The sequence below is a fragment of the Pseudonocardia lutea genome (assembly GCF_042658055.1).
Lineage (GTDB): Bacteria > Actinomycetota > Actinomycetes > Mycobacteriales > Pseudonocardiaceae > Pseudonocardia > Pseudonocardia lutea.
Genome location: NZ_JBHSQK010000028.1, coordinates 1 through 52,649, shown reverse-complemented (window position 1 = coordinate 52,649; position 52,649 = coordinate 1). Strand labels below are relative to the sequence as shown.

48 protein-coding genes and 3 tRNA genes are annotated in these 52,649 nt (G+C 74.7%); 28 read left to right on the top strand and 23 right to left on the bottom strand.

From position 1 onward, the window contains the following. On the top strand, nt 1–235 hold a 235-nt coding region (locus tag ACFQH9_RS13295), incomplete at its 5' end, for a hypothetical protein (RefSeq protein WP_379566335.1). 373 nt (nt 236–608) lie between these two features. Here the strand turns inward: ACFQH9_RS13295 and mftR are convergent. After that, complete coding sequence (gene mftR, locus ACFQH9_RS13290) at nt 609–1,235, bottom strand: mycofactocin system transcriptional regulator (RefSeq protein ID WP_379566334.1); 627 nt, start codon at nt 1,233–1,235, stop codon at nt 609–611. A gap of 175 nt (nt 1,236–1,410) precedes the next feature. Between mftR and ACFQH9_RS13285 the strand changes: the two genes are divergently transcribed. The 3 genes from ACFQH9_RS13285 to ACFQH9_RS13275 all read left to right on the top strand — a co-directional run bounded on the left by ACFQH9_RS13285 (nt 1,411) and on the right by ACFQH9_RS13275 (nt 4,354). Next, nucleotides 1,411–2,235, top strand: coding sequence for a mycofactocin-coupled SDR family oxidoreductase (locus tag ACFQH9_RS13285; RefSeq protein ID WP_379566333.1), 825 nt, complete (start codon nt 1,411–1,413; stop codon nt 2,233–2,235). Then, nucleotides 2,232–3,068, top strand: coding sequence for a mycofactocin-coupled SDR family oxidoreductase (locus tag ACFQH9_RS13280; protein ID WP_379566332.1), 837 nt, complete (start codon nt 2,232–2,234; stop codon nt 3,066–3,068). Before ACFQH9_RS13285 ends, ACFQH9_RS13280 begins: the two co-directional genes overlap by 4 nt. Nucleotides 3,069–3,334: 266 nt before the next feature. Continuing rightward, the gene (locus ACFQH9_RS13275; protein WP_379566331.1) at nt 3,335–4,354 is read left to right on the top strand and encodes a sigma-70 family RNA polymerase sigma factor; all 1,020 of its coding nucleotides are present in this window, start codon (nt 3,335–3,337) and stop codon (nt 4,352–4,354) included. Nucleotides 4,355–4,484: 130 nt separating this feature from the next. Here ACFQH9_RS13275 and ACFQH9_RS13270 read toward each other — a convergent pair whose 3' ends face one another. The 3 genes from ACFQH9_RS13270 to ACFQH9_RS13260 form a co-directional block, all read right to left on the bottom strand. Beyond that, nucleotides 4,485–4,826 carry a hypothetical protein gene (locus tag ACFQH9_RS13270; RefSeq protein WP_379566330.1) on the bottom strand — a complete coding sequence of 114 codons (342 nt, stop codon included), beginning with the start codon at nt 4,824–4,826 and terminating at the stop codon, nt 4,485–4,487. 469 nt (nt 4,827–5,295) lie between these two features. Continuing rightward, on the bottom strand, nt 5,296–5,826 hold the full coding sequence (locus ACFQH9_RS13265; RefSeq protein ID WP_379566329.1) for a hypothetical protein: 531 nt from the start codon (nt 5,824–5,826) through the stop codon (nt 5,296–5,298). A 151-nt stretch (nt 5,827–5,977) separates the two neighbouring features. After that, nucleotides 5,978–6,409: a DUF6194 family protein gene (locus ACFQH9_RS13260; RefSeq protein WP_379566328.1), complete on the bottom strand. Its 432-nt coding sequence runs from the start codon at nt 6,407–6,409 to the stop codon at nt 5,978–5,980. 82 nt (nt 6,410–6,491) lie between these two features. Here ACFQH9_RS13260 and ACFQH9_RS13255 point away from each other — a divergent pair, with 82 nt between their 5' ends. Further along, nucleotides 6,492–7,145 carry a formylglycine-generating enzyme family protein gene (locus ACFQH9_RS13255; RefSeq protein WP_379566327.1) on the top strand — a complete coding sequence of 218 codons (654 nt, stop codon included), beginning with the start codon at nt 6,492–6,494 and terminating at the stop codon, nt 7,143–7,145. A 457-nt stretch (nt 7,146–7,602) separates the two neighbouring features. Here the strand turns inward: ACFQH9_RS13255 and ACFQH9_RS13250 are convergent. The 4 genes from ACFQH9_RS13250 to ACFQH9_RS13235 form a co-directional block, all read right to left on the bottom strand. Then, nucleotides 7,603–7,676: transfer RNA gene (locus ACFQH9_RS13250), tRNA-Phe, on the bottom strand. Between the two features lie 28 nt (nt 7,677–7,704). Continuing rightward, nucleotides 7,705–7,778 (bottom strand) — tRNA-Asp (locus ACFQH9_RS13245). Between the two features lie 15 nt (nt 7,779–7,793). Continuing rightward, nucleotides 7,794–7,866 (bottom strand) — tRNA-Glu (locus ACFQH9_RS13240). 190 nt (nt 7,867–8,056) lie between these two features. Beyond that, nucleotides 8,057–8,302, bottom strand: a complete 246-nt coding sequence (locus tag ACFQH9_RS13235; RefSeq protein ID WP_379566326.1) for a hypothetical protein — start codon at nt 8,300–8,302, stop codon at nt 8,057–8,059. A gap of 339 nt (nt 8,303–8,641) precedes the next feature. On the opposite strand from ACFQH9_RS13235, the gene ACFQH9_RS13230 reads away from it, so the two are divergent. From ACFQH9_RS13230 to ACFQH9_RS13220, 3 genes are all read left to right on the top strand, one after another. Continuing rightward, the gene (locus tag ACFQH9_RS13230; protein ID WP_037051449.1) at nt 8,642–8,923 is read left to right on the top strand and encodes a metal-sensitive transcriptional regulator; all 282 of its coding nucleotides are present in this window, start codon (nt 8,642–8,644) and stop codon (nt 8,921–8,923) included. A gap of 30 nt (nt 8,924–8,953) precedes the next feature. Continuing rightward, the gene (locus ACFQH9_RS13225) at nt 8,954–9,172 is read left to right on the top strand and encodes a heavy-metal-associated domain-containing protein (protein WP_379566325.1); all 219 of its coding nucleotides are present in this window, start codon (nt 8,954–8,956) and stop codon (nt 9,170–9,172) included. An 80-nt stretch (nt 9,173–9,252) separates the two neighbouring features. After that, nucleotides 9,253–9,618 (top strand): hypothetical protein, encoded by a 366-nt coding sequence (locus tag ACFQH9_RS13220; protein WP_379566324.1) that lies wholly within the window; start codon nt 9,253–9,255, stop codon nt 9,616–9,618. A gap of 96 nt (nt 9,619–9,714) precedes the next feature. Here the strand turns inward: ACFQH9_RS13220 and ACFQH9_RS13215 are convergent, their stop codons facing one another. Further along, nucleotides 9,715–11,019, bottom strand: a complete 1,305-nt coding sequence (locus ACFQH9_RS13215) for a GDSL-type esterase/lipase family protein (protein ID WP_379566323.1) — start codon at nt 11,017–11,019, stop codon at nt 9,715–9,717. Nucleotides 11,020–11,262: 243 nt separating this feature from the next. Between ACFQH9_RS13215 and ACFQH9_RS13210 the strand changes: the two genes are divergently transcribed. The 6 genes from ACFQH9_RS13210 (at nt 11,263) to ACFQH9_RS13185 (ending at nt 17,191) form a co-directional block, all read left to right on the top strand. Further along, a complete protein-coding gene (locus ACFQH9_RS13210) occupies nt 11,263–13,164 on the top strand; it encodes a propionyl-CoA synthetase (RefSeq protein ID WP_379566322.1) in 1,902 nt (633 codons plus the stop codon). A 114-nt stretch (nt 13,165–13,278) separates the two neighbouring features. Continuing rightward, entirely contained in the window at nt 13,279–14,061 is a 783-nt protein-coding gene (locus ACFQH9_RS13205) for an excalibur calcium-binding domain-containing protein (RefSeq protein ID WP_379566321.1), read from the top strand. After that, the gene (locus tag ACFQH9_RS13200) at nt 14,058–14,699 is read left to right on the top strand and encodes a class F sortase (RefSeq protein WP_379566320.1); all 642 of its coding nucleotides are present in this window, start codon (nt 14,058–14,060) and stop codon (nt 14,697–14,699) included. Before ACFQH9_RS13205 ends, ACFQH9_RS13200 begins: the two co-directional genes overlap by 4 nt. Nucleotides 14,700–14,981: 282 nt before the next feature. Beyond that, complete coding sequence (locus ACFQH9_RS13195) at nt 14,982–15,383, top strand: hypothetical protein (RefSeq protein WP_379566319.1); 402 nt, start codon at nt 14,982–14,984, stop codon at nt 15,381–15,383. Further along, on the top strand, nt 15,380–15,571 hold the full coding sequence (locus ACFQH9_RS13190; protein WP_233306242.1) for a ferredoxin: 192 nt from the start codon (nt 15,380–15,382) through the stop codon (nt 15,569–15,571). Before ACFQH9_RS13195 ends, ACFQH9_RS13190 begins: the two co-directional genes overlap by 4 nt. Nucleotides 15,572–15,607: 36 nt before the next feature. Continuing rightward, nucleotides 15,608–17,191: an acyl--CoA ligase family protein gene (locus ACFQH9_RS13185; RefSeq protein WP_379566318.1), complete on the top strand. Its 1,584-nt coding sequence runs from the start codon at nt 15,608–15,610 to the stop codon at nt 17,189–17,191. A gap of 24 nt (nt 17,192–17,215) precedes the next feature. Here the strand turns inward: ACFQH9_RS13185 and ACFQH9_RS13180 are convergent, their stop codons facing one another. Then, nucleotides 17,216–17,701, bottom strand: coding sequence for an SDR family oxidoreductase (locus ACFQH9_RS13180; protein ID WP_379566316.1), 486 nt, complete (start codon nt 17,699–17,701; stop codon nt 17,216–17,218). Here ACFQH9_RS13180 and ACFQH9_RS13175 point away from each other — a divergent pair. Further along, on the top strand, nt 17,649–18,884 hold the full coding sequence (locus tag ACFQH9_RS13175; RefSeq protein ID WP_379566315.1) for an MFS transporter: 1,236 nt from the start codon (nt 17,649–17,651) through the stop codon (nt 18,882–18,884). The two genes, ACFQH9_RS13180 and ACFQH9_RS13175, sit on opposite strands and share 53 nt — an antisense overlap. Here the strand turns inward: ACFQH9_RS13175 and ACFQH9_RS13170 are convergent. Beyond that, nucleotides 18,857–20,458, bottom strand: a complete 1,602-nt coding sequence (locus ACFQH9_RS13170; RefSeq protein WP_379566314.1) for a flavin-containing monooxygenase — start codon at nt 20,456–20,458, stop codon at nt 18,857–18,859. The genes ACFQH9_RS13175 and ACFQH9_RS13170 overlap by 28 nt on opposite strands. A 10-nt stretch (nt 20,459–20,468) precedes the next feature. Continuing rightward, complete coding sequence (locus ACFQH9_RS13165) at nt 20,469–21,377, bottom strand: alpha/beta hydrolase (RefSeq protein ID WP_379566313.1); 909 nt, start codon at nt 21,375–21,377, stop codon at nt 20,469–20,471. A 149-nt stretch (nt 21,378–21,526) separates the two neighbouring features. Here ACFQH9_RS13165 and ACFQH9_RS13160 point away from each other — a divergent pair, with 149 nt between their 5' ends. Further along, nucleotides 21,527–23,272 (top strand): sigma-54-dependent Fis family transcriptional regulator, encoded by a 1,746-nt coding sequence (locus ACFQH9_RS13160; protein ID WP_379566311.1) that lies wholly within the window; start codon nt 21,527–21,529, stop codon nt 23,270–23,272. 33 nt (nt 23,273–23,305) lie between these two features. Here ACFQH9_RS13160 and ACFQH9_RS13155 read toward each other — a convergent pair whose 3' ends face one another. Then, nucleotides 23,306–24,121, bottom strand: coding sequence for a DUF72 domain-containing protein (locus ACFQH9_RS13155; protein WP_379566310.1), 816 nt, complete (start codon nt 24,119–24,121; stop codon nt 23,306–23,308). Nucleotides 24,122–24,149: 28 nt separating this feature from the next. On the opposite strand from ACFQH9_RS13155, the gene ACFQH9_RS13150 reads away from it, so the two are divergent. From ACFQH9_RS13150 to ACFQH9_RS13130, 5 genes are all read left to right on the top strand, one after another. Further along, entirely contained in the window at nt 24,150–25,457 is a 1,308-nt protein-coding gene (locus tag ACFQH9_RS13150; protein WP_379566309.1) for a M20 family metallopeptidase, read from the top strand. 63 nt (nt 25,458–25,520) lie between these two features. Beyond that, nucleotides 25,521–26,339 (top strand): serine hydrolase domain-containing protein, encoded by an 819-nt coding sequence (locus ACFQH9_RS13145; RefSeq protein WP_379566308.1) that lies wholly within the window; start codon nt 25,521–25,523, stop codon nt 26,337–26,339. Nucleotides 26,340–26,733: 394 nt separating this feature from the next. Next, nucleotides 26,734–26,994: a hypothetical protein gene (locus ACFQH9_RS13140; RefSeq protein ID WP_345384792.1), complete on the top strand. Its 261-nt coding sequence runs from the start codon at nt 26,734–26,736 to the stop codon at nt 26,992–26,994. A 672-nt stretch (nt 26,995–27,666) separates the two neighbouring features. Continuing rightward, nucleotides 27,667–31,662 carry an ATP-dependent RNA helicase HrpA gene (gene hrpA / locus ACFQH9_RS13135; RefSeq protein ID WP_379566307.1) on the top strand — a complete coding sequence of 1,332 codons (3,996 nt, stop codon included), beginning with the start codon at nt 27,667–27,669 and terminating at the stop codon, nt 31,660–31,662. 47 nt (nt 31,663–31,709) lie between these two features. Continuing rightward, nucleotides 31,710–32,903 carry an acyl-CoA dehydrogenase family protein gene (locus ACFQH9_RS13130; RefSeq protein ID WP_379566306.1) on the top strand — a complete coding sequence of 398 codons (1,194 nt, stop codon included), beginning with the start codon at nt 31,710–31,712 and terminating at the stop codon, nt 32,901–32,903. A 719-nt stretch (nt 32,904–33,622) separates the two neighbouring features. Here the strand turns inward: ACFQH9_RS13130 and ACFQH9_RS13125 are convergent. From ACFQH9_RS13125 to ACFQH9_RS13115, 3 genes are all read right to left on the bottom strand, one after another. Then, on the bottom strand, nt 33,623–34,000 hold the full coding sequence (locus ACFQH9_RS13125; RefSeq protein ID WP_379566305.1) for a rhodanese-like domain-containing protein: 378 nt from the start codon (nt 33,998–34,000) through the stop codon (nt 33,623–33,625). Continuing rightward, a complete protein-coding gene (locus ACFQH9_RS13120; RefSeq protein WP_379566304.1) occupies nt 33,997–34,530 on the bottom strand; it encodes a cysteine dioxygenase in 534 nt (177 codons plus the stop codon). Before ACFQH9_RS13120 ends, ACFQH9_RS13125 begins: the two co-directional genes overlap by 4 nt. Before the next feature lie 233 nt (nt 34,531–34,763). Then, nucleotides 34,764–40,205, bottom strand: coding sequence for a SpoIIE family protein phosphatase (locus ACFQH9_RS13115; protein ID WP_379566303.1), 5,442 nt, complete (start codon nt 40,203–40,205; stop codon nt 34,764–34,766). Between the two features lie 143 nt (nt 40,206–40,348). On the opposite strand from ACFQH9_RS13115, the gene ACFQH9_RS13110 reads away from it, so the two are divergent. Then, nucleotides 40,349–41,053, top strand: a complete 705-nt coding sequence (locus ACFQH9_RS13110; RefSeq protein WP_379566302.1) for an acetoacetate decarboxylase family protein — start codon at nt 40,349–40,351, stop codon at nt 41,051–41,053. 122 nt (nt 41,054–41,175) lie between these two features. Here ACFQH9_RS13110 and ACFQH9_RS13105 read toward each other — a convergent pair whose 3' ends face one another. The 3 genes from ACFQH9_RS13105 to ACFQH9_RS13095 all read right to left on the bottom strand — a co-directional run bounded on the left by ACFQH9_RS13105 (nt 41,176) and on the right by ACFQH9_RS13095 (nt 44,276). Further along, entirely contained in the window at nt 41,176–41,466 is a 291-nt protein-coding gene (locus ACFQH9_RS13105; protein WP_379566301.1) for a hypothetical protein, read from the bottom strand. A 67-nt stretch (nt 41,467–41,533) separates the two neighbouring features. After that, on the bottom strand, nt 41,534–42,358 hold the full coding sequence (locus ACFQH9_RS13100; protein ID WP_379566300.1) for an alpha/beta hydrolase: 825 nt from the start codon (nt 42,356–42,358) through the stop codon (nt 41,534–41,536). 4 nt (nt 42,359–42,362) lie between these two features. Beyond that, nucleotides 42,363–44,276, bottom strand: a complete 1,914-nt coding sequence (locus ACFQH9_RS13095) for a carboxypeptidase regulatory-like domain-containing protein (RefSeq protein WP_379566299.1) — start codon at nt 44,274–44,276, stop codon at nt 42,363–42,365. A gap of 270 nt (nt 44,277–44,546) precedes the next feature. On the opposite strand from ACFQH9_RS13095, the gene malQ reads away from it, so the two are divergent. Both malQ and ACFQH9_RS13085 read left to right on the top strand, forming a co-directional pair. Next, the gene (malQ, locus tag ACFQH9_RS13090; protein ID WP_379566336.1) at nt 44,547–46,508 is read left to right on the top strand and encodes a 4-alpha-glucanotransferase; all 1,962 of its coding nucleotides are present in this window, start codon (nt 44,547–44,549) and stop codon (nt 46,506–46,508) included. A gap of 15 nt (nt 46,509–46,523) precedes the next feature. Then, complete coding sequence (locus ACFQH9_RS13085) at nt 46,524–47,312, top strand: 2-keto-4-pentenoate hydratase (RefSeq protein ID WP_379566298.1); 789 nt, start codon at nt 46,524–46,526, stop codon at nt 47,310–47,312. 109 nt (nt 47,313–47,421) lie between these two features. Here ACFQH9_RS13085 and ACFQH9_RS13080 read toward each other — a convergent pair whose 3' ends face one another. After that, nucleotides 47,422–48,075: an RraA family protein gene (locus tag ACFQH9_RS13080; protein ID WP_379566297.1), complete on the bottom strand. Its 654-nt coding sequence runs from the start codon at nt 48,073–48,075 to the stop codon at nt 47,422–47,424. Nucleotides 48,076–48,157: 82 nt separating this feature from the next. Between ACFQH9_RS13080 and ACFQH9_RS13075 the strand changes: the two genes are divergently transcribed. Both ACFQH9_RS13075 and ACFQH9_RS13070 read left to right on the top strand, forming a co-directional pair. Then, complete coding sequence (locus ACFQH9_RS13075; RefSeq protein ID WP_379566296.1) at nt 48,158–48,589, top strand: SRPBCC domain-containing protein; 432 nt, start codon at nt 48,158–48,160, stop codon at nt 48,587–48,589. Then, nucleotides 48,586–48,891 (top strand): ArsR/SmtB family transcription factor, encoded by a 306-nt coding sequence (locus ACFQH9_RS13070; RefSeq protein WP_379566295.1) that lies wholly within the window; start codon nt 48,586–48,588, stop codon nt 48,889–48,891. The genes ACFQH9_RS13075 and ACFQH9_RS13070 overlap by 4 nt, the downstream gene beginning before the upstream one ends. Here ACFQH9_RS13070 and ACFQH9_RS13065 read toward each other — a convergent pair whose 3' ends face one another. From ACFQH9_RS13065 to ACFQH9_RS13055, 3 genes are read right to left on the bottom strand one after another with little or no spacing between them, the layout of a single operon-like run. Beyond that, nucleotides 48,892–49,089: a hypothetical protein gene (locus ACFQH9_RS13065; protein ID WP_379566294.1), complete on the bottom strand. Its 198-nt coding sequence runs from the start codon at nt 49,087–49,089 to the stop codon at nt 48,892–48,894. Nucleotides 49,090–49,127: 38 nt separating this feature from the next. Beyond that, entirely contained in the window at nt 49,128–50,000 is an 873-nt protein-coding gene (locus ACFQH9_RS13060) for a diacylglycerol/lipid kinase family protein (RefSeq protein ID WP_379566293.1), read from the bottom strand. A gap of 10 nt (nt 50,001–50,010) precedes the next feature. Beyond that, nucleotides 50,011–50,916: a DMT family transporter gene (locus ACFQH9_RS13055; protein WP_379566291.1), complete on the bottom strand. Its 906-nt coding sequence runs from the start codon at nt 50,914–50,916 to the stop codon at nt 50,011–50,013. 59 nt (nt 50,917–50,975) lie between these two features. On the opposite strand from ACFQH9_RS13055, the gene ACFQH9_RS13050 reads away from it, so the two are divergent. Then, nucleotides 50,976–51,353: an RNA-binding S4 domain-containing protein gene (locus ACFQH9_RS13050; RefSeq protein WP_379566290.1), complete on the top strand. Its 378-nt coding sequence runs from the start codon at nt 50,976–50,978 to the stop codon at nt 51,351–51,353. A gap of 71 nt (nt 51,354–51,424) precedes the next feature. Beyond that, nucleotides 51,425–52,519, top strand: coding sequence for a quinone-dependent dihydroorotate dehydrogenase (locus ACFQH9_RS13045; protein WP_379566289.1), 1,095 nt, complete (start codon nt 51,425–51,427; stop codon nt 52,517–52,519). Nucleotides 52,520–52,649 lie beyond the last annotated feature (130 nt).

The following is a 52,649-nucleotide window of genomic DNA, read 5'->3' as shown; positions in this document are numbered from 1 at the left end:
CCTGCCGCCGATCCCCGACCCGGGCGCCGCGCTCCCGGTCGATCCGGCGCTGCCCGTCGACGCCCCGGCGGTGCCCGCCCTGCCGGCCGACCCGGCCCTGCCCGCGGTCCCCGAACCGGCCCTCCCGCCGGTGCCCGAGCCCGCGGCCGCGGCGGCTCCCGCCGTACCCCCGGCTCCCGCCGTGCCCCCGGCGCCCGCGCCGGGCGACGCGGCTCCGGCGGCCCCGGTGGGCTGATCCCCCGCGCGCGGCGCGCAGATCTCGCGGCCCGGTCGCCCGGCTCCTCGGCGACCGGGCCGCCGTCCCGCGCGGCCGTCACGGCAGTCCCGCCGGTCAGCGCGGTCTGCGCCGGTCAGCGCCGGTCTGCGCCGGTCAGCGCCGGTCAGCGCCGGTCAGCGCCGGTCAGCGCCGGTCAGCGTGATCATGATCGTCGCGGGGTGCCGCTGCGGTTGTCCGACCGACCCTGGCCCACCACTCGTGACGATCATGGGGAAGGTGCTCCCCAACCTGCGGACCCTTTGAGCCCAAAGCCCGACTCGCGATGCCAGAGCTCCCGACTCGCGGTGCCAGAACGCCCGACTCGCGGGAGGCGCCCTCGTCGGGCGGAGCTTCAGCTCACCGCCCGGGTGTCGGCGAAGCCGTTCTGCAGGGCGACCATGACCTCGTCCAGCAGGTCGCGGAGCTCGACGTCGTCCGAGCGGAGCCACTGCTCGTAGGCCGAGATCGCGGCACCGAGGCAGACGTGGCCGAGGGTGCGCGGGAGCAGGGCGGTGGCGGGCTGCCCCAGCCGCGCCCCCGCGTAGTCCGCCACCACCCGCCGCCACTCCGCGTACCGCAGCGTCGAGTGGGCCTGCAGCGTGGGCGTCTCGAGGATCAGCCGCAGGCGCTGCCGGTGCCAGGGCTGCTCCGACGGGGGGACGTCGTTGAAGTCGAGGACCGTGGCCCGGATGCCCTCCATCACCGGGACGTCTGCGGGCAGCGCGGCGAACCGCTCCCGCATCCGCTCGAGCATCTCGTCGAAGGCGCCCCACGGGACGTCGTTCTTCGAGGCGTAGTAGCGGAAGAAGGTCCGCCGGCCGATCCCGGCCGCGTGCGCGACGTCGTCGACCGTCGTCGTGTCGAAGCCGCGCTCGGTGAACAGGTCCAGGGCGATGTGCTCGATCTCCGAGCGGCTCGTCACCGGCCGGCGCCCGGCGCGGCGCGGCCCCACCCCGTGATCGTCAGCGACAGCGGACATCGGCCCTTCCTCCGCCCGGGGACGCCGGGCTAACGTCGGTGAGACCGGGCTCACCCGCGGCGCCCGTCGTCGAGGTCATCGTACGACCGGGTGCCGCCGTGATCACCGGGGCGCAACGCGACCGAACGTCTAACAATCGGTCGACAGTCGGCGACGAAGCCGGGAGGAGCACACGTTGGGCAAGCTGGAGGGCAAGGTCGCCCTGGTGACCGGAGCCGCGCGCGGGCAGGGCCGCAGCCACGCGGTCCGGCTCGCCGAGGAGGGCGCGGACATCATCGCCGTCGACATCTGTGCGCAGGTGGACACGGTCGCCTACCCCATGTCGACCCGGGCGGACCTGGACGAGACGGTCGCGGAGGTCGAGAAGCTGGACCGCCGGATCGTGGCCCACGTGGCCGACGTCCGGGACGAGAAGGCACTGAACGCGGCGGTGGCGGACGGCGTCGCGGCACTGGGCGGGGTCGACATCGTGCTGGCCAACGCCGGCATCGCGTCGATCGGCACGGCCGAGGACGGCAACGAGGCCGCCGTGTTCCGCACGCTGATCGACATCAACCTCACCGGCGTCTGGAACACGGTCCACGCCGCCGCGCCGACGATGATCGAGCAGGGCCGGGGCGGCGCGATCGTGCTGACCAGCTCCACCCAGGGCCTCACCGGCCGGGGCGGCGACGGCAGCGGGGCGATGGACGGGTACTGCGCGGCCAAGCACGGGGTCGTCGGGCTGATGCGGACCTTCGCGCACTGGCTGGCGCCGCACAACATCCGGGTCAACAGCATCCACCCGACGGGCGTGAACACGCCGATGATCGTGAACCCGGTGGTCGAGAAGTTCCTGGCCGAGTCCGCGGACGTCGGCGACGCCCTCGCGAACCTCATGGACGTGCCGGTGATCGAGGCGCGCGACGTCAGCAACGCGATCGCGTGGCTCGTCTCCGACGAGGGCCGCTACGTCACCGGCACCACCCTGCCCGTCGACGCCGGGTTCACGGTCCGATGAGCGGGCGGGTCGAGGGGAAGGTCGCGTTCGTCACCGGCGCCGCCCGCAACCAGGGCCGCAGCCACGCGCTGCGGCTGGCCCAGGAGGGCGCGGACATCATCGCCGTGGACATCTGCGAGCCCGTACCGAGCATCGAGATGTACCCGCCGGCGACCGAGGAGGACCTCGAGCAGACCGCGAAGCTGATCGAGGAGCTCGACCGCCGGGTGGTCACCACCAAGGTCGACGTCCGGGACTCCGCGGCGCTGCAGGCCGCGGTCGACGCCGGGGTCGCCGAGCTCGGGCGGCTGGACATCGTGTGCGCCAACGCGGGCGTGTTCGAGATCCAGCCGGCGCTCGAGCTCACAGACGCCGCCTGGCGCGAGATGATCGACATCAACCTGACGGGCGTCTGGAACACCTGCCGGGCGGCCCTGCCGCACCTGATCGAGGGCGGTCGCGGCGGGTCCATCGTGATCACCAGCTCCACCGCGGGGCTCAAGGGCACGCCCAACACGGTGCACTACACGGCGGCCAAGCACGGCGTCGTCGGGATCATGCGGACCCTCGCGAACGAGTTCGCCGCGCACTCGATCCGCTGCAACACCGTGCACCCGACGGGCGTCGACACGGTGATGATCCAGAACGAGAAGACCTGGGGACTGTTCGAGCCGGACAACCCCCACCCGACGCGGGAGTCCGCGGCCCCGATCTTCGAGTCGACGAACGCGCTGCCGGTGCCGTGGGTCGAGCCGATCGACATCTCCAACGCGATCCTCTTCCTCGCGTCGGACGAGGCCCGCTACATCACGGGGGTGACGCTGCCGGTCGATGCCGGCTACACCGTCAAGTAGGGAGACACGGCGGCCGGTAGGAGAAGGAGCCGGGGGCACGGCAACGCCGGCCGCCCCCGGCTCCCGGGCCGTGCACGGCCGGTGCCGGAACGATCACAGGGAGCGTCGGCGCGGGTAGCCCCGTGGTGCCGGTCCTGCCGCCCGGCCGTCGGATTCGGCCGCATCGCCGATACGCACCTGATTTTGTCGGGGGGACCGGGCACACTCTCGGGGGTGAGGCCGGACACTCCCACTCCGGCCCGTCGAGCCGAGGGGGGACCCGGGTCATGAGCGCGACGACGACCACGTCGGCCGCGGTGTCGAGGCCGCCGGACCGCGCGGAGCTGGAGGCGCAGCTCGAGCGCTTCCGCGCCGAGCTGACCGGTTACAGCTACCGCATGCTCGGCTCCTCGTTCGAGGCCGAGGACGCCGTGCAGGAGACGATGATCAGGGCCTGGAAGGCCCTGGACAAGTTCGACGGGCGCTCGTCACTGCGCTCGTGGGTGTACCGGATCGCCACGAACGTCTGCATCGACGCGCTGAACGGGCGCAAGCGCCGCGCCGTGCCGATGGACTTCGGCGGCCCGTCCGAGCCGAGGGCCGAGAACCTGCGCGAGCCGCTGCCGGACGACACGTGGCTCGAGCCGATGCCGGACGCACGGGTCACCCCGTCGGGCTCGGACCCGGCGGACACCGCGGTGGCGCGGGAGTCGATCCGGCTCGCGTTCGTCGCGGCGCTGCAGCACCTTCCCCCGCGCCAGCGGGTCGTGCTGATCCTGCGCGAGGTGCTGTGCTGGAAGGCCGCGGAGGTGGCCGAGCTGCTCGGCACCTCGGTGGCCTCGGTGAACAGCGCGCTGCAGCGGGCACGGGCCACCCTCGACGACCGCGGGATCGGCGGCGCCGAGGACGCGGCGGCGTCTCCGCCTCCCGAGGACCACGTGGAACTGCTCGCCAAGTACGTGGCGGCGTTCGAGAGCTACGACATGCAGACGCTCGTCGCACTGCTGCACGAGGACGCCGAGCAGAACATGCCGCCGCTCGAGCTCTGGCTCAAGGGCCGGGACGACATCCTGGCGTGGATGCTGGGCCCCGGCGCGGAGTGCCGCGGCTCGCGGATGCTGCCCACCTCGGCCAACGGCGCTCCGGCGTTCGGGCAGTACCGGCTGCACCCGGACGGCGTGCACCGGCCGTGGGGCCTGCAGGTGCTGCGGATCGAGGGCGATCGGATCGCCGGGATCAGCACGTTCCTCGACACCAGGTTGTTCGCTCTGTTCGGGCTGCCCGCGGAGCTCCCGCCCGGTTCCTGACCGTTTCCCGCCGTTTCCGCGAGGTCGACGAGAAACGGCGGGGAACGGCGCGGGAAAGGCGCCGAGAACGCGGGACGCACCGGACCCGGGAATCGGGTCCGGTGCGTCATCCCCGGTTGGACGCTGAGCGTCAGCGCTGCCAGATGCCCTGGACGTCGCCGGCGTCGCAGGAGGTGCTCTGCGGGGCGGCGTCGTTGGCGGCCTGGCCACCCAGGATGCCCAGCACGCTGAGGGCCGCGTCGACGTCCACGCCGCAGACGTTGACGTTCTTGAGCACCTCGGCGTCGTTCAGGGCGTTGACCGCGATCAGGCCGTTGGCGGACGAGCCGCCGTCGCTGATCAGGCCGATGTTCTTGATGTCCTTGTCGGCCTCGTGGTGGCCGTGGCCCTTGTCACCGGCGAACGCGAGCGGGGACACCGCAACGAGGCTCGCAGCGACGCCGACGGTGACGATCCCAGCCTTCTTCAGCACAGTGCTTCTCCTGTTACGTACGGGGATCCGGTTCGTGGACCCATCGTGTTTCAGCGTGTGACTTGGGGAGCCCCGCTGATGACGGAAAAGCTATCCGCCCCACGACCGAACTACCGAGCCGTCTACCACTATCGTGTGTATGGCATTACTTTCCGTCAGGATACTGGTCTCTTCGGGCACGGATGGCCGCGGATGTCAATCTCATCCATCCGAACGTCGTCACTCCTTGCAGTGAATCATGACCCGTTCGGCCGCATATCCTTTTGTTGTGTCACTCTTCGTGTTGACGTGTTCCCGACACGGGGGCGACCGCACCACGATCGGGTGCGCTCGACGGATCACGAACCCGCCGACTCGGCCGGTCGGCGCACCCGTCGTGAGCAGCTCGCAGTCACCGAGTGCGACCGGGGACACAGCCGTACCTCCGTCCTTCGCCCCGTGGGCTGCGGCCGCAGATCCGGCACGTCGGCTAGCGGGTTCGCCGGACCCGGCCGCGCGGCTTCCACACGGACAGCCCCGTGGCGAGCACGAGCAGGGTGACCGACACGGAGGGCGGCATGAACAGCCGCGGGACCTCGACGGCATCGGGCACCCCCGCCGCGAGGGCCCGGCCGTGCCGCCCGGCGTCGTCCAGACCGGGCCCCAGCAGCACCACGACCAGGGTCACGAGCACCAGGTTCAGCACCAGCTTGATCGCCACCCACCAGTACCGGACCAGCCCCCACCGCGTCACGAGCCCGAGCGCCACCCCGCTGAGCAGGCTCAGCACCGCCACCGTGAGGAGTGGCCAGAACAGCAGCGGCAGCACCTGGTGGCAGGCCGCGGTCCAGGACGGCTCGAGCATCGGCACGAACACCAGGACCGCGAGGGCGACGTCGAGCCCGATCCACGCCGCCGTCGCCACGACGTGCGCCACCAGCAGGGCGAGGCGCACCGCCCGGGGCACGGGCAGGCGGATCGGGTCGCGCACGGCGCGAGGGCGGGCGGTCACGGCGGTCATGTCCCCTCCTCGACCAGGATGTCCCGAGGGTCGCAGCGCCGGTGCACGGGCGAATCGGGCCCGGGAGGGCTGTGCCCGTACCGCATGGGACGCGTTGCGGCCGGAGGGTGTACTCCCCCGGGCGTAGGCGTGCGCGGTGGACCGCGGGAGATCAGGTGTCGGACGCGGCCCGGCGGGCTCGCCAGTTCTCCACCTTGCGCCGCGCCAGCCCGTGGGCCTCGGCGATCAGGTCGTCGAGCAGGCCGGTGGTCCGCGAGCCCGGAACGAGCACGCAGATCCAGTGTCGCCCGGCGTAGATCGGGTGCGGCAGGAACTCGTCGAGGGCGGTGAGGTCGGCGCCGAACGCCAGCTGTGCGTAGCGCGCCTTCGACACCCCGAGGTTGAGCCGGAAGACGCCGGGCCGGTCGAGGTCCGAGACGTCGTCGTACCGGTCGCCGGTCACGATCGTGGCGAAGGGCTGCTTGCGCTCGTCGGGCAGGTCGCCGTGCGGGTCGTGGACGAAGAACAGGTCTCCGGCCGCCTCCAGCACCACCGCGCCCGGACAGCCGGCGAGGATGCGCCGGCGCAGCTCGTCGATGTCCATGCCTTCGACCATGTCATTGAAGTGCGGGTTGAGACTCGAACAGAGGACCGGACACGACACCGCCGGCCCGGCAGACTGGGCCATGACGGCGTCGGCGCGCCCGGCGCCTCCCCTGCTCGCGATCCCCGCCGGCCGGATCGCGCTGCGTGACGAGGGCACCCGCACGATCTGGCAGGTGGAGGTGCCGGCCCTCCGGCTCGCGCCCGTCCCGGTGACCGTAGGGGAGTACCACGACGGTGACAGCCGGCTGCCGGTCACCGAAGTCTCCTGGTTCGACGCGCTCCGCTTCTGCAACGCCCGGTCGGCGGCCGAAGGTCTCCACCCCTGCTCCACCCTCGGCAGCGACCCGGACGGACTGGACGTCGAGTGGGACCGGTCGGCCACGGGCTACCGGCTGCCCACCGAGGCCGAGTGGGAGCTCGCCTGCCGGGCCGGCAGCACGGACGTGCGCCCGGGCGGGCTCGACGACATCGCCTGGTACCGCGCCAACTCCGGCGGGCACCCGCACGAGGTCGGCACACGCGCCGCGAACGCGTGGGGCCTGCACGACATGATCGGCAACGTCTGGGAGTGGCCCTGGGACCGGTTCGACACCGAGGTCTACGGGCCCTACCGCGTGTTCCGGGGCGGCGGGAGGTTCGACCCGCCCCGGGCCTGCCGCGCCTCCTGCCGCCGCAAGAGCCACCCGACGCTCCGGATCGACGACCTCGGCTTCCGCCTCGCCCGCTCGGCCTGACCGGCCCTCGGTGCGACGGAGCGGACGATCACCGATCGTGGACACCGACGGTCGATTTCCGACCGGCCCGGTCCACGACCGGTGATCTCGATCGGCTCGCCCTCGGCTCCTCCGCCAGACCGTCTTCCACCTCAGGTCCGCGAAGCACGGCCCCCGGGTGGCCTCCGAGACCGTGATGTCGTTGTGCCCGGCCTTCCACTCGAGCATCGTGCCGATCGTCAGCGCGACCGGACCCTCGCTCCACCCGCCTGCGATCCGCGTCTCAGCCGCTTCGATCGCTGCAGGGTGGATCGGGGACTTCGAGGTCGAGAACAAGGGAGGCGGCACTGTGCGCTTCGGCATCTCGTCCCGACCTGGCAGCCGCAGGACTCCTCGGATGACACCGGTGCCGCAGCGACTGCGACAGCTGAGCGATTTCGGGAGAGCCAGGCTGAGAGAAGTGCCTGGTGAGAAGGTGTGGCCAGGGGCGGGGTCGAACCGCCGACCTTCCGCTTTTCAGGCGGACGCTCGTACCAACTGAGCTACCTGGCCCTGGCTCCGGAGAACCGAGAGAGTGGAGCGACCCAGACGGGACTCGAACCCGCGACCTTCGCCGTGACAGGGCGACGCGCTAACCAACTGCGCCACTGGGCCTTGCTGTTGTCACCGTACCCCCAACGGGATTCGAACCCGCGCTGCCGCCTTGAAAGGGCGGAGTCCTAGGCCGCTAGACGATGGGGGCTCGGATCACCACTGGTGTTCCTCGACCTCCAACGGCTGTCCGTTGGGAGCGAGGAAAGCATATGACACGCCCTCACGCGGCCCCAAATCGCCCCCCTCTTACCGCGTTCCCGCAGGTCACACCGTGTGCGGTGGCGCCGATCGGGACCGTTCGGCCCGGTCGGGCCGCAGTGTGACCTGCGGTACACCTCTCAGCGGCAGACCGGCGGCGGCAGGTCCGGGTTGGCGGACACCAGCCCGAGCATGTCGAGCAGCAGCCGGAGATCGTCCGGGTCCTGCGAGTTCTCGGCGACCACGAGCCGGGCGCGGTGCACCTCGTCGTCGGAGACCCGGTAGGCGTCTGCCGCGTTGCGCGGGCCGGGGATCGCCCCGGAGGTCCGGTCCTCGCCGCTGCCGGCGACCCCGTTCGCGACCCCGCCGACCGAACTGCCCCTCACGCTGTCGATCCCGCTCAACGACGTCTCCCCTTCGGTCGCGACCCTGGCGACCCGGGGCGACCCCAGGGCGGAGACGGGCACGACCGAGCGCGCGGTCGCCGATCCCCCGACCGGCGCCGCGTCCCGTGACCGGCGTACACCCTGCGGCCACCCCCGTGGCCGTGGCCGGAACGTTACCCATCCGAGACCCGCCTCGCATGCCCCTTCCCGGGTGAGGACGACGACGGTGCGTCACACGATCGCCACGGTGCGAACACCGCCGCCCCAGGGACGCTCGTACCCCCTCGGGGTATAGTCGTCCCCGAGAGCGACATCACGGGCGACCCAGGGAGGAACGCGATGCCCGGTTACTCCGACGCCCGCGAGGCCCATCTGCGCCGGCTGCGCCGCATCGAGGGCCAGATCCGCGGCCTGCAACGCATGGTGGACGACGACGTGTACTGCATCGACGTCCTCACCCAGGTCTCCGCGGCGACCCGGGCGCTGCAGTCCTTCGCTCTCGAGCTGCTCTCCGAGCACATGGCGGGATGCGTCGTCGACGCCGCCCGCAACGACCCCGAGGAGGGCGCGGCGAAGGTGAAGGAGGCCGCCGACGCCATCGCCCGCCTCGTCAAGTCCTGACCACCCGCGCACCCGAGAGGCTCCCCACCCATGAGCGTCGAGACCCCGTTCCGCACCACCGTCACGGTCGTCGGCATGACCTGCGGACACTGCACCAGTTCGGTGCAGGAGGAGGTCGGCGAGGTCGCCGGCGTCCGTTCGGTCGAGGTCGACCTGGCCAGCGGCGCCGTCACCGTGACCGCCGACCGCGAGATCGGCCGCGACGAGATCGAGGCCGCGGTCGTCGAGGCCGGCTACTCGCTGGCCTGAGCCCGCCCCACCGCGACGGCACCCTCGTTCGGGGGTGCCGTTCGTGCGTCCGGGTGACGGCGCGCGGTTACCCTCCCCGCATGGCAGGCTTCCGGGAACGACGCCCGTCGCGCCACGGCGCGCCCGCCCGCAGGGCCGACGGGCTCGAGCAGCACGACCCGGAGCTCGACTCCTACCTCGCCGCCCTCGCGCGCGACGCCGCACCGGGTGCCACCGAGACGACCGGCCGCTTCGGCACCGCGCAGGTCTTCCAGCTCCGGTTGCCGGCGCTGCGCATCGAGCAGCTCCGCCGGGTGGCCGAGGAGCGCGGGATCTCGCCCGGCGCGCTGGCCACCGAGTGGGTGCTCGAACGCCTCGAGCAGGAGGACGCGCCGACCGGGCCGATGCCGGTCACCGCGGCCGAGGCCGGCCGGAGGGCCCAGCTCCGCCTGCGTCGGCGCCGCTGACCCGCTCCCGCACCCCGCGGGGACCCGGCTCCGCCTCTCGGCCCGGACCTCGACGCCGAGCTCGAGCCGGACCGGAGGCGAACCTGGGCCCCTCGCTCAGCGCGGCGCCGACACCAGCACCTTCGCCGCGTCGCCCTCGGCCAGGCACGGGCTGCCGGTGAGCCGCGTCGGCTCCACGGCGTCCGCGAGCGCCCGGTATCCGGCCGCGGAGAGGTGCAGGCCGTCGCCGGAGTCGAACGCCGGCGCGAGCCGGCCGGGATCGGCCGGGTCGGCCACCGCGGCCGCGAAGTCGAACACGCCGTCGGCGTGCGCCGGCCCCTCCGTCCGGATCCACCGGTTGACCGCCTCCCGCTGCACCACCGCGAAGGGCGCGCCGTGCGGACCCGCGGTGGAGGGCGTGATCGTGGTGAGGAAGATCCGGCGCCCGTCGGCGCGCACCCGGTCGGCGTAGGCGATCAGCCCGGTGACGATCTCCCCGGCGTCGCGACCGGCGGCGAGGTCGTTGGTCCCGATGTGCAGGACGACGTCGGCGGCGCCCGGGACCGAGGCGACGTCCGCCGGGTAGCGGGCCGCCGGGGCCTCCCCGGTCCCGCCACCGAGCAGCTGGTTCGCCGAGATGCCGGCGTTGAGCACGGGCATGGCGAGCCCGCCGGTCAGCCGCCCGGCCAGCGCGTCGGACCACCGGTCGTCGCGGTCGGGGTCGCTGCCGACGCCGTCGGTGATCGAGTCGCCGACCAGGACAACGGCGTTCTCGGCGCGGGGCGCCAGGACGTCGACGCCGGTGAGCACGAACCACGAGGAGACCGCGCGGCGGAACGGGTCCGGCTCGGCCGAGTCGGTGACGTCCCCCGGCCCGGACACGTACGAGGTCTGCAGGGCGACCGGGTGCACGGCGACCTGGTCCGGCTCCGCCGGCAGGTACAGGCTGATCGCGAGCGGGGTGCCGCGCTGGGCGACGAAGGCCACCGGGTCGCTGGTGAGCTCCTGCCCCGGCGGCACGACGACGGCCGGCGCGCCCGCGAAGAGGACCGGCCGCACGGTGCCGGGCACGAGGGCGGCGCCGGAGCCGGCCTCGGCCGCGGACGCGGCGTCGATCCGCAGGGGCTGGGTGCCGAACCGGTTGGACACCCGGATCCGCAGCCCGGAGCCGGTGGCCTGCGGCCGCACCACCATGCGCAGCGTGCGCCCGGCCAGGTCGGCGGGCTGACCGGCCTGCGGGCTGGTCCGCCACGCCGCGACCCAGGCGGGACCGCACGGCACCGGCGCGCCCGCGTGCTCGGCGCCGGACGCGCCCGTCGACCCGAGCGGCAGCAGCGCGACGGCCAGGCCGAACACGGCCGCGGCCGCCACCAGGCCCGCCGCCAGTCCCCGACCACCCCGGAACCGGTGCAGAGCGTCCACCTACACCCCTTCGCCGATCACGGATCACCCGACCGGGGCGTGCCGGCGGGGCGTTCTCCTCACCCGAACGAACGATCTCGCGCGCCGCTCGGCCTATCGGCCATCCGAGTGGTGACGTTACGTCGACCACTCATGACGGTCCGTCGCCTCACCGAAGGGACGGTTCACCGCCCCGCGCGGGCCCGGTTCGGCCTAGGGTCAGGGGCCGGGAAGTGCGAGGACGTTCGGGATCGGGAGGCCGTTGTGGGCGCGTACGAGGACGTTTTCCGGGCCAGCGTGGAGGACCGGGAGGGGTTCTGGCTGCGGGCGGCGGAGGCGCTCGACTGGCACACGCCGCCGACGAGAGCACTGGACGAGTCGAACCCGCCGTTCTACCGCTGGTTCCCGGACGGGGAGATCAACGTCGCGCACAACGCGCTGGACCGCCACGTCGACGCCGGGCGGGGCGAGCAGGCGGCGCTGATCTACGACTCGCCGGTCACCGACACCAAGCGGACCTACACCTACTCCCAGCTGCGCGACGAGGTCGCCCTCTTCGCCGGGGTGCTGCGCGAGCTGGGGGTGGGGCACGGGGACCGCGTGGTGATCTACATGCCGATGGTTCCCGAGGCCGCGATCGCGATGCTGGCCTGCGCGCGGCTCGGCGCGGTGCACTCGGTGGTGTTCGGCGGGTTCGCGGCCAAGGAGCTCGCGGTCCGCATCGACGACGCCGCGCCGAAGGTCGTCGTCTCGGCCTCGTGCGGGATCGAGGGCAAGCGGGTCATCGAGTACAAGCCGCTGCTGGACAAGGCGATCGAGCTCTCCGCGCACAAGCCCGACCGCCAGGTGATCCTGCAGCGCCCGCAGGCCGAGGCCGCCATGGGTGACAACGACGTCGACTGGGCCGAGGCGGTGGCGAAGGCGTCGCCGGCCGACCCGGTGCCGGTGCGCTCCACCGACCCGCTCTACGTGCTCTACACCTCCGGCACCACCGGCAAGCCCAAGGGTGTGGTCCGCGACGGCGGCGGCTACGCCACCGCGCTGGCCTGGTCGATGCCCAACGTCTACGACGTCTCCGCCGGCCAGACGATCTTCACCGCCTCCGACGTCGGTTGGGTCGTCGGGCACTCCTACATCGTCTACGCGCCGCTGCTGGCCGGAGCGACCACGATCCTCTACGAGGGCAAGCCGGTCGGCACCCCGGACGCCGGGCAGTTCTGGCGGGTCATGTCCGAGTACGGGGTGCGGTCGATGTTCACCGCGCCGACCGCGTTCCGGGCCCTGAAGAAGGAGGACCCGAACGGCGAGTACCCCCGCAAGTACGACCTCTCGGGCCTGAAGTACCTGTTCCTGGCCGGGGAGCGGCTGGATCCGGAGACCTATCGCTGGGCCTCGGAGCTGCTGGGCATCCCGGTGATCGACCACTGGTGGCAGACCGAGACCGGATGGCCGATCGTCGCGAACCCCGCGGGCATCGAGCTGCTGGAGATCAAGCCGGGCTCGCCGACCCGCCCGCTGCCCGGCTGGGACATCCAGGTCCTCGACATCGACGGCAAGCCGGTCCCGGCGGGCCAGGACGGCGCGATCGTCGCCAAGCTCCCGCTCCCGCCCGGCGCCTTCCCCACGCTGTGGAACGACGACGAGCGGTTCGTCAAGTCGTACATGTCGGCGTTCGAGGGCTACTACCTCACCGGCGACGGCGGCCGGATCGATGAGGACGGCTACGTGTTCGTCATGGGCCGCACGGACGACGTCATCAACGTCGCCGGGCACCGGCTCTCGACCGGCGGGATGGAGGAGGTCCTGGCCTCGCACCCGGACGTGGCCGAGTGCGCGGTCATCGGCGTGGCCGACCAGATGAAGGGCCAGATCCCGCGCGGGTTCGTGGTCCTCAAGGCCGGCGTCATGGATCGAGAAGGGGCCTCCGCGGAGGGGTACGAGGACAAGCTGCGCGCCGAGCTGGTGCAGATGGTGCGCGACCAGGTCGGCGCGGTGGCCTCGCTCAAGGAGGTCGCGATCGTCCCGGCGCTGCCCAAGACCCGCTCCGGGAAGATCCTGCGCAAGACCATGCGCGGCATCGCCGACGGCCTCGAGGAGCCGGTGCCCTCGACCATCGACGACGCCTCGGTCCTCGACACCCTGCGGCCGGTGCTCCGCAAGGACTAGCGGACGTACGTACCAAAGATGGATGAGACGGGGTAATACGGAGGTAATTCCTTGCGATGAGTGGGTCGGCCGCCGCGAAGACCCGGCGGCCGAGATCACGTCGAGAGGACATCGATGCCCACTCGTGCCCCCGCACGCCCCCTCGTCCGTACCGCCGCGCTGCTCGCCTCCGTGTCGGCCGCGCTGCTGTTCGGAGCCACCGCGCCCGCGCTCGCGCAGCCGACGGCGAACGACAAGGACTGCTCCGACTTCGGTTCCTGGCGTGAGGCGCAGAACTTCTTCCTGAGCGCCGGCTCCGGCGACCCGCACGCCCTCGACGAGGACGGCGACGGGATCGCCTGCGAGACGCTCCAGGGCGCTCCCGGGTCCACCCCGACCACGACGCCGAAGCCGACCACGCCCAAGCCCACTCCGGCCACGCCGAAGCCGACCACGCCCCCGTCGCACGGCGACGACCACGGGAACGGCGGTGGCCACGGCGACCACGGCGGCAAGGACGACCACGGCGGCCGGGACGACCGGGACGACCGGGGCGGCCGTGACGGCCACGGCGGCCGGGACGACCGCCACGACACCGGCTGGTCCGGCCGCGACGCCCACGGCGACCGGGACGACCGGGACGACCGGGACGACCGGGACGACCACGGCACCACCGACGGCGGCGACCCCACCTCGGTCGACGCGGCCGCCGTCGTCGTGGCCGGCGACCGGGACTGCGCCGACTTCGTTACCCAGGCGGAGGCCCAGGCCGTGCTGATGGCCGACCCCTCGGACCCGGAGCGGCTCGACGCCGACTCGGACGGCATCGCCTGCGAGGACAGCTTCGGCACCGAGGGCCGCCAGGTCGCGGTGTACCCGGTCGGCGGCGTCGCGACGGGCGGGGCCGGCCTCCGATGAGCACCGCCCGGATCTCGTCGCGCGCCGGCCGGGCGGGCCGGTTGCGCCTGCTGGCCGCCGCCGCGCTCCTCGCGGCCCTGGCCGGCTGCAGCGCACCACAGCCCGGTACGCCGGGCGCCGCGGCGTCGGGTGCGGGGGTGCAGACCACCGCGCAGGCACCCGCCGCGTCCGCGGCGTCCCTGGCCGCGTCGGCACCCGAGCGGCTCGAGGTCCCTTCGATCGGCGTCGCGTCCGGCCCGCTGCTGAAGCTGGGCCTGACCGCCGACGGCGCCCTCGAGGTCCCCGCCGACGCGACGACCGTCGGCTGGTTCGGCCTCGGACCCACGCCCGGGGCGACCGGTCCGGCCGTCCTGGCGGCGCACGTCGACTACGCCGGCGTGCCCGGGACCTTCCACCGCCTCTCCGCGGTGGCGGTCGGCGACGAGATCCGGGTGGCCCGTGCCGACGGCACCACCGCGCTGTTCACCGCCTACCGGGTGGCGCAGTACCCGAAGTCCGGCTTCCCGACCGAGGAGGTCTACGGCGACACCCCGGGCGCCGAGCTGCGGCTCATCACCTGCGGCGGCGCCTTCGACGGCACCACCCGCTCCTACGCGGACAACGTCGTGGTCTACGCCCGCCTGACCGGCACCGCCTGACGACCCGTCCCGTGACCGCCCTCGCGGCGGGCCGCCGGCCCGGGGAGACCCTTCCGGCCGGGGGCGCGATCGTGATCCACGTTCGGGCGGCGGAAATGCCCGGAGAGCCGACCTTCCGCCGGCCGGACGTGGATCATGCAGCGGACCGCTCGTGCCCCGTCCGGCGGCACGGCGGCCCGTTCACCCGAACGTGTAACACCCGGGTCCGGGACCTGCGATGAGGGAACGACGGCACGCTCCCCCCTCGGCCGTCGCATCCCACCGGAGAGGACCCGACCTCCGATGCGTCACCCGCTCCGCCCGCGGCTGCCCGCGGTGCTGGCGGCGATCCTGGCTGTGGCCGCGGTCGGCGGCCTGACCGGCGCAGCGCTCGTCGTCGACACCGGCACGCCGGGCCCCGCGCCGCCCGCCCGGCTGGCCACCGCCGCGTTCCGCGAGGCCGTGCCAGGCGGTCTGCACCCGTCGGCGCATCGGCCCCGCACCCCCGTCACCACCCCGCAGGCACCCGCCCCGCTGGCCCTCGCCGGCGCCGTCCGGGCCGCCGCGGCCGCCCGTGCGGAGGGCGACCGGGCCCCCTGCCCGAGCACCCGCGCGGCCGCGCCGCGCCTACCCGGCGCGGCCTCCAGGCAAGGGTGTCCTGAGTCACCCGCCCTCGACCCCGCAGGTCCACCATTGACGCCATGAAGGTTCACGTGGACTTCGACCTGTGTGAGAGCAACGCGCTGTGCATGGCCGCCGCACCGGAGGTCTTCGAGGTGCGCGACGACGACTTCCTCTACATCCTCGACGAGAACCCGCCGGAGGAGCTGCGCGGTAAGGTCGAGGAGGCCGTCCGGGCCTGTCCCAAGGCCGCCATCACACTCGAGGGATAGTTGCCGGGCCCCGGGGCCAGCGGCGAGGATCGGCGGATGGACACGGTCTGGACCACGCCGCTGACGCCGCTGAGCTTCCTGGGCCGCTCGGCCGAGGTGTACCCGGGCAAGACCGCGATCGTCTACGGCGACCGCACCTGGACCTACGCGGAGTTCGCCGCGGAGACGACCCGGGTGGCGCACGGGCTGCGCGGCTCCGGCGTCGAGCGCGGGGACCGGGTGGCGTACCTGCTGCCCAACCTCCCCGAGATGCTGGTCGCGCACTTCGCCGTGCCGCTGGCCGGGGCGATCCTGGTCGCGATCAACACCCGGCTGTCCACCGAGGAGATCCGCTACATCCTCGACCACTCGGGCTCGAAGGTGCTCGTGGTCGACGCCGCGCTGTACCCCCAGGTCGAGCCGGTCGTCCGGGAGCTCAAGACGGTCGAGGAGATCATCACGGTGGTCGACCCGGCGAACCCGGGCGACGGCACCGGCTCCGGTGTGCGCTACGACGACCTGCTCGCCCGCGGCTCGGACGACCCGCTGCCCTGGGAGGTCGCCGACGAGGACTCGACGATCTCGATCAACTACACCTCGGGCACCACCGGCAAGCCCAAGGGTGTGCAGTACTCGCACCGCGGCGCGTACCTGAACTCCTTCGGCGAGATCGTGCACTCGGCGCACACGCCGGACAGCGTCTACCTCTGGACGCTCCCGATGTTCCACTGCAACGGCTGGTGCACGCCCTGGGCGCTGACCGGTATCGGCGGCACCCACGTCTGCCTGCGCGAGGTCCGCGGCGACCGGATCTGGGAGCTGATCAGGGAGCACCGGGTCACGCACCTGAACGGCGCGCCCACCGTCGTCACCACGATCATGCGCGCGGAGCAGGCGACGAAGCTGGACTACCAGCTCGTCGTCACCACCGCCGGCGCCCCGCCGAGCCCGACCACGATCCTGCAGATGGAGCGGATGGGCTTCCGGATCGTGCACGTCTACGGGCTCACCGAGACCTACGGGCCCTACTCGGTGAACCAGTACCAGCGCGCCTGGGACGCGCTCGACGCCGAGGAGCGGGCGCGCCTGCAGGCCCGGCAGGGCGTCGGGATGCTGCAGACCGACCGGGTGCGCGTGGTGGACAAGAACCTGCGCGACGTGCCGCGGGACGGGCAGACGATGGGCGAGATCGTCATGCGCGGCAACAACGTGATGACCGGCTACTACGAGGACCCGGCTGGCACCGAGAAGGCGTTCGAGGGCGGCTGGTTCCACTCCGGCGACCTGGGCGTGATGCACCCGGACGGCTACGTGGAGCTGCGCGACCGCGCCAAGGACATCGTCATCTCCGGCGGCGAGAACATCTCCACGGTCGAGGTCGAGCAGGCCGTCGTGTCGCACCCGGCGGTCCTGGAGGCCGCGGTGATCGGCGTGCCGGACGAGCAGTGGGGCGAGCGTCCCAAGGCGTTCGTGGTGCTGGCGCCCGGGGGCGAGGCCACGCCCGAGGAGCTGATCGACCACGTGAAGGCGAAGATCGCCCGCTACAAGGCCCCGCGGGAGGTGGAGATCGTCGAGGAGCTGCCCAAGACCTCCACGGGGAAGATCCAGAAGTTCGAGCTGCGCGCCCGGGCCACCCGGTGAGCGGCGAGCACCCCTGGGTCGCGCTCACGCCGCGGCCAGGCTCCCGCCGCCGTCGACGCGCAGCGTCTGGCCGGTGATGAAGCCGGCGTCCTCCGACAGCAGGACACAGATCGCGGCGGCCGGTTCGGAGGGCGTGCCGATGCGGTCGAGCGGGATGCCCGCGAGGTAGCGCGCCTCGGCCGGCGAACCGGACGGCGTGTTGCTGCGGAACAGCTCGGTCTCGGTCGGCCCCGGCGCGACGGCGTTGACGGTGACACCGGTGGGACCGAGCTCCTTCGCCCAGATCCGGGTACACGCCTCGAGCGCGGCCTTCGCGGCGCCGTACGCGGTGCGCTCCGGCGTCCCGAGCGCGACCATGCTGGTGACGTTGCCGATCCGGCCCCGGCCTGCGGCGCGCATGCCCGGCAGCGCGGCCTGGGCGACCTGCACGGCGACCCGGACGTTAGCGTTGCTCATCGTGAGCCACGACCAGACCGCCCTCCGCGTGGGCGCCGGCGCGGTCGCGATCACCACGTCGACCGTGCTGCCGATCTTCCTGACCGGTGCGCTGGCGGTCCAGATCTCCGCGGAGCTGGGCTTCGACCCGGCGGGGCTCGGCCTGGTCGTGGCGCTGTACTTCGGCGTGTCGGCGCTGGTCTCGCTGCCCGTCGGGAAGATCGTCGAACGCCTGGGCTCGGGCCGGACGAGCCGGATCGCCGTGCTCGGCGCCGCAGCGTTCATGCTGCTCACGGCCGGGCTGGCCCGGAACTACGCCTCGCTCGTCGCGATCCTGCTGTGCGGTGCGTGGTGCAACGTCATGGGCCAGCTCTCGTCGAACCTCACCCTGGCGCGGTCGATGCCGGCCGCCCGGATGGGGCTGTCGTTCGGGGTCAAGCAGGCCTCGGTGCCGCTCGCGACGCTGCTGGCCGGCGTCGCGGTCCCGGCCGTCGCGCTGACCGTCGGCTGGCGCTGGGCCTACGTGATCGGCGCGGCGCTGGCGCTCACCTCGCTCGCCGCCGCCCCGCGCGGCTCCGGCCCGGCCACGAAGGACCGGACGGTCCCCGAGGACCGGGCGACGGCGGCGCTGTCGGTGATCGGGGCGGCCGCCGGGCTGGGCGCGGCGGCCGCGACCGGCCTGGGCATCTTCCTCGTGGCCTCGGCCGTGGACCGGGGCGTGGACCCCGGCGTGGCCGGGCTCGTGCTGACGCTCGGCAGCGTCGTCGGGCTGCTGATGCGGATGCTGCACGGGTGGCTGGCCGACCGCCGCGCCGGCGGGCACGTCGCCGTGGTCGCGGGCTGCCTGCTGCTGGGCGCGGTCGGGCTGCTGCTGCTCGCCGTGCCGGGTCCGGTCGCGCTGGTCGCCGGCACCGTCCTGGGCTTCGGGCTCGGCTGGTCGTGGCCCGGGCTGCTGCAGTTCGCGGTGGTACGGCTCAACCCGTCGGCGCCCGCGGCGGCGACGGCGATCGTGCAGGTGGGCGTGTACGCCGGCGGGTTCCTCGGGCCCGTCGGGTTCGGGTTCCTGGCCGCGCGCGCCTCGTTCACCACCGCCTGGCTCGTGGCCGCGGCCGCCATGGTGGTGGCCGGGGTCGGCGTCCTGCTGGGCCGCCGGATGCTCCTGGCCCACACGCGCAGGTCCGCGGGGGCCGTGCGTGCCGGGCGTCCCTCCGGACGCCCGGCACTCACGGGTCAGCGGGTGAGGCGCAGGCCCTCGTAGCCGCGCTCGGCCACCTCGTCACAGGCGGCGAAGTAGTTGTTCGCGCCGCCGAACCAGACGTTCACCACGTGGGCCTTGCCCGGGATGTTCGCCCCGGTGAACCACGAGTGCACCCCCTCGCCGAGCGTCAGCAGCGTCGGCTCGACGGCCTCCTGCACCCGCCGGCCCCAGTCGGCCTCCGCCTCCTCGGTCGCCTCGACGGTCCGGACGCCCTCGGCCCGGGCGTGGTCGAGGACGTTCCCGATCCACTCGACGTTCTTCTCGATGCACACCGGCAGGTTCGCGAACGGGCTCATCGGCCCCGAGATCGTGAACAGGTTCGGGAAGCCCGCCACGGTCAGCCCGAGGTAGGTCTTCGGCGCGTCCAGCCACTTCTCCTTGAGCGTCAGCCCGTCGCGCCCCCGGACGTCGATCGCGGTGAGCGCACCCGTGACGGCGTCGAACCCGGTGGCGAGGACCAGGACGTCGAACTCGTACTCGGCGTCGGCGGTCCGGACGCCGGCGGGCGTGATCTCCCGGATCGGCGCGCCCTTGGCCGAGACGTCGACGAGGGTGACGTTGTCGCGGTTGTAGGCCTCGTAGTAGTCGTGCCCGGCCGGCGGCCGCTTGCCCGAGTACGGGTAGCCGCGGGGCGAGAGCAGCTCGGCCACCTCCGGGTCGTACACGATCTCCCGGATCTTCGACCGGATGAACTCGGCCGCGGCCTCGTTGGCGTCCGGATCGAGGATCAGGTCGTCGAAGGTCTCGAACAGGAACCGGAAGCCGCCGCGCGCCCAGCCGTCCTCGAAGATCCGGCGGCGCTCCTCCTCGTCGAACTCCATCGCCGGGCCGTGTCCCGGGTCGAAGGGCATGGCGAACGAGTGGCCGCGCGCCTTCGCGAGGATCTCGTAGTGCCGCGCCTTGAGGTCGGCGATCTCGTCCGGCTCCAGCGGCCGGTTCTGTGCCGGCACGACGTAGTTGGGGGTGCGCTGGAACACCGTCAGCGACGCGGCCTCCTGCGCGATGATCGGGATCGCCTGTACGCCGGTGGCGCCGGTGCCGATGATCCCGACGCGCTTGCCGGCCAGGTCGACGCCCTCCGCGGGCCAGCGGCAGGTCAGGTACAGGTCGCCGGCGAAGGAGTCGAGGCCGGGGAACTCCGGGACGTGCGGGTGGGTGAGGAAGCCGAGCCCGGTGACGATCCACTTCGCGCGCAACAGCTCGCCCGAGTCGGTGGTGACGTCCCACCCGTCCTCGCGGAACTCCATCGCGGTCACCCGGGTCGAGAAGGTGATGTCGCGGCGCAGGTCGAACTTGTCCGCCACGAAGTCCAGGTAACGCAGCATCTCCGGCTGGCCCGGGTACCGCTCGGACCAGGTCCACTCCTGGACCAGCTCCTTGCTGAAGGAGAGCTGGTAGTAGTAGCACTCGCTGTCCGTCCGGGCGCCCGGGTAGCGGTTCCAGAACCACGTCCCGCCGACGCCGCTGCCGGCCTCGATCACGCGGGCGCGCAGGCCCGACTCGCGCGCGCGGTGCAGCATGGCCAGCCCGGCGAAGCCGGCGCCGACGATCACCAGGTCCAGGTCGTCGTTCATACGGGGCTCCTCACAGTCCCAGGCGGGGGCGGAGCCAGGCCGCCATCGCCGCGATCGTGGCGTCCGCCTCGGGCGCGCGGCCCGCGGAGAACGGGTAGACGTGCTGCATCTCCGGGACCACCTCGAGCGTGGAGTCCACGCCGGCCACCCGGGCCTTCTCGTGGAACTGCTCGGCGTTGTCCAGGAGGGTCTCGTGGCCGCCGGCGCACAGGTACAACGGCGGCAGGCCGGCCGGGTCGGCGTACAGCGGGTTGGCGAGCGGATCCCGGCGGTCGCCGCCCTCGCCGAGGAACATCCCCGACATCCCGTGCAGAATCTCCTTGCCGACCAGGGCGTCCGTGCCGGCGTTGGAGTCCAGGGTCCTGCCGACGTGCTCCATGTCCAGCCACGGGGACATCGGCAGGATCGCCCCCGGCAGCGGGTCCCCCTCGTCGCGCAGCTTGAGGACGGTCGAGATCGCCAGGTTCCCGCCCGCCGAGTCGCCGGCGGTCGCGACGTGCCCCGGCTCGAACCCCTGCCCGAGCAGCCACCGGTACGCCGCGACGGCGTCCTCGAGCTGCGCGGGATAGGGGTTCTCCGGGGCCCGCCGGTAGTCCAGCACCAGCGCACGGACCCCGGCCGCCTTCGCCAGGTGCCCCGCGATCTTGCGGTGGGTCGCCGTGGACCCGACGACGAAGCCGCCGCCGTGCAGGTAGAGGACCACCCGGTCCTCGGCCGCGTCGAGCGGCAGGCACCAGAGGGCGGGCACACCCCCGGCGACGGTCTCCTCGTAGGTGACCCGCGTCGGCTCGGCGGTCGGGAGGTGCCACTCCTCGAACAGGTTCCGCAGGGTCGGCAGGTCCATCTCGGGCGCCGCCGCCATGCGGTCGCTCCAGCTCCGGTAGATCGTCCGCAGCTCCGCGGACTCCGCACTCGCCATGGCCGGGGAGCATGCGGCCCGGACCCGGCCGAGAGTGTCCGACTTCGCGACATCACCCGAACGGTCGTCAGGTGTGTCGCGTTCCGGGACACTGAGACGCGGATCACCGTGTTTCACTCGGGGTGCTACCGCGACGGAGGGGTGGTGCGATGAGGGTCGACGAGCGCGAGCGCGCGGTCCGGGACGCCCGGGAGGACTTCCTGTCCGGGGAGCGGCCGAGCGCAGGGCTGCGCCCGGAGATCGCGTCGTCGTGGCGGCGGTGCCGGCTCTCCGGCGTCGCGGCGGACGCCGACTCCGTGCCCTACGAGCCGCTCGGCGCCAACCGGCTGCTCACCGCGGCCGCGACCCCGGTGCTCGACTGGCTCGCCGACCAGCTCACCGGCGGCACCGCCGTGATCCTCGCCGACGCCGACGCCCGGATCCTCGACCGGCGCGCCGAGGGCCAGACCCTCTCCCGCCACCTCGACCGGGTGCTCTGCGCCCCCGGGTTCAACTTCGGCGAGGAGCACATCGGCACGAACGGCATCGGCAGCGTCCTGGAGTCCTCGGGACCCGTGATGATCGCCGGGGCCGAGCACTACCGGGACAACCTGCAGGGCTTCACCTGCGTCGGCACACCGCTGCGGCACCCCGTGCACCGCCGGCTCGTCGGGGTGCTCGACGTCTGCTGCCGCTACGACGACACCAACGAGCTGATGACGCCGCTGCTGCTGTCGGCCTCGCGGGAGATCGAGTCCCGGATGTACGCCGAGTCGTCGCTGCGCGAGCGGATGCTGCTGGAGGAGTTCCTCAAGGTCTCCCGGCGGACCTCGGCGGCGGTCGTCACGCTGAACCAGGACTTCATCATCACCAACACGGCGGCCGCGTCGCTGCTCGACCCGGCCGACCACGCCCTGCTGTGGGAGTGGGCGTCGGGCTCGATGACCCGCCGCATGACCCGCCGCGGCGAGTTCGCCGGGGAGGTCCGGCTGAGCCGCGACGTCGTGCTGCACGGGCGGGCGCGGACCGTCGGCGAGGTGCGGGGCGGGCCCGCCGGGGTGCTCGTCGAGCTGCGCCGCCCGGCCAACGGCTCGCCGCACCGCCGCCCGGCCGAGCCCCGGCCGCGCGAGGGCGACCTGCTGCCCGGGCGCAGCGCGGCGTGGCGGCGGGCGCTGGCCGAGCTGGCCGTCGCCGACCGCTCCGGGCTCGACGTCCTGGTCACCGGCGAACCGGGCGTCGGCAAGCTGCGGGCGGCGGAGCGGATCGGCGGTCCGGGTCGCACGGTCCTCGACGCCGCCCTCGCCGTCGTCGACCCGGGGTGGCCGGACCAGCTGCGGCGCCGGCTCACGCTGCCGGGGACGCTCGTGCTGCGGCACCTCGACCGCACCCCGGAGCCGCTGACCGCGGCGGTCGCCGCCCTGCTCGAGGGGCCGCGCGCCGCGCGCGTGGTCGCGACGGCGGACGGGGCGTCGGAGTGCCGGCTGCTCGACCACTTCCCGGCCCGGGTCGAGCTGCCGCCGCTGCGGCACCGCCCCGAGGACATCGCCGACGTCGCCCCGGCGCTGCTGGCGCAGGGCGAGGGCCCGGCGCCGCGGCTGCAGGCCCGGGCGCTGCAGGCGCTGATGGCCCTGGAGTGGCGGGGCAACGTCCGCGAGCTCGCCGCCGTCCTGGGCTCGGCCCGGCTCCGGGCGATGGGCGGGGACATCACCCTCGCGCACCTGCCCGCCGAGCACCGCCGGGCGGTCACGGGGCGGTCCCTGCCCACGCTCAAGCGGACCGAGCGGGAGGCGATCCTCGAGGCGCTGACGGACGCGCGCGGTAACAAGCTCGCCGCCGCCGAGCGGCTCGGCATCGCCCGGTCCACGCTCTACCGCAAGATGCGGGCGCTCGGGATCGACGACAAACGGTGGGCCTGAACCGCGGGCCGGACGGTTCGTGCTCTGGCGCGCTCACCCACGGAGCCGCTCGGCCAGGGAGATCGCGTCGAACGGGGCGTGCACCTTGACGTCGTTGTCGAAGTAGACGACCACGTCCAGGCCCGCGGCGAGCCACCCGCGGATCCGCTCGGCCCACCCGTCGAGCGCCTGTGGCGTGTATCCGCTGACGTAGAGCTCCTCGTCGCCGTGCAGCCGGACGTAGACGATGTCGGCGGTGACCTCGGTGAGGAAGGGCCACTTCCCGGCCGTGTCCGCCACCACCAGCCCGACGCCGTGCTCCCGCAGGAGGTCGTAGAAGGCCTGGTCGCGGAAGCTCTCGTGGCGCACCTCGACCGCGTGCCGCAACGGGCGGTCGGTGTCGGTCTCGAACAGCGACCGGCCCTCGAGGCGCTCGTCGTGCTCCTTGGCGAGCTCCGCGGCGGCCGCGGTGCTGTGCGGCAGCAGCTCGAGGAACGCCCGCATCCGGTCGGGGACGAAACGCATCCGCGGCGGCAGCTGCCACAGCACCGGGCCGAGCTTCGTACCGAGCGCGAGCACCCCCGAGGCGAAGAAGTTGGCCACCGGGGTGCGGACCTCGCGCAGCTGTTTGAGGTGGGTGACGAACCGCGGGCCCTTCACCGCGAACAGGAAGTCCGCCGGCGTCTCCTCCCGCCAGCTCACCCAGCTCTCCGGGCGCTGCAGCGAGTAGAAGGAGCCGTTGATCTCGATCGACGACACCGCGCGGGACAGGTACTCCAGCTCGCGGCGCTGGGCCAGGCCCTTCGGGTAGAACACGCCGCGCCACGGCGGGTACCGCCAGCCCGACGTCCCGGTGCGCACCTCCGCCACGCGGTCATCCTGGCCTAGGGTGCGGGAGGTGCGCAGCGAACCCGTCCGGCCCGACGACGGCTACCTGCGCGCCCTCGTGGCCGCCACCGAGCGGGCGGTGAGCGACGCCGCGCCGCTGGACTCGGACCACGCCGGTGCTCCCGCCGAGCTGCGCGAGCCCGTCGCCGACGCCGTCGCCGAGCTGGGCGACGAGCTGGTGGCGCTCAGCCGTGACCTGCACGCCCACCCGGAGACCTCGTTCGACGAGCACCGCTCCGTCGCCGCCGTCGCCGACCTGCTGAAGCGGCACGGGCACGAGGCCGAGGTGGGCGTCGGCGGGCTGGAGACGGCGCTGCGGGTGGGCGTCGGCAGCGACGGTCCCCACGTCGGGATCCTCGCCGAGTACGACGCGCTGCCGGGGATCGGGCACGGCTGCGGCCACAACGTCATCTGCACGACGGCCGTCGGTGCCTATCTCGCCCTCGCCGGCCGGGCTCCGGGCCGGGTCACCCTGTTCGGCACGCCCGCCGAGGAGGGCGGGGGCGGCAAGGAGACGATGGCGCGGGCCGGGCTGTTCGCGGACGTCGACGCCGTCGTGATGCTGCACCCCTTCTCGCACGACGTCGCCATGCACCCGTTCCTCGGCCGCCGCCAGGTCGAGATGGTGTTCCGCGGGGTGGCGGCGCACGCCGCGGCCCAGCCGTTCATGGGCCGCAACGCCCTCGACGCGGCCGTCGCCGCCTACAGCGGGGTCGCGGCGCTGCGCCAGCACCTGCCGCCCGGCGACCGGCTGCACGGGGTGTTCACGGACGGCGGATCCCGGCCCAACGTCGTCCCGGACCGGGCGGCGCTGATGTTCTACGTGCGCTCCGCGGAACCGGCCACGCTGCGGGACCTGGCCGCGCGGGTCACCGCGATCGCCGAGGGGGCTGCGCTGATGCACGGCTGCGGGGTCGAGCTGACCTGGGACGAGAAGCCCGCCTACCTGCCGATCCGGCACAACCGCGCGCTGGCCGGCCGGTGGGCCGTCAACCAGCGCGAGTGCGGCCGGACCTCACTCGCCCCCGGCGTGGTGCCGGAGTTCCTCACCGGCTCGACGGACCTGGGCAACCTCAGCTACCGGATGCCCGCCATCCAGCCCATGCTCGCGATCTCCGGGCCCACGGTCGCCCTGCACACCGTGGAGTTCGCCGAGGCCGCGGGCGGTCCGGGCGGCGACGCCGGGGTCCGGGACGGCGCCCTCGGCCTCGCCCTGACCGCGCTGGACTACCTCGCCGACCCGGCCCTGCGCGAGGCCGTGCACGCCGAGTTCGAGGCGCAGGGCGGGGCGGTCGACGTGCCGCACTACTTCGACTGACTCGTCCCGCGCCGGACGGTGCGTGCGGGCGGGCGACGGCGCCGCGGCAACTACGCTCGACCCGTGGATCTCGCCCGCGCCACGCGCGCCGTCCTGGACTGGCCCGTCGACCACGTCGCCGCCGCGGTGGTGGGTGCCGACGGGGAGGTCCGCGCGACCGCGGGCGACACGGACCGGGAGTTCCGCCTCGCCTCGGTGACCAAGCTGCTCTCCGCCTACGCCGTGCTGATCGCGGTCGAGGAGGGCGCGATCGAGTGGGACGACCCGGCCGGCCCCGAGGGCGCCACGATGCGGCACCTGGCCGCCCACACCTCCGGGCTCGCCTTCGACTCCGAGGACGTGCAGGCCAGGCCGGGCACCCGCCGCATCTACTCCAACGCCGGGTTCACGGTGCTCGGCGAGGCGATCGCCAAGGCCAGCGGCATCGCGTTCCCGGAGTACCTGCGCCAGGCCGTCCTCGCCCCGCTCGGGCTCGACGCGACCGAGCTGCGCGGACCGGCCGGGTCAGGCGCGTACTCCACCGGCGCGGACATGGCGCGCTTCGCCGCCGAACTGCAGGCCCCGACCCTGGTCGACCCCGCGACGTTCGCCGAGGCCACCCAGGTCGTCTTCCCCGGACTGAACGGTGTGCTGCCCGGCTACGGCTCGCAGCGGCCCAACGACTGGGGCCTCGGCTTCGAGATCCGGGACGGCAAGAGCCCGCACTGGACCGGCACCCGCAACTCGCCGCGCACCTTCGGGCACTTCGGCCAGTCCGGGACCTTCCTGTGGGTCGACCCGGAGGCCGGCGCCGCGTGCGTGGTGCTCACGGACCGGGCGTTCGGCGACTGGGCGGTCGAGGCCTGGACGCCGTACAACGACGGGATCGTCGACGCCCTGTAGCCACCCTGCGCGACACCGCGTACCCGACCGACTCCCGAGAGTGACGTACGACACCCCGGGGATCCGGGAATCATCCGCGGGGCCCGCCCGTTGGAGGGAGTGTCCGAGCCGGGCGAGCAGTGTCCCCGGGCCGCAACAGATAACCGCCGCCGCGGAATACCGTACGGCTGGAGCCGCGGTGCGCCACTCGCCGCGAGGCGACCTGCGTCCGGCTCGGACCCCATCGTCGACCAGGGAATACCTCCCGGCCGGCGGGGGTTGAAGGGAGCGTCCGGATCGGGCGGACACCGTGTCCCCGGGTCTCAACCATCTGCCGCCGCGAGCGGCCACGCGCCGAGAGGCGACCGGCCGTCCGGTCCGGATCTCCCACCCCTACTTCGCTCGAGGAGCACCCATGAAGGGCGACCGCGTCGAGATCGTGGTCGACGCCGGCAGCGGCACCACCCGGACCTACGAGGTCGAGGCGACCCGCGCCGGGCGCCGCGTCGACATCGCGCAGACCCGCGGCACGGTCGAGGTCAGCGAGGTCACGCGCGGCGGCACCGCCGTCCGGACCGCCCGCTTCCTCGCGGGCCGCGTGATCGCGCTCGTCGAGCACCCCGCAGCCGACGAGCCGGTGGCCGAGGAGATCACCCCGGCCCTGCGATCGGCCTGACCCGCCGGGCACCCGCCCGGCCCTCCCACCGGCGCGACCGCCGCACCTCCGCCCCGATCCGCCCCCCACGGGGTGGCCGCAGCGGTCGCGCCACCCGGAAACCCGCGTGCACGGTGCCGCCGGGCGACCTACTGTGATCCACACCGCCCGCCGGAACAGCCGTCCCGGCCGGACCGTTGCACCACGTGCCCGCCGGGCGCGGTCCTCGCCCCCGACAGGCACACTTGACGAACGATGACCTCCAGCAGAGCCACCGGGAACACGGCTGCGCGCGCGGGCGATCCCTCCGCGCGCACCGGCGTTCCCCTCCCGTCCGGTCCGACTCCCACCACCGCGACCGGACCCGCCGCCCCGCAGGCCGCGGCAGCGCCCCAGAACGGCAGCGCTGCGACCCCGGAGAGCGGCGACCGGACCCGCCGCCGCACACCCCGCCGGCGCGGGTCCCGGGGCCGGAGCGCACCCGCCGAGAGGCGGGGCAACGCGCCCGGCCCCGCCAGCGCCTCCCCCGACGGCCGGCCCTCCGACGGCCCCGACGGCCCCGACGGCCCCGACGGCCGCACCGATGGTGACGGCGCCGCCGAGCGTCCTGGCACCGACCCCGGCGCCGGCACCGGGCGCCGCCGCGGCCCCCGACCGGAGCGCACCGAGGCCGCCGAGCCGTCCACGCCGCCGTTGCCCGCGGAGGCCCTCGCCGACCTCGAGCGCCGCATCGCCGCGCTGGGCCCGCACGACGCGGACCGCCTGACCCGCCGGTTCCGCGGCGCTTGCCGCTCCGGGAACGGGACCGCCCAGCAGACCGTGGCCGCGGCCGTCGCCGCCGCCGAGCACCGCCTCGAGCGCCGCCGCGGCGCGCTGCCGCGGATCGCCTACCCCGCGGCGCTGCCCGTCAGCGCCCGCCGCGAGGACATCGCCGCCGCGATCCGCGACCACCAGGTCGTGATCGTCGCCGGCGAGACGGGTTCCGGGAAGACCACCCAGCTGCCGAAGATCTGCCTCGAGCTGGGACGCGGCGTCACCGGGATGATCGGGCACACCCAGCCGCGCCGGCTGGCCGCGCGCACGGTCGCCGCCCGCATCGCCGAGGAGCTCGGCACCGAGCTGGGCCCTGACAACGGTGGAGTCGTCGGCTGGAAGGTGCGCTTCACCGACCAGGTCGGCGACCGCACCATGATCAAGCTGATGACGGACGGCATCCTGCTCGCCGAGCTCGCCGGCGACCGGGACCTGCTGCAGTACGACACACTGATCATCGACGAGGCCCACGAGCGCAGCCTCAACATCGACTTCATCCTGGGCTACCTGACGCAGCTGCTGCCCCGGCGTCCCGACCTCAAGGTGATCATCACCTCGGCCACGATCGACCCGGAGCGGTTCGCCCGGCACTTCGGGAGCCGGGTGGGAGACGACACCGAACCGGCGCCGATCGTCGAGGTCTCCGGCCGCTCCTACCCCGTGGAGATCCGGTACCGGCCGGTCGTCGACCCGGACGACCCGGACGCCGACCCGGACCGCGAGGAGATCGACGCGATCGGCGACGCCGTCGCCGAGCTGCAGCGCGAGGGCCCGGGCGACATCCTGGTGTTCCTCCCCGGCGAGCGCGAGATCCGCGACACCGCGGACGCGCTGGAGCGCCGGAACTTCCGGAACACCGAGATCCTCCCGCTCTACGCCCGGCTGACCACCGCCGAGCAACAGCGGGTCTTCGCCCCTCACCCCGGCAACCGGATCGTGCTGGCCACCAACGTCGCGGAGACCTCGCTGACGGTGCCCGGCATCAAGTACGTGATCGACACCGGCACGGCCCGCATCTCGCGCTACTCCCGCCGGCTCAAGGTGCAGCGGCTGCCGATCGAGAAGGTCTCGCAGGCCAGCGCCAACCAGCGCGCCGGCCGCTGCGGCCGCACCTCGGACGGCATCTGCATCCGGCTCTACGCCGAGGACGACTTCGACGCGCGCCCCGAGTTCACCGACCCGGAGATCCTGCGCACCAACCTCGCGTCCGTCGTGCTGCAGATGATCGCCCTGGACCTGGGCGAGATCTCCGCGTTCCCCTTCGTCGAGCCGCCGGACCGCCGGGACGTCGCCGACGGGCTGGCCCTGCTGCACGAGCTCGGCGCGGTCGACCACGGCGCCCTGACGGCGGTCGGCCAGGCCCTCGCCCGGCTGCCCGTCGACCCCCGCCTCGGCCGGATGCTGGTGGAGGCCGACCGCACCGGGTGCCTCACCGAGGTGCTGGTGATCGCCGCCGCGCTGTCGGTGCAGGACCCGCGGGAGCGGCCGACCGAGCAGCGCCAGGCCGCCGACGAGAAGCACGACCGCTTCCGCGTCGAGGGCTCGGACTTCCTCGCCTTCGTGAAGCTCTGGGAGTACCTCGCCGAGCAGCGGGAGGCGCTGTCCGGCAACCGGTTCCGGCGCACGCTGCGCGAGGAGTTCCTGCACTACCTGCGGATCCGCGAGTGGTGGGACCTGCACGGCCAGCTCCGCCGGGCCGCGCGCTCGGCCGGGATGACCGCCAACGGCTCCCCCGCCGACCCCGACCGGATCCACCAGGCGTTGCTCTCCGGGCTGCTGTCCCAGGTGGGGCTGCTGGAGGAGACGGACAAGCGCAAGGACGCGAAGGAGCGACCCAGGAAGGATCGACCCGGCGCGCGGGAGTACCTCGGTGCCCGCAACGCGCGGTTCGCGATCTGGCCGGGCTCGGCGCTGGCCAAGAAGCCGCCGCGCTGGGTGATGGCCGCGGAGCTCGTGGAGACCTCGCGGCTGTGGGCCCGCACCGTCGCCCGGATCAAGCCCGAGTGGATCGAGCCACTCGCCGGACATCTCGTCAAGCGGACGTATTCGGAACCGCACTGGTCGCGCAAGCGGGCGAGCGCCGTCGCGACCGAGCGCGTGACGCTGCACGGCATCCCCGTGATCGCCGACCGGACCGTGGACTTCGGCCGCATCGATCCCGAGGTGTCCCGCGACCTGTTCCTGCGGCACGCGCTCGTCGAGGGCGACTGGGAGACGACGCACCGGTTCTTCCACGCCAACCGGGAGCTGCTGGAGGACGCCGAGGAGCTCGAGCACCGCGCCCGCCGCCGCGACCTCGTGGTCGACGAGGACACCCTCTTCGGCTTCTACGACCGGCGGGTCCCGGCGTCCGTGGTCTCGGGCCGGCACTTCGACACCTGGTGGAAGAAGGAGTCGCGGCGGAACCCGGAGCTGCTCGACTTCACCCCGGAGATGCTCGAGACCGAGGCGGCGCGCGGTGTGGACCGGTCCGCGTACCCGGACCACGTCGCCGCCGGCGGGCTCACCCTGCCGCTGTCCTACGCGTTCGAGCCGGGGCACCACACGGACGGCGTGACCGTCGACGTCCCGGTGGCCGCGCTGCACCAGGTCGACCCGACGCCGTTCACCTGGCAGGTCCCCGGGCTGCGCGAGGAGCTCGTCACCGCGCTGATCAAGACGCTGCCGAAGACGTTGCGCCGCAACTTCTCGCCCGCCCCGGACCACGCCAGGGCGGTGCTCGCCCGGGTGCGCGCCGGGGACGAGCCGCTGCTCGACGCGCTGGAGCGCGAGCTGGGCCGGATGCGCAACGTCCGCATCGGCCGGGAGGACTGGGAGCTGGACCGGCTCCCCGAGCACCTGGTCGTCACCTTCCGGGTGCTCGACGAGAAGGGGCGCGAGCTGGCCCGCGGCACGGACCTCGAGGCCCTGCGCGAGCAGCTCGCCCCGCAGGTCCGGCGGGAGATCGCGGCCGCGGGCCGGGAGATCGAGCGGACCGGGCTGACCACCTGGACCGGTGACATCGGGTCCGGCGGTGAGCTCCCGCGCGAGCTGCCCATCCGGCGGGGCGCGCACGTCGTCACCGGTTTCCCGGGCCTGCTCGACCGCAGCACCACCGGGTCGACGGTCGGCTCCGCACGCTCCGCCTCCGTCGACGTCCGGGTGTTCGCCACCGCCGCCGAGCGCGACTCCGCGCACCGCCGCGGCGTCCGGCGGCTCCTGCTGCTCGGCACACCCTCGCCGGCCAAGCAGGTGCTGCGCGGGCTCGACAACCGGGCGAGGCTGACCCTCTCGCGCAACCCGCATGGCAGTGTCGAGGCGCTGCTCGAGGACTGCGTGACCTGCGCGGCCGACCACCTGATCGCCCGCGCCGGCGGCCCGTGCTGGGACGCGGCGGGGTTCGAGAAGCTCGCGGACGTGTTCGCCCAGCACCTCGCCGGCACCACGATGCAGGTCCTGCAGGCCGTGCGCGCCGTGCTGGACCGCTGGCACCCGGTGCAGGCGGCGCTGGCCGAGCTGCGCTCCCCGGCGACGCGCGAGGGCGTGGCGGACATCCGCGCGCAGCTCGCGGCCCTCGTCGGGCCCGGCTTCGCCACCGCGGCCGGCGCGAACCGGCTCGCCGACGTCGCCCGCTACCTGCAGGCGATCGGGATCCGGATCGACAAGCTCCGCACCGATCCCGGCCGGGACGCGGAGTGGACCGCGCAGGTCCGGGTGGTCGCCGACGAGTACGCGGACGAGGTCGCCGCGCTGCCCGAGGGCGTCGACCCGCCGGCGGGCCTGGTCGAGGTGCGCTGGATGATCGAGGAGCTGCGGGTGAGCCTCTACGCGCACCCGATGAAGACCCGGTACCCGGTGTCGATCAAGCGGATCCAGAAGGCGCTCGACGAGCTGTAGGACCGCTTCGACGTGCCACCCGGCCCCGTTCCGGGCAGAGTGATCCCATGGAGCCGCAGTACGCCCACCTCGGCGAGGCGCTGGGGACGGACTTCTTCTCCGTCCGCGAGCAGTTCACGGACGAGCAGTGGGAGCGGTTCGCCACCGTCCGCAAGTTCGTCGACGCCGAGGTGCTGCCGGAGATCGGCGACCACTGGGAGCGCGGCGAGCTGCCGTGGCACCTGTTCCGCCGGCTCCCCGAGCTGGGCGTCGTCGGCGAGACGATCACCGGGTACGGCGCCGCCGGGATGAGCCCGCTGGCGTGCGGGCTCGTCCACATGGAACTGCACCGCGGCGACGGCTCGCTGGGCACCTTCCTCGGCGTGCACGCCGGGCTGGCGATGCAGGCGATCGCGATGTGCGGCAGCGAGGAGCAGAAGCAGCGCTGGCTGCCGTCGATGTCCACGATGCAGCGGCTGGGGGCGTTCGCGCTCACCGAGCCGGACCACGGGTCCGACTCGATCGCGCTCGAGACCACCGCCCGCCGGGAGGGCGGCCACTGGGTGCTCGACGGGGTCAAGCGCTGGATCGGCAACGGGACCGTCGCCGACCTGGTCGTCGTGTGGGCCCGGGACGTGGCCGACGGCGAGGTCAAGGGCTTCGTCGTGGAGACCCCGGCGGAGGGCTACGAGGCCTCCGTGATCGGCGGCAAGGTGTCGTTGCGCTCGATCTGGCAGGCCGACATCCGGCTCACCGGGGTGCGGGTGCCCGAGGAGAACCGGCTCACCGAGGCGCGCACCTTCGCCGACTGCGCGGCCGTCCTCGCCAGCACCCGCGGGCTCTGCGCCTGGATGGCGCTCGGCCACGCCACCGCCGGCTACGATGCGGCCCTGCGCTACGCGAAGGAACGCACGCAGTTCGGCAAGCCGCTGGCCGCGTTCCAGATCGTGCAGGAGAAGCTCGTCCGGATGCTCGCGGACCTCACCGGCATGCAGCTGTACTGCATGCAGATCGGCCGGCTCGCCGAGGCCGGACGGCTCTCCCCGACCGTCGCCGGGCTGGCCAAGATGAACAACACCCGCGCCGCCCGCCGGATCCTCGGCACCGCCCGGGACGTGCTGGGCGGCAACGGGATCCTCCTCGAGCACCACGTCGCCCGGCACTGGGCGGACATCGAGGCGATCCACACCTTCGAGGGCACCGAGACCATCCAGACGCTGATCGTCGGCAAGGAGATCACGGGCATCGGCGCATTCTCCTGACCGAGGCCGGCACCGCGGGGGTGGCCGGGCCTGATCGTCGAGATCGGCTGCACGCCCCGGGAGCGCTCGCACACCCGGGCTGACCTCACACACCCGGCGTGACCTGCTCCCACACTCCGGAAGTCCGTGCCACACCCGTCGACCGGATGTGCCGCGCTCCTGCGGATGTGTCAGGGGTCGGCATCGGAAGAACGGTGACCGAGGGGCACGACGCGGGGTGAACGGGAGGCCGGCACGGTCGCTCGCGTCTGCGTCGCAGGCCTCCCACACCTCGCCGGGCGCCGTACACCCGGTCGACAGGGTGTGCGACGGACTCCCGAGGTGTGCGGCGGGGCAGGAACGGGTGTGCCGGGCCGGAAGGGGTGTGCCGGGCAGGAACGGGTGTGCCGGGCCGGGAGGGGTGTGCCGGGTTGGAAGGGGTGGGTCGGCCGGAACGGGTGGGTCGGGCAGGACCGGGTGTGGCAGCACCGGGGCGGGGTGTGGCTGCCGGTGGGCACGCAGCCGGACACACGTCCGGCTCCAACGCGGGCGGGCCGCGATGCCGCCTCCCCCGGTTCACGGCACCCGAGTACGTCGTGGCCGTCGACGAGCTGCCGAGAACCCCGGCGGCACGATCCTCGGGCGCGAGCTCCGCGACACCGGTACCGGCCTCGCCGCCGTGCACGGCACCACTTCGGTACCACTCTCCGGATGGCCCGTAGACCAGGCGTCTGTGGATCTCAGCGGGTCGGGAGGCCGGCGGCCTTCCAGGCCCGGAAGCCCCCGTCGAGGTCCGTGGCGTTGTGCAGGCCGAGGTCCTGCAGGGAGGCGGCGGCCAGGCTGGAGCTGTACCCCTCGGAGCAGGCGACGATCCAGGTCACGTCGTGGTCCGTGGCCTCGGGGATGCGGGCGTCGGAGGTCGGGTCGAGCCGCCACTCCAGGTGGTTGCGCTCGATGAGCAGCGCGTCGGCGAAGGAGCCCTCCTCGTCGCGCTGCCACTGCGGCCGGGTGTCGACCAGGCGCGCGCCCTCCCGCAGCAGCGCGGCGGCCTCCTCGGGGCCGACCCGGTCCAGCCGGGCCCGGGCCTCGGCGAGCACGTCGGCGATCGAGCGGGTCATGCCCCCACCTTCTCCGGTTCGTCGGTCAACTCGGTGCGGGTGCGGCGCAGGAACTCCCCGGACGGCCCGGCCGCCACCTCGTAGTAGCTCATCGCGGTCAGCGGCGGCGAGTAGGCGTGCACGCTGACCGCGGGCGCCTCGAGGTGGTTGGCGACGTCGTGCACGTGACCGAGCGGGAAGGCGGCACCGCGCCCCGCCCGCAGCGTACGGGCGCGCAGGCCCTCACCGGGGACCCAGCGCTGTTCGAGGAGGTCGCCGGACACCACGGTGAGCGCGCCGAGCGAGCCGGCGTGGTCGTGCAGCTCGGCGACCTGCTCCTGCGCCCAGCTGATCAGCCAGACGTCCACGACGTCGTCGGCGTGCAGGCGGCGGGACCAGCGGTGCACGGGATCGACGTGCACGGCGTGCCGGCCGAGGCGGACCTCCTCGGCGAAGCGGCGGGTCAGGGCGGTGAGGTCGGACAGGTCGAGCGGGGTGGGGGCGGCCGAACGCAGGGCACGGGTCCGGGCGGCAGGGGCGTGCGCGAGCACGGGTACTCCAGTGGGGGAACGACGCGGGAAGGGGACGGGTCAGCTCGGGCTGCGACGTCCCCGACAGCACTCGTCGAACACGTGCCCGCGGCGGCTCTCCCAGATGGGGCCGAGGATCCAGGCGGGCATCACGCCGCGATTCCAGCACACGCGGGGCCGCGGACGGAAATCGCGTCCAGCGCCCGGGACGAGGACCGCGGGAATGTCCGGTCAGCACCGGGTGCGGGCACCGCTCACCCGTCCGGCGCCGCCCCGATCAGGGTGTACAGCCCGGCGAGGACCAGGATCCGCCGCGCCGGGCTGTCCGACGGCGTGACCACGCTCAGCTCCGTGCCCCCGGCCCGGGCGCGCTGCGCCAGCTCGGACAGCAGTGCGATCCCCGAGCTGGAGACGTACGAGTCGGCCGCCAGCGTGAGCGTGAGCGGACCGCCGCCGTCGAGCTCGGCGAGCAGGTCCGACCGCACCGCGGCGACCCCCGCGAGGTCCAGGTCCCCCTCCACGTGCACGCGCACGGTGTGCTCGTCCGCCCAGCGCCGCAGCCGGGTGACCGGGGGACCGTCGACGGTCTCCGCGGGCCGGTCCGCCGCCGCTCCGCCCGGCAGCCGCGGGACCACCTCCACCGGCAGGGCCGGCATCCGGAACCAGACCTCGGTGCCGTCGTCGGCCGGCATGACCTCGACATCCTCGGCCAGCTCGCGGATCAGGGCGAGGCCGCGGCCCCGGTAGCCGGGATCCTCCGACGGCGGGCGCCAGCGCCCGTGGTCCGCGACCCGCACCGCGACCGCCCCGTCGGGCTGCAGCTCCAGGGACAGCGCGACCGCGTCGCCGGTCGGTTCGGGACCCGAGGTGTAGGCGTGCTCGACGGCGTTCGTCACCGCCTCGCCGACGGCGAGCTGCAGGTCGGTGGTGCCGTCCTCGCCGAGCCCGCAGCGGGCCGCCCACTCCGCGATCACGCGGCGCATCGGGGCCAGGCACTCGGCGTCGGCCGGCATCGACCGGGTCAGCGGCCCGGGGACGCGCCGCGCGAGCACCACGACGGTGTCGTCCGGGGCGCCGCCCTCGTCGAGCATCCGCTCCAGCAGCACGTCGACGATGTCCGACGGCCGGTGCCGCGCCAGCTCGCCGAAGGTCGCCGCCAGGCGCTCCACACCGTCGTCGATCACCTCGGTGCGCCGTTCGAAGAGCCCGTCCGAACAGAGCAGGATCGTCTCCCCCGGCTCGATCCGGCCGTCGGCCTCGACGTACGGCGGGCGGCCGGTCACGCCGAGCGGGGTGCCCCGGCCGCCGTCGAGCAGCCGGACGCCGTCCGGCCCGGCGACCATCGGCGCCGGGTGCCCGGCGCACGCGTAGCGCAGCACCCCGGACGCGGTGTCGACGACGGCGCAGGCGACGGTGCTGGCCCGCGCCCCGCTGACCCGGCGCGCGAACAGGTCGAGCTGCTCCAGCGCGGTCGCCGGGGGCTGCCCGTTGACCAGGTTCGCGGCCAGCGCGCTGCGCAGCTGGCCCATGACCGCGGCGGCCGACGGCCCGCGCCCGACGACGTCGCCGACGACCAGCGCCACCCGCCCGTCGGCGAGGTCGAGCACGTCGAACCAGTCCCCGCCCGCCTCGGTGCCCTCGGTGCCCGGGTTGTACCGGGTGGCGACGGTCAGCCCGTCGAGCTGCGGCAGCTCCTGCGGCAGCAGGCTGCGCTGCAGGGTCACCGCGACCTCGTGCTCGGCCTGGTGCAGCCGCGCCCGCTGCACCGCCTGGGCGCACTGGCTGGCCAGGGTGAGCACCAGCCCCCGCTCGTCGGGGCCGAAGGCCGGGTCGCGGCCGAAGCCGAGCCCGATCACGCCGATCGCCCGGCCCGCGACCAGCAGCGGGACCGCCGTGCGCACCGGGTACGGCCCGGGCTGCCCGTCCGCCGCCCAGATCGGCTCGGCCGAGCGCACCACCTGGCCCAACGGGTGCTCAGAGCTGACCCGCAGGCCGTGCTCCGCGATCCGCCCGGTGTCGTCGTCCGCCCAGCCGTCGGCGGCGAGGGTGTGCAGCAGGCCCTCGTCGTCGACCAGCAGCACCACGACGGCCTCGGCGCCGATCGCCGAGCGGGCGTGGGCGAGGATCACGTCGGCGACCGACTCCAGGTCGGTGGCACGGGAGAGCGCGGTCGCGACGGCCCCGAGCCGCTCCGCGAGCCGACGGCCCTCGGTCTCGGCGACGAGCAGCAGGGACCGGTCCAGCGCCTGCGCCGCCAGCTCGGCCACCGCCAGGGTGGCCTCGCGGTCGTCGGACGACAGGGCGCGTGGGCCGGCGAACCCGACGGCGATCATGCCCAGGTCCCGGTCGCCCGCCACGAGCGGCACCCAGAACGCGGCCGCGATGCCGACGGCGCCCAGCCACTCCGCGGTGCCCGGGTGCTCGTCCCGCAGCCCCTCGGCGTGCTCGAACCACAGCGCCCGGCGCGACTGCAGGGCCTCCCGGGCGGGGTGGTCACCCTGCAGGGACACGGTCGTGAGCTCGGGCGGTGGCTCCCCCTGCCAGCCCTGCAGCGCCAACAGCTGCAGGTCCGCGCCGCGGGTCTGCCACACCCCGGCCACCGCGGAGCCGAGCAGCGCCACCAGGTGGCTGGTCGCCGTGCGCGCGACCTCGGCGGGCGTGGCCGCCGCGGACATCTCGGCGGTCGCCCGGTGCAGCAGGCCCAGCCGGGTGCTGCTGGCCCGCTCCTGCTCCAGCAGTCGCGCGTTGTCCACCGCCACCGCCGCCCGCCGGGCGATCTCGGTGAACAGTGCGGCGTCGGACTCGTCGAGCACCGGCGAGTCGCCCGTGCGCGCGACCGTGAACATGCCGACCATGCCGCCGCGGGCCCGCAGCGGGACGAGCAGCGCCGAGTGCACGCCCGACCGCCGCCACACGGCCTGCTTCTCGGGCCCGGCCTCGGCGAAGGCGGCCTCGAGCGCGGCCGGGTCCAGCAGCACGGGCCCGTCGACGTCGCCGAGGCTGCGCAGCAGGGGCAGACCCGGCAGCGACCGCAGCTCTCGTTCGACGTCGGGGTCCGCGGCCGCGACGATCCGCAGGGCCGGCCCCGCGCCGTCGTCGGTGAAGACGCGCACCAGATCCCCCAGGCCCTCGTCGACCACGGTCCGGGCGAACGCCTCCAGCCGCGCGGACTGGCTGATCTCCCGGTCGAGCGCGTCGCCGACGGTGGCGTAGAGCTGGTGGCGGCGCTGCTCGGTGTGCCGGGCGTCGATGTCGAGGCACCCGCCGACGTACCCGACCTGCCGCCCGGCCGGGTCGCCGTCCGGGCCGCCGGCTGCGCCGACCGGGGCGCCGCGGTCCAGCACCCACCGGTACCGGCCGTCGCCGCCGCGCAGCCGGTACTCCACCTCGAACGGCGCCCGGGTGCGGGTCGCCGCCTCCACGACCGAGCGGTACCGCTGCCGGTCGTCGGGGTGGATGCGCTCGCGCCAGTCCAGCCCGAGCTCGCCGACGGCGTCCGCGGCGCCGGTGAAGTCCAACCAGCCCCGGTTGACGAACACGCGGTGGCCGCCGGCGTCGTCGACCCAGATCAGCGCCGGGGTGGAGTTGGCCATCGCCCGGAAGCGCAGCTCGGCGGCCCGCCGGACGCGGCCCAGGTGCAGGTGGTTGGCCACCCGGGCCAGCAGCTCGCGCGCGGAGAAGGGCTTGACGAGGTAGTCGTCCGCGCCCGCGGCCAGGCCCTCGACCGCGGCCTCCTCCCCGGCCCGCGCCGAGAGCAGGACCACGGGGAGCCCGGCCGTGCGGGCATCGGCGCGCAGCGCGCGGAGCAGCCCGATGCCGTCCAGCTCGGGCGTCGTCACGTCCGCGACGACGAGGTCGGGCGGATCGGAGCGGGCCACGTCGAGCGCCTCGGAGCCGGTGGCCACCGCGTGCACCGACCAGTTCTCGCTGAGCAGCCGGCGCAGGTGCTCGCGCATGTCCGGGTCGTCCTCGACCACGAGCACCCGGCCCTGCGGCGGGTCGACGGCCTCCGGCAGCCGCGGAGTCCCCCGGTCCTCGGGGTGGGCCGGGGTCCAGCGCAGCGCCTCGGCGACGAACGGCTCGAACGTCTCGGGCCGCGGGTGCGGCGCCGCCGCCGGCCTGCCGATCGTGATGGCCTCGACCGGGAGGTGGGTGAACCCGAGCGGCAGCCGCACGGTGAAGGTGCTGCCGACACCCGGGGTGCTGGTCGCCTCGACGGTCCCGCCGTGCACGTCGACGAGCTGGCGGACCAGGGCCAACCCGATCCCGCTGCCCTCGTGCGAGCGGGCCCGGGCGGCGCGGACCTGGTGGAAGCGGTCGAAGAGCCGGGGCACCTCGGCGGCCGGCACCCCGGTGCCGGTGTCGGCGACCCGCAGCACGAACCGGTCGTCCTCGAGGCGGGTGCTCACCCGCAGGCCGCCCTCGAAGGTGAACTTGAGGGCGTTGCTCAGCAGGTTGAGGACGATCTTCTCCCACATGCCCTGGTCGACCCACACGGGCCGCTCGGACGGCGGGCAGTCCACGTCGAGGCGCAGTCCGGCGCGCTCGGTCGGGGCACGGAACAGGGCGGCGAGCTCGCCGGTCAACGTGCCGAGGTCGACCGGCGCGAACGCGGCGTCGGGGTGTCCCGCCTCCAGCCGCGAGACGTCCAGCAGGGTGTTGACCAGCTTGAGCATCCGCTGGGCGCTGCGGTGGGCGAGGTCGGCGGCGTGCCGGACCTGGGGGTCGTCCGTCGCCCGCAGCTGCTCGAGCGGCCCCATGATCAGCGCCAGCGGGGTGCGGAGCTCGTGGCTGACGCCGGTGAAGAACTCGGTCCGGCTGCGGTCGCGCTCGTCCGGCTCGCCCGTGCGGTCGCGGTCCTCCGCGGCGGCGCGCACCGCCGCGAGCGCGGCGCCGACGTGCCCTGCCACGAGCCCGAGGAACTCGCGGTGCTCCGCGTCGAGCGGGCGCAGGTCCGAGGTGCCCAGCAGCAGCCGGACCCCGCCGCCGAGCCCCGCCGCCCACGCGTGCCCGCCGCCCGGCACCGCGACCAGGCCCTCCCGATCCAGCAGCGCGACCAGCTCGGGCGTCGGGTCCACCCCCACGGCCACCGGCGCGCCCACCCCGCCGAGCAGCGCGAACGGCACGTCCGGCGAGTCCACCAGCGCCGCGGCGACGTGCGCGGCGGCCGGGCCGTCCGGCCGGGCCTCGTGGACCAGCCGGGCCAGCCGGCCGAGCAGCGCGGCGCGCCGGGCCGCCACGACCTGTGCGGTGGTCTCCGACGCCACGTCGAACACGCCCGCGACGGTCCCGTCGGCCGCGCGGACCGGGCTGAACGCGGAGCGCCAGAAGGTCTCCTGCGGGCCGCCTGGGCGCTCGAGGACCAACCGCTCGTCCGTGTGCTCCACGGCCTCGCCGGTGTCGAGGACGTGCCGCAGCGCAGGCCCGATCCGCTCCCACACCTCCGGCCACACCTGCGCGGCGGGCCGCCCGAAGGCCCACCGGTGGCGGGCGCCGAGGAGGACGGCGAACGCGTCGTTGTGGAGGACGGCGTGCTCCGGCCCCCAGAACAGGGCCAGCGGGTGCGGTGAGCCGAGCACGATGCCGACCGCCGCGGTCAGCTCGGCGGGCCATCCTCCCGGTGGCCCGAGCGGTGAGTCCGCCCGGCCGGCGGTCCCGAGCAGGCGCCGGACGCCGGGGCCGTCCGGATCCGTCACGAGCCCTCCTTCACGGTGCGGGGCCGGCGCCCCACCGACAAGCCTGCCAGGTCGTGGGGATCGCGGCGAACCGTGGCCCGCCCGGGCCGGACACGGCCCGCCGACGGGCCGCGGACAGCTCCCGCAGCGGGCAGGATGCGGTCATGGCGACGAAGCTCGACGACGGCAGCTGGGAGGTGCAGGGGAAGCACCTGACCTTCCCCGTGCGCATCGGCGACGCGGGCGCGGCCTGCGCCGCCTACCCGGTCCGGGCGGCCCGCGCGGCGACGCTGCTCGAGGGCACCGGCCTGGAGCCGGTTGCCCTCGCGGGATGGGCGCTCGCCGTCGTCGGGCTGGTCGACTACCGGGTCAACGACCTGGGCACCTACGACGAGCTGGCCCTCGCGCTCCCCGTCCTGTTCCGCGGGCGGATCGGCGTGCACATCACCCAGCTGCCGGTCACCGAGACGTTCACCATGGAGGCCGGGCGCGCGCTCTGGGGCCTGCCGAAGTGGCTCGGCCGGGCCGAGCTGGAGATCGGCGGCTCTCGCGCAACCGGGCATCTGGCCCACGAGGGCGAGCACGTGCTCACCGCGGCCCTGTCGACCCTGCCGTTCGCGCTGCCGGGCGTCCTTCCCGGCGCGGTCACGGCCTTCGCCCCGCGCGGGGGCGTGATGCTCGCCAGCCCGGTCCGTGCCCGGCTGCGCGGCATCCGGGTCGGGGCGGCCGCGGGCACCCTGGTCCTGGGCTCGGGCCACCCGATGGCCGACGAGCTGCGGTCCCTCGGGCTGCCCCGCCGGCCGCTGCTCACCGCGATCGTCGACCACCTCGCGTTCGACATGGAGGCCGCCGAGGAGCTCCCGATCTAGACGCTGCTCCCCGGTTCTTCGGCACGACCGTCGCCGAGCCGCCCGGGGACCGTCGCGGATTCCTCGGCGTCCCGAGACCTTCGTCGCGGCGTTGCGGCCCCTGTTGGGCTGAGCGGGCGTGGTCAGGGGCGGTGTCCCCGCCTCCGATCCCCGGCCCGCGCCCCGCGGGAGCGAGGGCGGGCCGCGGCGCGGCAGCGGGGGCAGACCCGGCGCACCTCGTCGGCGTGCCGGCCGGACTCCGGGAGGACGTCGGCCCAGTCGACGTGCGGGTGACGTCCCAGCTGCGACCGGGAGAGCGCCAGCCCGCACACCGTCTGGTTGGTGCCGGGGACCCAGGCGTGCACCTCGCCGGCCGGGCGCCGGATGCCGTCGGGGTCGGTCCAGGTGCTCGAGGCCGCGACCGCGTAGGACATGCCCGCGGCTTCCCGCGCCGGCCGCGCCGACACCTGCGCCGCAGCCCTCCCGCGTCACACGGGGCCGCTAGCGGTGCGCCACCAGCCAGGCGCGGAGGTCGGCGATCGGGCGGTCCCGCTCCGGCTCGTTGTAGATCTCGTGCCAGAGGCCCTCGTAGAGCTCGACGGTGAGATCGTCGGAGCCCAGGGCGGCGGAGAGCGCGCGCGTGGTCCCGACGGTCGTGATCCGGTCGTCGACGCCGTGCTGCAGCAGCACCGGGAGCCGCAGCTCCGCCGCGTCGGCCAGGGCGTCGTCCATGGCGTCGAACATCGCGGCGCCGAGCCGCAGCGTGGGGTGGCCGTGGTGGACGAGCGGATCGGCCCGGTACGCCGCGACGACCGCGGGATCCTTGCTGACGTGCGCGACGTCGATCCCCGCCGGCCGCAGCGTCGGCGCGACCCGGGCGAGCAGGGTCAGCAGCGGCACCAGGCGGCCGGGCACGGCCTGCTTGGACAGCGCCGGGGCGGAGAGCACCAGGCCGGCGAGCGCGGCCTGGTGCGCGGCGGCGTAGCGCAGCGCGATCAGCCCGCCCATGCTGTGTCCCAGCAGCATCACCGGGCGTCCGGGATGCCGGGCGGCGGCGTGCCGCCGGACCAGGTCGAGATCGGGGACCCAGTTCGCCGGGCCGCCGTCGACCCGCCGGCCCGCGGAGAGCCCGTGGCCGGCGTGGTCGGGGGCGTAGACCGCCCAGCCGTCGGCGGTGAGCGCCTCCGCGAGAGGGGCGTAGCGGCCGGAGTGCTCGCCGAGGCCGTGGCTGACCAGCACGACGCCCTTGGCGTCGGCGTCCGGGAACCAGGCCCGCCAGAACAGCTCGCCGAGGACGCCGGGCAGGCGCCCCTCCGCGGCCCGCATCCCGCTAGTGCTCGGCGGGGCCGGCCGCCTGGGCGACCGGCCCGGCCAGCACGAGGTCCTGCGTCGCGTCGGCCTCCTCGCCCACCCGGACCGGGAGGGCCCGCGGCTCGCGCCCCTCGGCGACGGCCGCGACCGTGTACTCGCCCGCGGCCAGCTCGCCGAAGCGGTAGCCGCCGTCGGCGGCGGTGATCGTGGTGGCGACCAGCTCACCGTCCTGCAGCAACGAGACCGCGGCCTCGGCGAGGCCGGTCCCCGCGACGTCGCGGACCGCGCCGGCCACGGTGGAGGAGCGCACGAGCTGCACCTCGACCTCGGCCACCGCGTGCTCGGTCGCCGGGACGGTCACCGCGACGACCCCGGGCTGGTGGCCGTCCGCGGCCGCGACCAGCACGTACCCGCCCGGGCGGGGCGCGACGATCTCGCCGCGGCCCTCCGCGTCGGCGCTCGCCGAGGCGGTCTCGCGGCCGCGCGGGTCGAGGAGGGAGACCGCGGCGTCGCCGACCGGGAGCCGGTCCCGCTGCACGACCACGAACCGCACCGGCACGGCCTGCCCCGGCACCAGCGGCTCCTCGTCCTCCTGCGCGACGGCGAGGTCGACGACGGGGGCGGCGCCCGGGCGCGGGTTCGGGTCCGCGAACCCGAGCGTGCGCAGCAGGGCGAGGTCGACGGCGGCGTGCTCGGCGGCGCGGGCCTCGTGGGTGCTGATCGCCGTGCTCGTGCCGATGCCGGTGGCGCCGTCCGCGGCGGTGGGCTGCGGGGCGGGCTCGGGGGTGCTCGTCGTCGGGCTCACGAGGCCCAGCGTGACGGGCGCGGGCGCGGCCTCCGGCACCGGGGTGTCGATCACGGCGTCGGGGCTGGTGGAGGGCGCGGGAGCGGCCGCGGGGGGCTCGGCGACGGTCTCCTCGGCGACGGCTTCCGCGACGGCGGGCTCCTCGGCGGCGGGCTGCTCGGCAGTGGGCTCCCCAGCGGCGGGCTGCTCGGCGGTGGGCTGCTCGGCGGTGGGCTCCTCCGCGAGCTCGGCCCGCTCCTCGGCGACCTCCACCGGGCGCTCCTCCGCCTGCACGGCCGGGCGCTCCTCGACCTCCTCGACCACCCGCTCCGCCACCACCGGCTCCGCCACCACCGGCTCCGCCACCACCGGCTCCGCCACCACCGGCTCGGCCAGCGAGGCGGCCGTGGCACCCGTCGTCACCGCGGCCATCGGGGGCACCGTGCGCAGCCGGCGGACGTCACGCCCCTCGTCCGCCCCACCGCGCACGACGGCGAGCATCGGACGTCGCCCGGCGCCGGCGCGCGGCGGGGGCACCGCGGACTCGTCGGTCGGCGCCTCGGGTCCCTGCCGCCGGCGCGACGCCTCGGCGCGCGCCACGGCCTCGGCGACCGCCGGGCTGACGATCCCCCGCGCCATCGGGCGGTCGTCGCGCGTGGGTGCGGGCGGGGCGACCGACGTGACCCTGGCGACCAGCGCCGGGTCGACGGCGGAGCGGCGCTGCGGGCGGGTGCGCGGCGGCGCCTCGACCGGGACGCCGTCGACGAAACCGCGCGTCCACGGCGGACCGACGGGGCCGGCGTCGACCTCCTCGGCCACCACCCGGCGCTCGGCGGGCGGCTCCTCCGGCCGGCCGTCCGAGGGGCTCGCGGCGACCGGCGAGTCGGGCGCGTCCTCGGCCTCGGGCGCCTCCTCCGCCGCGGACGGGTCCGCCGGCGCGGCCTCGACCGGTCGCGGTTCGCCGGCCGCACCCGCACGGTCGCGGACCAGGTCACCCACCGTCCGCACGGGGGGCCGGCCCGCCGGGGGCGGGGCGGGGGCCGCCGGCGCGGTCGCGCCGCCCCGGTCGCCCCGGCGCAGCGCCACCAGGACGATCCCGGCGGCCAGCAGCACGAGCAGGACCATGACGACCAGGGCCCACGTGCTCATTCGGCTCTCCTCGCGCGATCTCGTCGAGGCCCGGCCGGTCCCCTCCCCGCGGCCGCGCGAGACGTGCGGGCCCGCCCGGACTCGTCGCAGGACCGTAGCACCGCGGACCCTTTTCACCCTGTTCGGCGACCGCTTCGCGGCGTGTCGCCCGGGCGGGTATCACCCCAGCTCAGCGCGATTCAGTCGGCACGGGCGACCCGGTCCGGCGCGGCGGGCCGGCTCCGATCCGGCGGGGTCGCGCCGGATCCGGGACGATTCCCCCTCGTGGCGATCGATCCGGACCTCTCCGAACTGGCCGCGGCGCACGGCGTCGCGACGGGCTACAACGACGGCGACCGCAGGCCGGTCACCGTCGACGAGGAGGTGGTCGTCGAGGTCCTCGGCCTGCTCGAGGTCGACGCGACCACCCCCGCCGCCCGGGCGGCGGCGCTGGCCGAGGCGCGCGAGAACGCCGCCCGCGGCCTGCTCCCCGGCACCCTCGGCCTGCGCGCCGACCGCTCCCGCCCCCTCCCCGTGCCCGGCGTGCTGGTCGCCGAGGACGGCAGCCGCCGCGAGGTCGAGGGCGAGCTGGCCGGGCTGGAGCCCGGCTGGTACCGGCTGGAGACGGCGGAGCAGCAGGTCACGGTCGTCGTCTCGCCCCCGGCCCTGCCGCCGACCCCGCGCTCGTGGGGCTGGATGCTGCAGCTCTATGCGCTGCACTCCGCGGACAGCTGGGGGATCGGCGACCTCGGCGACCTGCGCACCTTCACCGCACACGCCGGCGAGCAGGGCGCGTCCGCGATCCTGCTCAACCCGCTGCACGCGATCACGCCGCTCGCGCCGGTGCAGCCCTCGCCGTACACGCCGTCGAGCAGGCAGTTCGCGACCCCGCTGGCGCTGCGGATCACCGATCTGGCCGAGTACGCCGCGGCCGACCCGGCCACCCGCGCCGAGGTGGACGCGCTGCGCCCCGAGACGGTCGGCGACCGCATCGCGCACGACCGGGTGTGGGAGGCGAAGCGGTCGGCACTCGAGCTGCTGTGGCGGTCGGCCGGTCGGCCCGACCCCGTCGAGCCCGGGGCCGATCTCGTGGACTTCGCGACGTACTGCGCGCTCGCCGAGCGCTACGGCGGCCGGTTCACGCTCTGGCCCGAGGAACTGCGCCATCCCGGCTCCGAGGCCGTCGCGCGCGCCCGGCGCGCGCTCGCGCCGCGGGTCGCGTTCCACGGCTGGGTGCAGCAGCGGCTCGCCGACCAGCTCGCCGCGGCCCGCACCGCCGCCCGCGAGGCCGGCCTGCCGCTCGGCGTGATCCACGACCTCGCCGTGGGCTGCGACCCGGAGGGTGCCGACGCGTGGGCGCTGCAGGACGTCCTGGCCCTCGGCGTGACGGTCGGCGCCCCACCGGACGCCTTCAACCAGCGCGGACAGGCCTGGGGCCTGCCGCCGTGGCGCCCGGACCGGCTGGCGGAGACCGGTTACGCGGCCTACCGCGACATGCTCCGGGCCCTGCTCACGCACGCCGACGGGCTGCGCATCGACCACGTCGCCGGGCTGTTCCGGCTCTGGTGGGTACCGCCGGGTCGCACGCCCGACCGCGGCACCTACGTCCACTACGACGCCGAGGCCATGCTCGCCGTCCTCACGCTCGAGGCCTCCCGGGCCGGCGCGGCCGTGGTCGGCGAGGACCTCGGCACGGTGGAGCCCGAGGTCACCGAGGCCCTGCACAGCCGCAACATGCTCGGCTCGACCGTGCTCTGGTTCGCCCGCGACCCCGGGCGCGGCCCCGAGGAGTCCGGCGGAGCCCTGATGCCCCCCGGGGAGTGGCCGGAGGAGGCGGTCGCGACCATCTCCACCCACGACCTGCCGACTGCGGCGGGCTTCCTGACCGGCGAGCACGTCCGCGCCCGCGCGGACCTCGGCCTGCTCGACGACGTCGAGGGCGAGGAGCGCAAGGCCGCTGCCGAGCGCGAGGAGCTGGTGGGTCTGCTGGTCGCCGAGGGGGTGCTCGACTCCGCCGAGGCCCCCGAGGAGCGGATCGTGGTCGCGATGCACGCGCTGCTGGCCCGCAGCCGCAGCCGGCTCGTGCTCGCCTCGCCGTACGACGTCGTCGGCGAGACCCGGCAGCCCAACCTGCCGGGAACCGTCGACGAGTACCCGAACTGGCGGCTGCCGCTGCCGCTCTCGCTCGAGGAGCTGGTGGCGGACCCGCGGGTGAAGGAGGTCGTCGCGGCATTGCGTTCCGGGGGCCGCTGAGGCGACGATCACAGCATGCCCCTCAGTGCCGAGGCCCTGACGACCGCCGACCGTGCCGCCGACCTGTTGTGGACGGCGTGGACGGCCGGCGACGTGATCGACGAGCTCCCCGAGGACCTGCGTCCCTACGACCACGCCGCGGGCTGGGCGATCCAGCAGCGCGTCGGCGAGCGGGCGGGCCCGGGCTACGGCTGGAAGATCGCGGCGACGTCGGCGCCGAGCCAGGCCGTGATCGGCATCGGCACCCCGCTGCCGGGGCGGCTGTTCGACCGGTTCCGCTTCGAGCCGGGCGACACGCTGCCCTTCGGCGGGTTGCACATGCGGGTGGTCGAGGCGGAGTTCGCGTTCCGGATGGCCGCCGACGTGCCGGCCGGTGCGTCCCGCGAGGAGGTGCTCGCGGCCGTCGCGGGCCTGCACCTGGCGATCGAGGTGCCGGACTCGCGGCTGCGGGACTACCCGCGGGCCGGCAGCTCGCAGCTCCTCGCCGACGTCGCCTGCGCCGGTCAGTTCGTGCTCGGCCCGGAGGTCCCGGACTGGCAGGGGATCGAGTTGTCCACAGCGGGGACAGCGCTGTGGATCAACGGCGAGCGGGCCGCCGTCGGCAACGGCGCCGAGGTGATGGGCGACCCGCGCACCGCCCTGGTCTGGCTCGCCGAGGAGCTCGCCCACCTCGGGACGGGCCTCAGGGCGGGCGAGATCGTGACGACCGGCTCCACCACCCCGGTCCCCCCGATCTCGGCGGGTGACGCCGTCCGCGCCGAGTTCGGCCCCCACGGCTCCGTCGAGATCTCCTTCTCCTCCTGACCCCGACGGAGCTCCCGACTCGTGCACCAGGAACTCCCGACTCGCGGAACACGCACTCCCGGCTCCCGCGAGTCGCGAGTCCCGGTAGCGCGAGTCGCGAGCTCCGGGGTCAGACCGTGAAGCGGAGGGTGCTGGGCCGGTCCTCCGCCAGCGCGGCGAGGTGCTCGTCGACCGTGGTCATGCCGTGCAGGTCCCGCCCCGCCGCCATGCCCTCGAGCAGCGCCTTCTCGGCCCGCTCGATCTCCTCGGCGGCGTCGATCGCGGCCTCGAAGCGCTCCCGCGGACCGACCACGATGCCGTCGTCGTCCCCGACGACGAGGTCCCCCGGCGAGACGCGCACCCGGCCGAGCAGCACCTCGCGCCCGAACGTGCCCGGATCGCGCGTGGTGCCGGACATCGGGTTGGTGCCGCGCGCGTGCACCGGCAGCCCGATCCGGCGCAGCCCACGGATGTCCCGGCAGTAGCCGTCGATCACGATCGCGGCGATCCCCCGCCGGCGCGCCTCGGTGGCGAACAGCTCCCCCGACACCGCCTTGCGCAGCGAGTTCGTGGCCAGCACCAGCACCGAGCCCGGCTCGGCCTCCCGCAGCGCGACGAGGACGGGCAGGTGGTCGTCGTAGGCGAGCAGGGTGAACGCGGGGCCGGCGAACGAGACGTCCGGGACCATCGCGCGGATCGCCGGGTCGACGACGGCGAGCCCCTTGTCGGCGTCGCACAACGAGGAGACCTGCACCGCGCGGAGGCGCTCGATCAGCGTGTCCATGTCTCCATCGTGCATGCGCAAGCCTTGACTTGCACCTGCGGAGGGTGCAAGCCTGTGCTTGCACGTCAAACGAGGAGGAACCATGGACACCATCACCCGCGAGATCACCGTCGCGGCCGCCCGCACCCGCGTCTGGGAGGTCATCACCCGCGCCGAGCACGTCGGCCGCTGGTTCGGCGAGGCCGGCGCCGAGGTCGACCTGCGGCCGGGCGGGCGGATCGTGCTCGACTTCGGCGAGCACGGGATCGGCTACGCCCGGGTCGAGCGGGTCGAGGAGCCGGAGCTGTTCAGCTTCCGGTGGTCCCGCCGGCGGGAGACCGAGCCCGAGCCGGGCGACGAGACGCTCGTCGAGTTCACGCTCACCGAGACCGGGGAGGGCACGCTGGTGCGGGTCGCGGAGAGCGGGTTCGCGTCGCTGACCGGCGACGCCGCGGCGTACCACCGGCAGAACACCGAGGGCTGGCAGCACAAGATGGCCGACCTGCAGCGCTACCTGGAGTCCGTGCCGGCATGAGCGGACAGGCCCTCGGCGCGCTCGCCGATCCCACCCGCCGCGAGCTGCTCGAGCGGCTCGCGCGGGGGGAGGCGAGCGCGACCGCGCTGGCCCGCGACCTGCCGATCAGCCGGCAGGCCGTCGTCCAGCACCTGGCCGTGCTCGACGCGGCCGGCCTGGTCCGGTCCGCCCGGTGCGGCCGGGAGGTCCGCTGGTCCCCCCGGCCGGACGGGCTGATCGCGGCCGCGGCCTGGTTGACGGGCCTGGCGGAGGAGTGGGACCGCAGGCTCGCCGCGATCAAGGCGATTGCCGAGGAGGGTTAGTCACACCTCGGCGTCGTCCTCGTCCTCGCGCGGGCGGGGCGGGAGCTCCGTCCGCTCGATGACGTTCTCGACGCCCTCACGCGGCTCGGTCTCGGCCCACTCCTCGCGGTGCCCCCCGCCGCGGCCGAGGCGCCCGGCGACCTCGCTCGCCTCCTGGTCGTCGATCCGCGGGCTGTGCTTGCTGCTGCCACGTTCCATGGAGGAGGCGTACCTCTCCCGCCCACGGGCAAACGGCGTCAGCGCACGGTCGGGAGCGCTCCGGCGGCGATGTCGACGCGCACCCGGGCGCCGGCCGCGAGGTCCAGGACCTCCCCGTCGACCTGCAGCGGCATCGGGTCCACCGTCCGGAACGCGTACTCGCGCACGCTCGGCTGCGTGCCGAGCCCGCGCACGGCGGCGCGGGCCGCTGTCGCCAGCACCCGCAGCTTCGAGACGTGCGGCAGCAACACGACCTCGAACACGCCGTCGTCCGGCCGGCTCTCCTCGCTGAGCGTGGCGTACTTGGCCATCTCGGCGATGTTGGCGAAGACCAGGCTGTCGAAGTTCTGCCGCCCGCCGTCGACCTCGATGGTGAACGGGCGGAAGCGGGAGAACGCGCGAATGGTCGTCACGATCTCCTTGAGGGAGCCCTTGCCGCCGCGCTCGAGCTCCAGCGCCACCACCGGGGTGATGCCGAGGCCGATGTAGGAGTGCGCGTAGCGGGGCTCCTCGTCGTCGACGGCGAGCCGGAGCAGGTCGAGCCGTTCCGTGCGGCCCTCCACGATCGCGTCGAGCAGCGGGCGCCGGGCGACGACGCGACGGTGGTCGTTCGCGTTGCCGGCCGCCAGCACCGCGGCGGCCGCCCGGGTCGCGCCGGACTTCATCAGCCCGTCGACGACCTCGTTGTAGCCGCCGTCGCCGCTCACCGACACGACCAGCGGCGCGCCCGATCCGGCCTCCTCGCGCGCGATCTCCCGCGCGTGCCCGGCGTACTCGGTCGGGCGCAGCTCCACGGGCAGGTCGGCGGCCCGCTCCGCGAGCCCGGACTTGAGCTCCTCGGCGCGTTCCTGGGCGTTCCCGGTGCTGTGCGGGTTGAAGACGATGACGACCCGGTCGAAGGCGCGCGTCACGGTGGCCACCCTATCCCGCCCGGGCGAGGACGACCGGCTCCGCACCCCGCTCGCGCAGCCCGAGTGCGGTGATCGCCGCGACCACGATCAGCAGCCCGATCCACTGCGTCGCGCTGGGCGAGACGCCCAGGAACGCGATGCCCAGGACCGTCGCCGTCGCCGGGAAGGCCAGCTCGGCGAGGGTGGCGCGGGCGGCGGGGGTGTCGCGCAGCCCGACGTAGTAGAGGACGAGCGCGAGCAGGCCCGGGATCAGCGCGAGCAGGGCCAGCGGACCCAGCTGCCCGGGTGAGACGGCCGGCGGCGCGCCCTGCACGGCGACGATGACCGCCGAGGCCGGCAGCCCCACGAGGAAGCGCAGCACCGTGACGTCCCGCGGCGCGGTGCGCACCCCGACCATCCGGCCGAGCACGGTGCCGAACCCCCACAGCACCGCGGCGCCGATCGCGAGCCCGGCCGCCCCGAGCTCGCGCACCTGTACCGCGAGGGGATCGGGGAAGGCGACCAGCCACGCCCCCACCAGCGCCGGCAGCGCGAACACCCAGTACCCGGCGCGCACCCGTTCCCCCAGCAGTGCCGCCGCGGCGACCACGGCGACGAGGGGCTGCAGCTTCTGCAGGACGAGCGGTGTGAGCGCGTCGCCGGTGGCGAACGCGGCGGTGAACAGCGCGGTGGCGAGGGCCGACGACCCCGCCCCGATGACCAGCACGGCCACCCGGTCGCGCGTCGAGGACGCCCGGAAGGCGCGCACCGCCGCGGGGACGAACGGCAGCAGCACGACGACCGCGATCAGGTGCTCCCAGAACACCACCGTCGCGGCCGGCAGGGCACCCGCGAGCGGGGCCCGCAGGAGACCGTCCGTCCCCCACAGCGCCGCCGCGACCGCCACGAGCCACGTCCGGTCCCGAGCCTGTCCCATGCTCCAGGGCAACCCCGGGCGCGGTGGATCTATGCCGCGGGGTGGGTCACGATGGAAAGATGGAGTCCACCCGCCTCGACCGCTGGCTCTGGTCGGTCCGGCTGGCCAAGACCCGGTCGGACGCCGCGGCCGCCTGCCGGGGCGGGCACGTGCGCGTCAACGACCGGCCCGCCAAGCCCGCGACGACGGTGCACCCCGGCGACGAGGTGCGTGCCCGGGTGTACGAGCAGACCCGGATCGTGGAGGTCACGAAGGTGATCCAGAAGCGGGTCGGGGCGCCGGAGGCGCAGGCCTGCTACCTCGACCGCACCCCGCCCCCGCCGCCGAAGGAGGCCCGCCCGGTGTTCGCCGTGCGCGAGCGCGGCACGGGGCGGCCCACCAAGCGGGAGCGGCGGATGCTCGACCAGCTCGGCGCCCTCCGCCCGCCGCGCTCCTGACCCTCCGCGCCGGCGCCGGGGCGTGGACGGGCGCGACGGCGGGGCGTCCGCGGGTGGGCGATGATGGAGACATGTACGACCTGCTGTTCCGGCACGTCCTGCGCCGCATCCCCGCGGAGCCGATCCACGGCGTCGCGTTCGGCGCGATCCGGGGCGTGGCGGGATCCCCGCTCGTCGGGCCGCGCCTCGGTGCGCTGCTGGCCGAGTCCGACCCGGTGCTGCGGACGCGGGTGTTCGGCGTCGACTTCCCCAACCCGCTCGGCCTGGCCGCCGGCTTCGACAAGGACGCCCGCGGGCCGGTCGCCCTGGCGCGGCTCGGCTTCGGGTTCGTGGAGCTGGGCACGATCACCGCCCGCCCGCAGCCGGGCAACCCCAAGCCCCGGCTCTTCCGGCTGCCCGAGGACAAGGCCCTCGTGAACCGCATGGGGTTCAACAACTCCGGGGCCGACGCCGTCGCCGCGCGCCTGGCCGCCCTCCCGCGCGAGGGACGACCGGTGCTGGGCATCAACATCGGCAAGAGCAAGGTCGCCACCCCGGACGAGGCGATCGACGACTACCGGCACAGCGCGCGCGTCCTCGGGCCGCACGCCGACTACGTGGTGGTCAATGTCAGCTCCCCCAACACCCCGGGCCTGCGCGACATGCAGCAGGTCGCCGTCCTCGAGCCGCTGCTCGCCGCGGTGCGCACCGAGCTCGACACCGCGGTTTCCGACCGCCGCGTCCCGCTCCTCGTCAAGATCACCACGGACCTGGCGGGCGACGACGTCGACGCCGTCGCGGACCTGACCGTGCGCCTGGGGCTCGACGGGGTGGTCGCCACCAACACGACCGTCTCCCGCGACGGTCTGCGCACACCCCGCGCCGAGGTCGATGCCCTCGGAGCGGGTGGGCTGTCCGGTCTGCCCCTGGCCGAGGCCGCGCAGGCGGTGGTGGGGACGCTCCGGGCGAAGCTCGGCCCCGACCGCACCATCATCTCCGTCGGCGGGATCTTCACGGGCGAGGACGCCTACCGCCGCATCACGGCCGGCGCGTCGTTGGTGCAGTCCTACACCGGATTCATCTACGGCGGCGGGACGTGGCCGCGCAAGGTGAACCGGGAACTCGCTGCGCTCCTGCGTCGCGACGGCCACGCCGCGCTTTCCGCTGCCGTGGGATCCGCTTCCTGACCGCAGTAGGGAACCATAACGCGCTCTACCCAGCCCCGGAATCGCATTATGGCTCCACAACGCTCTCACTCACCGCCTGAGAGCGCTCCATGTTCCACAGTGCTTCGGTGAAGGGAATGCAAGAAGGGCC

Bases quoted from the DNA above. Each gene is read 5' to 3' on its own strand.
- mftR (WP_379566334.1), bottom strand. From the start codon at position 1,235: ATGTCCGCTGTCGCTGACGATCACGGGGTGGGGCCGCGCCGCGCCGGG.
- ACFQH9_RS13280 (WP_379566332.1), top strand. From the start codon at position 2,232: ATGAGCGGGCGGGTCGAGGGGAAGGTCGCGTTCGTCACCGGCGCCGCC.
- ACFQH9_RS13275 (WP_379566331.1), top strand. From the start codon at position 3,335: ATGAGCGCGACGACGACCACGTCGGCCGCGGTGTCGAGGCCGCCGGAC.
- ACFQH9_RS13265 (WP_379566329.1), bottom strand. From the start codon at position 5,826: ATGACCGCCGTGACCGCCCGCCCTCGCGCCGTGCGCGACCCGATCCGC.
- ACFQH9_RS13260 (WP_379566328.1), bottom strand. From the start codon at position 6,409: ATGGACATCGACGAGCTGCGCCGGCGCATCCTCGCCGGCTGTCCGGGC.
- ACFQH9_RS13255 (WP_379566327.1), top strand. From the start codon at position 6,492: ATGACGGCGTCGGCGCGCCCGGCGCCTCCCCTGCTCGCGATCCCCGCC.
- ACFQH9_RS13230 (WP_037051449.1), top strand. From the start codon at position 8,642: ATGCCCGGTTACTCCGACGCCCGCGAGGCCCATCTGCGCCGGCTGCGC.
- ACFQH9_RS13225 (WP_379566325.1), top strand. From the start codon at position 8,954: ATGAGCGTCGAGACCCCGTTCCGCACCACCGTCACGGTCGTCGGCATG.
- ACFQH9_RS13220 (WP_379566324.1), top strand. From the start codon at position 9,253: ATGGCAGGCTTCCGGGAACGACGCCCGTCGCGCCACGGCGCGCCCGCC.
- ACFQH9_RS13205 (WP_379566321.1), top strand. From the start codon at position 13,279: ATGCCCACTCGTGCCCCCGCACGCCCCCTCGTCCGTACCGCCGCGCTG.
- ACFQH9_RS13200 (WP_379566320.1), top strand. From the start codon at position 14,058: ATGAGCACCGCCCGGATCTCGTCGCGCGCCGGCCGGGCGGGCCGGTTG.
- ACFQH9_RS13195 (WP_379566319.1), top strand. From the start codon at position 14,982: ATGCGTCACCCGCTCCGCCCGCGGCTGCCCGCGGTGCTGGCGGCGATC.
- ACFQH9_RS13190 (WP_233306242.1), top strand. From the start codon at position 15,380: ATGAAGGTTCACGTGGACTTCGACCTGTGTGAGAGCAACGCGCTGTGC.
- ACFQH9_RS13185 (WP_379566318.1), top strand. From the start codon at position 15,608: ATGGACACGGTCTGGACCACGCCGCTGACGCCGCTGAGCTTCCTGGGC.
- ACFQH9_RS13170 (WP_379566314.1), bottom strand. From the start codon at position 20,458: ATGAACGACGACCTGGACCTGGTGATCGTCGGCGCCGGCTTCGCCGGG.
- ACFQH9_RS13165 (WP_379566313.1), bottom strand. From the start codon at position 21,377: ATGGCGAGTGCGGAGTCCGCGGAGCTGCGGACGATCTACCGGAGCTGG.
- ACFQH9_RS13160 (WP_379566311.1), top strand. From the start codon at position 21,527: ATGAGGGTCGACGAGCGCGAGCGCGCGGTCCGGGACGCCCGGGAGGAC.
- ACFQH9_RS13140 (WP_345384792.1), top strand. From the start codon at position 26,734: ATGAAGGGCGACCGCGTCGAGATCGTGGTCGACGCCGGCAGCGGCACC.
- ACFQH9_RS13130 (WP_379566306.1), top strand. From the start codon at position 31,710: ATGGAGCCGCAGTACGCCCACCTCGGCGAGGCGCTGGGGACGGACTTC.
- ACFQH9_RS13125 (WP_379566305.1), bottom strand. From the start codon at position 34,000: ATGACCCGCTCGATCGCCGACGTGCTCGCCGAGGCCCGGGCCCGGCTG.
- ACFQH9_RS13110 (WP_379566302.1), top strand. From the start codon at position 40,349: ATGGCGACGAAGCTCGACGACGGCAGCTGGGAGGTGCAGGGGAAGCAC.
- ACFQH9_RS13105 (WP_379566301.1), bottom strand. From the start codon at position 41,466: ATGTCCTACGCGGTCGCGGCCTCGAGCACCTGGACCGACCCCGACGGC.
- ACFQH9_RS13100 (WP_379566300.1), bottom strand. From the start codon at position 42,358: ATGCGGGCCGCGGAGGGGCGCCTGCCCGGCGTCCTCGGCGAGCTGTTC.
- ACFQH9_RS13095 (WP_379566299.1), bottom strand. From the start codon at position 44,276: ATGAGCACGTGGGCCCTGGTCGTCATGGTCCTGCTCGTGCTGCTGGCC.
- ACFQH9_RS13085 (WP_379566298.1), top strand. From the start codon at position 46,524: ATGCCCCTCAGTGCCGAGGCCCTGACGACCGCCGACCGTGCCGCCGAC.
- ACFQH9_RS13080 (WP_379566297.1), bottom strand. From the start codon at position 48,075: ATGGACACGCTGATCGAGCGCCTCCGCGCGGTGCAGGTCTCCTCGTTG.
- ACFQH9_RS13075 (WP_379566296.1), top strand. From the start codon at position 48,158: ATGGACACCATCACCCGCGAGATCACCGTCGCGGCCGCCCGCACCCGC.
- ACFQH9_RS13070 (WP_379566295.1), top strand. From the start codon at position 48,586: ATGAGCGGACAGGCCCTCGGCGCGCTCGCCGATCCCACCCGCCGCGAG.
- ACFQH9_RS13065 (WP_379566294.1), bottom strand. From the start codon at position 49,089: ATGGAACGTGGCAGCAGCAAGCACAGCCCGCGGATCGACGACCAGGAG.
- ACFQH9_RS13055 (WP_379566291.1), bottom strand. From the start codon at position 50,916: ATGGGACAGGCTCGGGACCGGACGTGGCTCGTGGCGGTCGCGGCGGCG.
- ACFQH9_RS13050 (WP_379566290.1), top strand. From the start codon at position 50,976: ATGGAGTCCACCCGCCTCGACCGCTGGCTCTGGTCGGTCCGGCTGGCC.
- ACFQH9_RS13045 (WP_379566289.1), top strand. From the start codon at position 51,425: ATGTACGACCTGCTGTTCCGGCACGTCCTGCGCCGCATCCCCGCGGAG.